This window comes from Endozoicomonas sp. 2B-B, assembly GCF_053470045.1.
The window spans coordinates 1,859,214-1,916,884 of the sequence record NZ_JBLZMU010000001.1; the positions used below are offsets into that span (position 1 = coordinate 1,859,214).

Here is a 57,671-nt window from a genome sequence, read left to right on the forward strand (position 1 = left end):
CTACGTATGGCAGGCAGAAATAGCCCACTGACAGACCGGCTTCAACATAACCGGATAAAGCCTCTTCAGGTTTTAGACCGAACCTTGGATTAAAGTTTGACAGACTTGTATGAAGAGACTGGGCCCGGGAAGAGCGCATTTTGGTCAGTCTGGAGCTCATCAGTTGAGAGCCTGCTATAGCAAGAGCCTGCATGTGTGAGAGTCTCTGGATGGTCTGGTGATCCATAATTTCATTCAGGATCTGATCCATTTCAGAAACGACTTCCAAATTGGATTTGTCATTCTCCCGACTGGAGGGTTTCAGAGTGATACACAGATAAGAAAGGGAGCGCTCGTCTTCTGAAAGTGAGGTAAACAGGCAGGTTCCACTCCAGACAGTGCCAGCACTTTCCATTAAATAAGGAACATTGAGTTGAGACACCGCAGAGCTGTACGAGCTGCCAATCAGTGGCAGTCGGCCCAGAGCCGATGAGAAAAAGGGCGTCATTACTTTTAGCTGGGTGACAGCGGATAATGTTGTGGATAAGGGCTCGGTGCCCGTAAGATTACAGGCTGCCATCACTTCATCGACTGCACCGAGAGCCGCTCCTGCAGCCGCTCCCGGCATTCCTCCCAGGATGGCGCCGTTGATGGCTCCCTTTGTGGGTGCGCTGAGGTACTTTTCAAGAAAGTTAAACTGGCCTGAAGCAATCAGTGCGCCACCGACAAAACCACAAAGGTAATTAATAGAGCTGGGCATGGGAGTATTGCTCATGGTAGCGGCTCCCATGACACCGGCACTCATATAATAGGAGGCAGATGTATTGACGTGATTGTAAAGTAAATCCAGGCCAGATAGTGCGACACCGGAAATAACGCCTGCACTCACGGTATAAGAGGTTTGGTCGGGCGAATTGCTCGCAGCTATGCCACCTGCAATACCGCTCATGACAGGCATTACCAGCCACTGAGAATTATGCAATATCTGATGAGGCTGGTGAGATACCAGATCAGGATAAGAGGGTTGTAATAATTCTGAACAGAAAGCCATTTCATTCATTAATAACAGAATGAATCCCAATACAAAAAATCGCACTCAAAACTCCTTTTACTTCTTAATTCTTCTTTGTGTGTCACTTCAGTGGACTAGATATTAGAGTATGGGGGGGGCGGAAAAGTTCCTTCTTTTCTGATAATCAGTGAAGTAGTTTGAAGTGCTTATCTGGAAGGAGGCTACTGCTGTTTGGCGTGCAAAATGGGAAGTATCCGAATAGAGGTCTTTCTACTCTCCCTGCCCCCTATCAGGCGAGGGTTCTTGACCGCTCAAGAAGGTTCTGTTTCACAGTTTGTAGCTCAGCACCAGACACTTGTGTCCGGCGCTTAGTGTGGAGCGTCAGAATTCAGATCTGATTCCTGAGTCCTAATTGATCAGGATGAGGGTTTAGATAGGTTTGTTCCCGAATGTAATCGTTACCATGATTTTCAATGAAATGGCGTAGCATGGTCATTGGAACCACTAATGGCAATATACCCTGACGGTACTCTTCGACCAGTTTGAGAAACTGGTTTCGCTCTTTGGTATCCACGGTTTTTTTCACATACCCCAGAATGTGCAACATGGTATTGGTGTGGGACTTGCGGTTAGCCCTTTTTTTCAGGGTGTTCATGAATTCTTCGAAGTATTGTGCCAGCAAAGATTCCAGTTCCAGTTTGCCACCTTTGGCAACCAGTTTTCCCAGGGCTGTATAGTCACTGGGGTTGTGAGCCATGATCATATATTTGTGGGCAGAGTGGAAATGAACCACAGCGGCATGACTGGGGTTGTTCAGCACTTCGTTGTGCCAGCGGTGATAGGCATAGACCCGGGTGAAGAAATTTTCCCTTAAAACGGGATCATGGAGTCGGCCTTCTTCCTCAACCGGCAGTAAGGGTTGTGCTGCCATCAGGGCCTTGGCGTAGGCACCGGCTGAACTGACGCCGGAAGGGCAGCCGTTTTCATGGTAGACCTTGACCCTTTCCATACCGCAGCTGGGGGATTTTTGCATCAGGATGTAGCCACTGATATCGGTTAATTCTCTGGCTTTCTTGTAGCCATAGTCCGTTAGTTGATCGGTAACATCGACATCCGGATGATCCGTACCCACAACCCGAACCTGCTGGATATCCCCAACCAGACGAATTGGCTCTCTGGGGGTGCCGAGTCCGATGGCTACTTCGGGGCAGACTGGTTCGAAGTGGAAGTACTGGCTCAGGGTATTCATGCAGAATGAAGAGCGCTTGTGCCCACCATCGTACCGGACTTTCTGACCCATCAGGCAGGCGCTGATGCCGAGTTTGATGTCTTTTTCAGGTTCTGGAATCGAGACGATAGCCATTTAACTCTTCCTTTCTTATCCCTTTGCTTTCAATGTCACTTATTTTAAGGCAAACCCCCGGGAGCCTGTCGGACTATGGTTCGACCCGGGCTCCGGAAAGAGCGGCCATCTTTATCTTTTGTAAGCTTCCTGCCAGGTCCGAATAAAACGACAGCACGGAAGGCTAACATACTACTGCGTACGTATAAGTCCAACGATTCGGCACTGATAATAACAAAGACCGATAACAACAAAGGCCCAAGTTGCACTCACTTGAGAAACTCCCATATCAATATCGCTGAGAAACCTCCGACTGCCCCAGACACATAATCGGGCAGAGAAAAACCGAATATACTACGAAACAATAAACCGATTAAAAAACTTGCTACCAACATCACTGCAAGGGCAATCAGGCAACGTTTCCAGAGAGGCAATATGGATGAAGCAGTTTTAACATCAGACATGATTATCTTCAAAAGACCATAATCACCCAGTCTAGTAGGCGACCGTCATAACCCGCAAATTCAGAGGCGTTATAAACAGCGTGATTTACGATGCAAAATCGACCTGAGGGGTTGCTCAGACAGGTCAACCAGTCGCACAAATCCAACAATAAAAGCTGACTCGCCCCACTGAAATTCATTCCCGAAGGCTCAGGAGCGAGACAGGCTCTCCCGATTTTGTTTATGACTGCTTCAGCGCCTTGAAAGCAGAGAGTACTTTTGCTCTGGATGCTTTGAGGTCAACAATCGGTGCCGGGTAGTTAATCTCATGAGTATCTTTTTGCCAGGGGGCGTGAATCTCCTTACTGCTGAGTTTGTTCAGCTGGGGTAGCCAGTAGCGAATAAACTGGCCTTGTGAATCAAATTTCTCGGACTGACTGACAGGGTTAAACATTCTGAAATAGGGGGCCGCATCGGTGCCTGTGCTGGCAGACCACTGCCAGCCACCGTTGTTGGCAGACAGATCACCATCAATCAGATGCTGCATAAAGAAGGTTTCCCCGAGGCGCCAGTCAATCATCAGATTTTTGGTCAGGAACATGGCCGTGACCATTCTGAGGCGGTTGTGCATCCAGCCGGTATTCACCAATTGCTTCATGGCTGCATCGACTAATGGAAAGCCGGTCTCACCTTTGCACCAGGCATTGAATGCCTGTTTATCCTGATTCCAGGGCAGATGTTCGGTTTCCGTGATGAATGCCCTGCCTCTGGAGAGTCTGGGAAATCCATGCAAAATATGTTTGTAAAACTCCCGCCAGATTAACTCACTCATCCAGCATTGCAGGCCATCACTTCCTGAATCCATTTCTCCGTTGTTGGCTTGAAGGGCAGCATAAAAACACTGTCTGAGGGAGACTGTTCCTGAAACCAGATAGGGTGAGAGGGTGCTGGTGGCATCAATACCCGGGAAATCCCGGAACTTTTTATAACCTTCACCATGAGACTCAATAAATGCTTTGAGCCGGTTTGCTGCTTCCTCCTCACCAGCGGGCCAGAGTTTTTGCAGACCTTCTATCGGCGTAAACAGATTCTGGTAGTCGACGGTCTCAACTTCAGACAGCTTCAGGGGCTTTTGTTTTTCAGGCGCAGGCAGTGGCTGAATCTGATGCAGGTTAAGGGTTCGATAGAGGGCCTTTTTAAAGGGCGTGAAGACTTTGAAATAATCACCGCTGCCATTCAACAGTTGGCCGGGAGGGATCAGGGTCTGGTCAGAAAAGCGCTGGCACTCTAGCTGCTGCCCGATAAATGTTTGCTCTACAGCCTTGTCCCTGTTTTCTTCATTGAGCCCATGTTCGTTATTAAAGCTTATGCCATCGCACTGTAGCTTCCGGGTCATCTGCAACAGTTGTTGGGCACAGTGCTCAAACCTGAGAGACTGGATAACGACCAATGGAATGTTGAGTCTGTTGAGAGACTGCTCCAGTTGTTTGAGATTCTGCATCCAGAACCAGAGCTTGTTCGGGCTGTCATTGTGCTCCTGCCACTGATCCGGGCACAGGCAATAAACAGCTACAACCTCATTTTTGTCTGCACAGTGGTACAGAGCAGGGTTGTCTCTCACTCTCAGATCGCCTCTGAACCAGACCAGTGTTCGACTCATAGATATGTAGGCTGGAAATCCAGCCCACCTCCGAAATAGGCAAATAAATACTCTCTCTGACTGAGCTGGATTTTCATAGTGTGAATAGCACCTTCAGTTATATTTTTAAGTTATAACTCTGTTACGGACTTTAAAAGGAAGTGGATCATCCCGGGGAAACGTTAAGAACTCTGGCTTAAAAGTTGCTAAACAATATTTTAACTTTCTCACTATGCTATCAGGGGAGTTAATAGCATAGATGAGCTAACAGGATGGCTTTAAAAAAAGGTACTACACATGCTCGATACGAGTTCGTTTCCAACAACCCGTTCTGTTGAATATGAGCAGGTTTCTGATGATTATCTGAAACAGAGACAACTTAAGAAAGGAGCAGCGGGCTGGCTGGTTCTGGCTGGACTCGGGGTTTCTTATGTGATTTCCGGAGATTTTGCCGGTTGGAATTTCGGGCTGGAACAGGGCGGTTTTGGTGGCATGCTCCTGGCCACCCTTGTCATGGCTATTATGTATACCTTTATGGTGTTGTCATTGGCTGAGCTGTCTTCTTCATTGCCTACTGCTGGTGGCGGCTACTCCTACGCCCGTCGGGCAATGGGTCCTTGGGGAGGGTATCTGACAGGCACCGCCATACTTCTTGAATATGCGATCGCGCCTGCAGCGATAGCCGTGTTTATAGGCGGGTATGTGAATGAACTTTTTGGTTGGGACGGACCCCTGGTTTACGGTGCCTTCTATGCTGCCTTCATTGGTTTGCACCTTTTGGGGGCCGGAGAAGCTCTGAAAATCATGATGGTGATTACCGGCCTGGCATGTTTAGCCATAGTAGTGTTTATCCTGGGAATGATTCCTGTCTTCAACGTCGACAACCTGTTTGATATCGCCGTGAATGCAGAAGCTACCGGCGCTTCAACTTTCCTGCCCGAAGGTTATGTCGGTATCTGGGCTGCCATCCCATTTGCCATGTGGCTGTTTTTGGCGGTAGAGGGTGTTCCCCTGGCGGCGGAAGAAGCCAGCGATCCCAAGAAGGATATGCCCAGAGGGATTATCACCGCCATGGTCGTTCTGTTGTTGTTTGGAGGGCTGGTACTGGTTCTGGCCCCCGGCGCAGTGGGCGCCGAATACATGAAGGATCATGCTGCTCCACTGGTAGGGGCTCTGCAAGAAGTCTATGGTAAAGACTCTTACATGGCGACCTTTGTAAACTTTGTTGGACTTGCCGGTCTGATCGCGTCCTTCTTTTCTATCATTTACGCTTATTCCCGACAGGTATTCGCCTTGTCCAGAGCCGGCTATTTACCTCGCTTTTTATCAAAAACCGGTGAGCGAAAAGTGCCCACAATGGCCCTGGTCATTCCTGGAATCATTGGTTTCCTGCTGTCATTGACCGGAGAAGGTGATCTGATGATCACTATGGCCGTTTTTGGTGCCACCCTCTCCTACGCCATGATGACGCTGTCTCATATTATCCTGCGAGTTAAAGAGCCAGAGCTGGAACGTCCTTATAAAACGCCGGGTGGCATCATAACGTCAGGCATTGCTTTTGGTCTGGCTATTGTTGCCTTTCTCTCTACCTTTCTGGTGAGCAGCGAAGCCGCTTTCTGGTCTGCGGCTTTCTATGCCGTCATGGTGGCTTATTTCGGTTTATACAGCCGACAGCACCTGGTGGCTAAAGCGCCAGAAGAAGAATTCGAAGCCATTGCCGAAGCTGAGTCTGAGCTGAGCTGAGCTGAGCTGATTGGTTGGGCATCTTTCTGGTGCCTGACACCTGAAAAGCCTAAGAAAAACGAGTATCAAATATGCACAACCCCAGAGATGTCAAAACCATTGATGATGCCAAAAAGATTGTTGAAGAAAGAGGACTCTCTCACGTTAAAGTCGGTCTTTTCGATAACGATGGAATCATGCTCGGCAAATACATGAGCAAGGCCAAGTTTTTTTCAGCTCTGGAAAGCGGCTTTGCCTTTTGTGATGTAATCCTTGGCTGGGACAGTAAAGACCAGCTTTATGACAATGTAAAATATACAGGCTGGCATACCGGATACCCTGATGCTCCCGTACGAATCCTGCCCCATTCCTGCCGGGAGATCCCATTTGAAAATGGCATGCTGTTGTTCATTGCCGAATTCAAGGGGCAGTCAGAAGCGCTCTGTCCCCGGGGTACATTGAGAAGGGTAATTGAGAAAGCAGCTGACATGGGCTTTGATGCCCGTGCGGCGCTGGAATATGAATTTTTTATGTTCCAGGAGACACCGGAATCGGTTCGGGAAAAAGGCTTTCGAAATCTCAAACCATTGACGCCTGACTGGTTTGGTTATTCGATGATAAGAAACTCAGTGCATTCCGATCTTTATCACCAGATACTGGAAATGGCCGAAGTAATGGACTTTCCCATCGAAGGCATTCATACAGAAACCGGGCCTGGCGTGGTCGAAGCTGCCATTGCTGTCGACTCTGCTGAAAATGCCGCAGATAAAGCCGCACTGTTTAAAACGTTTATGAAAGTGCTGGCGCAGCGTAATGGGCTGATGGCCACTTTTATGGCCAAGTGGTCATCGGATTATCCGGGGCAGAGCGGTCATATTCATTTGTCTTTGTTCAACAAAAAGGATGGGCAGTCGGCGTTCTTTGATCCCAGCCAGAAACACAGCATCAGTCAGACACAGAGGCATTTTATTGCCGGTTTGCAGCGATTAATGCCTGAATTTCTGCCCATGCTGGCCCCTACCGTCAATAGTTACACCCGACTTATTCCCGGCTTCTGGGCACCTACCGACGCGACCTGGGGGGTTGAAAACCGTACCACCGCATTGCGTGTTATTCCGGGCTCAGAGAAGTCACAGAGAGTGGAATACCGGCTTGGCTCTGCAGATGCTAACCCTTATCTTTCCCTTTCCGCCGCTTTGGCTTCCGGTCTTCAGGGCATTATTCACCAATGGGAGCCTGAGGATCAGGTGAAAGGAAATGCCTACGACCAGGGGCACCCACCTGAATATGCACTACCCTCAACGCTCTGGGATGCAGCCCAAAAATTCAAGCAATCCGAAGCTGCCCGAACGATGTTGGGTGACGCTTTCGTCGAACACTACGCTGCTTCCAGAGAGTGGGAAGAACGAGAGTTCAGAAAGCATATTACGGATTGGGAAATGGATCGTTATTTCGAAATTATCTGATCACTTCCAACGGATTTAAAACAATGAATAATACACAGATTACCCTTTCACCAGTGGATGGTTCGGTGGTTGCTGAACGTCCACTGTCTGATGTTTCAGACATTAATCAAGCGTTGGCAAAGGCTGAGAAAACTCAGCTTGACTGGCAAAGTACTGCTCTGGAAGAGCGACAAAACATCTGCAGCAAAGCTGTGGATTATTTTGTCGCTCAAAAAGACGACATTGCCAGTGAAATTACCTGGCAGATGGGCAGACCTGTCAAATACGCTGCCGGAGAAGTGGCAGGGTTTGAAGAGCGTGCCTGCTTCATGATTGAAGCTTCAAGTGAAGCACTGAAGCCCGTCACAATTCCTGAAAAAGAAGGCTTTACCCGTTATATCTGCAAGGAAGCTCTGGGTGTTGTGCTGGTCATAGCGCCCTGGAATTATCCTTACCTGACTGCAATCAACAGCATTATGCCGGCACTGCTGGCCGGTAATGCCGTGCTTCTGAAACATTCCGCTCAAACTCCGCTCTGTGCCGAGCGCATGGTAGAAGCCTTTCTGGAAGCGGGTCTGCCTGAAGGGCTTTTTCAGTATCTGCACATGTCCCATGAGAACACTGAGTACCTGATTCAATGTGACGCGATCAAGCATGTGGCGTTTACGGGCTCAGTTCCTGCGGGAGCCATAGTAGAAAAGGCGGCTGCCGGACGATTCATCGGTATGGGTCTGGAGCTTGGTGGCAAAGATCCTGCTTATATCAGAGCGGATGCTGATCTGGATGCAGCGACAGACACGGTGATAGACGGTGCTTTCTTTAACTCCGGTCAATCCTGCTGTGGCATAGAAAGGCTCTACGTACATGAAGCTGTTTATGATGCATTTGTTGAAAAGGCTGTTGCTCTGGTGAAGCAATACCGCCTCGGACGACCCGATGATCCTGAAACTACTCTGGGTCCTCTGGTGAAAAGCAGCGCTGCGGACTTTGTCAGGGGGCAGGTGGAAGAAGCTGTGTTACAGGGTGCAGTTGCTCATATCGATCCGGCCTTGTTTCCCAAGGATGAAACAGGCACTCCCTATCTTGCACCCCAGCTGCTGACTCAGGTAAATCACGATATGCGGGTGATGACTGAAGAAAGTTTCGGTCCTGTTTTAGGAATTCAAAAAGTTTCCTCGGACGAAGAAGCGCTCAGCCTGATGAACGACAGTGAATTTGGACTGACTGCCGCCATTTTCTCACGGGATATTGAACGAGCGGTTGAGTTGGGTCGTCTGGTTCAAACCGGCACTTTCTTTGTCAATCGCTGTGACTATCTTGACCCTGCCCTGGCCTGGACAGGCATTAAAAACTCTGGTCGAGGTTGCACCCTGTCGGTGTTGGGTTTTGATGCCCTGACCCGACCCAAATCCTTCCACATCAAGCACGGCTGAGGCAGAAAGGAGACGTCAATGAACATTGAGCAGTACACAGCTAACTGGAATTTTCCGACAGCCATCCGTGCTGGCGCTGGCCGTATCAAAGATCTATCCGCTGCCTGTATGGAACTGGGGATGAAAAACCCACTCATTATTACTGATCCCGGGTTGTCACAGTTGCCCATGGTTCAGGAAGCCCGGTTACAGGTCAGCTCTGCTCTGACCGGTTGTGGACTGTTTTCCGGAATCAAGGGTAATCCAACCGGTGAGAATGTCTCAGCCGGCGTCGCTGCCTGTAAGGAAGGCGACCATGATGGTGTGATCGCTTTTGGCGGGGGCTCTGCACTGGATGCGGGCAAGGCTATTGCCCTGATGGTTGGCCAGAGTCGTTCAATCTGGGATTTTGAAGATGTGAGTGATAACTACCTGAGAGTGAATGCAGAGGGAATGCTGCCCGTTGTGGCCGTGCCCACCACTGCCGGAACAGGCTCGGAAGTGGGGCGTTCTTCTGTGATCACCCATCAGGATGAGCAGGTGAAAAAGATCATTTTTCACCCGGGTATGCTTCCTGGCATCGTGCTTCTTGATGCCGAACTGACCTGTGGTTTGCCTGCCGGACTCACTGCAGCGACCGGTATAGATGCACTCTCCCATAATCTTGAAGCCTATTGTTCGCCTTTCCATCATCCTATGGCCCAGGGCATCGCACTGGAAGGCATTCGTCTGGTAAGAGACTATCTTCCCAGGGCAGTGGCGCAGGGCAGTGATCTTGAGGCCCGGCATCAGATGCTGGTGGCCTCCAGCATGGGGGCAACGGCCTTTCAGAAAGGTCTGGGTGCTATGCATGCTCTGGCGCATCCACTGGGGGCTTTATACGACGCTCATCATGGATTGTTGAATGCCATTCTGATGCCCTATGTTCTGAAGGCAAACAGAGCAGCCATCGGTCATAAAATGGCGGCCCTCAGTCGTTACCTTGACCTGCCTGCTCCAGACTTTGACGCTTTCTTCAACTGGGTGATAGAGCTCAGAGAACAGTTGGAAATCCCCCATACACTGGCTGAAATCGGAATCGACGATAGCCAGCTGGATAAAGTCGGGCGGATGGCGTTTGCCGATCCTTCGGCAGCCGGAAACCCAATCTCTTTCTCTGCGGCTGAATATCAGCAGATAGGCCAGGATGCGGTTCGGGGAGATCTATGATGAAAGTCGGTTTGCTATTGTGTGATGACGTTTCGCCCGAGCTGCGCAAGGTTCACAACAATTATCCGGATATGTTTCTGGCTCTGTTGAGAAAGCAGGAACCTGATATACAGATGATCACCTACCGGGTAGTGGATGGTGAGATTCCTGAAACGACCCATGAGTGTGATTGCTGGATTATCTCGGGCAGTCGTCACAGTGCTTATGATCCTTTTCCATGGATAGCTTTATTGGAAGGGTTTATCAGAAGGCTGTACGAGGATCGTTGCAAGTTGGCGGGTATTTGTTTTGGTCATCAAATCATGGCAAACAGTCTTGGGGGGCAAGTAGCGCTGGCTGACAAAGGCTGGGGTGTTGGTATGTCGTACAATCACGTCACCCGAAAGACCCGCTGGATGGAGCCTGCGGTTGAGGACTTCAAGTTACTGGTCAGTCACAGGGATCAAGTCACTCGTTTGCCATCTTCGGCTGAAGTACTCGCCTGCAGTGATTTCTGTCCCAATTTTATGCTGCAATATGGCGATTCTTTTATCAGTATTCAGGGGCATCCGGAATTCAGCAAGTCTTACTCTGCGGACTTGATGAATTCACGTCGGGAGGCGATTCCCGGGGACAGAGTGCGCAAGGGCATGGATTCGTTGAAAGACGATCCTGATAGTGATCTGATAGCTCAATGGATCATGCAGTTTTTCTAGTCATGGTCTAACCCGGAAATTTAATTGAGTTTCCGGGCTGATATTAAAATGGCTTATTAATCAATCGGTTGTATTAATATATGAAGTGCTGAAACAAACGGCTACGTTTTAGTAACAGTAGTCTTATTCGGATTTGACGTATGATATCAGTGAGTCGCCAGAGATAGATCGAGCCCTCTGGCCGTTTTCAATATTTGATTCTCACTGCCCTGGGGAAATACAAGTCCATATGAAATGGATTGAGCTCTGGTCACTCATCTGAAAGACCGGGCCAACAGAACAACATTATGTTTTTAGATCAATATTGTACTGAGCTGGAAAATAACCAGTTCTCATTCACTCGTCAGCAGTCCAGTGATTTTGCCAAGAATATCGCCAATGACTTCAACCCGCTGCATGATGTCGACACCAAGAAGTTTTGTGTTCCGGGTGATCTTCTGTTTGCCAAAATTCTCTGCTCTGAAGGGCTATACCCTGATATGAAAGTGAGTTTCAGTGGCATGGTCAGTGATGGCGTTGCCCTGTCGATTGCCGATGCCGGCAATGGTGACAAGATTATTTGTGACCAGAGTGAGAAGGAATACCTGCGGGTTGAGCATGATGGCAAGCAAACAAACAATGCTGACATGATTGCAAAGCTGGTAAAGGCTTATGTGGCGTTCTCAGGTGAAAACTTCCCACATGTTCTGGTGCCACTGATGAAAGAGAAGAATGTCATGATTAATGTGGCGCGGCCTCTGGTTATCTACGAAACCATGTCGGTACATCTGGACACAATTGATCTGAAAGACCCCGTAATAGAGGCCTCAGCGTCTCATCTGGAAGTGAATGGCAAACGTGGTAATGTCACCCTGGGCTTTGTCTTCAAAGAAGGTGACAAAGTTGTGGGCGAAGGGAAGAAAACCATGGTTCTGGCCAACTTGCGGGAATATGATCAGCCTGCCGTCGACAGTATGGTCGAGGAGTATAATCGTCGCCGGATAGAATACGCAGCTTGATTATTCTTCTGCATTATGAGGCTATCGGGAGCCTATCAGGCTCCCATCATTCTGTTATAATCCCGAATCCGCCATGGAAGACATCAGAGAGCCTGGTTTCCAGAGAGCTTCTCAAACATCAGGATTAAGAATCAGAGAGAAAGGATAGAGAGTCATGCCTGCATACCGTTCAAGAACCTCGACCCACGGTCGTAATATGGCTGGAGCCCGCTCGCTTTGGCGTGCCACGGGTATGAAGGATGATGACTTCAAAAAGCCTATTATTGCCGTAGCCAACTCTTTTACCCAGTTTGTTCCCGGCCATGTTCATTTAAAAGACATGGGACAGCTGGTGGCCAGAGAAATTGAAAAGCATGGTGGTGTAGCCAAAGAGTTTAATACCATCGCCGTCGATGATGGTATCGCGATGGGCCATGACGGCATGCTTTACTCCCTGCCCAGCCGGGACATCATTGCCGACTCCGTTGAGTACATGGTAAATGCCCATACTGCTGATGCCCTGGTCTGTATTTCCAACTGCGACAAGATTACTCCCGGAATGCTCAATGCCGCCATGAGACTGAATATTCCAGTGATATTTGTCTCCGGTGGTCCCATGGAGGCCGGTAAAACCAAATTGGCACAGCATGGACTGGACCTGGTCGATGCCATGGTCATTGCCGCCTCGGATGCCGACGATGAAACTGTTGCTGAGTATGAACGTTCAGCTTGCCCAACCTGTGGCTCCTGCTCCGGTATGTTTACCGCCAACTCCATGAACTGTTTGACGGAAGCTCTGGGTCTGTCCCTGCCCGGCAATGGTTCCATGCTGGCCACTCATGCCGATCGTGAGCAACTGTTCCTCGAAGCCGGTCGACGGATTGTCGATATTACCAAGCGCTATTACGAACAGAATGACGAGTCTGTTCTGCCTCGCTCTATTGCCAGCTATAAGGCCTTTGAAAATGCTATGAGTCTGGATATAGCCATGGGGGGGTCCACCAATACCATTCTGCATTTGCTGGCCGCTGCACAGGAAGCGGGTGTCGATTTCACCATGAAAGATATTGATGCCCTTTCTCGCAAGGTGCCTCAGCTGTGCAAGGTGGCACCTAACATCCAGAAATACCATATGGAAGATGTCCATCGTGCGGGTGGTGTGTTTGGCATCCTGGGTGAACTGGATCGGGCAGGGTTGTTGAACAATGAGATCCCGACGGTTCACAGTGAAACCATGGCCGCAGCTCTGGCTAAATGGGATATCAAACAGACCAGTGACGAATCGGTACTGACATTCTTCAAGGCAGGACCTGCCGGCATACGTACGACACAGGCATTCAGTCAGGAAACTCGCTGGCCAACGCTGGACGATGATCGTGAATCAGGTTGTATCCGTACACTGGAGCATGCATACAGCAATGAAGGTGGTCTCGCGGTTCTGACCGGTAATATTGCTCTGGATGGTTGCGTAGTAAAAACCTCTGGTGTCGATGAGAGTATTCTGGTTTTTGAAGGACCTGCACATATCTGTGAGAGTCAGGAAGATGCAGTCAGTGATATTCTGGAAGGTCGGGTAGAAGCCGGTGATGTTGTCATCGTCCGCTACGAAGGTCCCAAAGGTGGTCCGGGTATGCAGGAGATGTTGTATCCGACCAGCTACCTGAAATCCAAAGGTTTGGGTAAAGAGTGCGCGCTCCTGACCGATGGTCGTTTCTCTGGTGGTACTTCCGGACTTTCCATAGGTCATGCTTCTCCAGAAGCGGCAGCGGGGGGCAATATTGCTCTGGTAGAAAAAGGCGATATCGTTCGTATTGATATCCCTAATCGTACCATTGACGTACAGTTGTCTGATGAAGAGCTGGCCGAGCGTCGTACCCGGATGGAAGCGAAAGGCAAGGCAGCCTGGAAACCTCTGAAAGAGCGGCCTCGTAAGGTTTCTGCGTCATTAAAAGCCTATGCGGCTATGGTGACCAGTGCCGATAAAGGTGCTGTCAGAGATGTGTCGCTCCTGGATTGACAGTGACTCATGAACGACAAGCTCTATGTTATATAGAGCTTGTCGTGTACTTTATCTGTCGTAAACAAACAAAAAATTCAGGACAATGAGTCTGAGCTTACATTGATGTGCCGACTTAATCGAAAATAGCCACTATTTTGGCTATCGCTTCTTCAACTGCATCAGGATCAGCTTTCTCTATGAATTCTAGTTCTCCCGAAAGGTAGTCCAATGACTTGATCTGTTCACAAAGGGCAACTCCTGAAACATCTCCGCCATCAATTTTGACCTCAAAGGGCCAGCCTCTTATTGTTGATGTTATTGGGGCCACCAGAGCATATTTGGTAAACCGGCTATACAGCTTATTCGATAGAACCAACCCCGGCCTTCTCTTACGTATTTCCCTTCCTGAGGAAGGATCGAAGTTGATCCATACAACATCACCTCTGTCAGGAATATAGGGCATCAAATCTTCTCCCCACCAACAGGACCATCATTCATCCACTCCCTATCTTCCTGATTAGGCTCAAAACTGTTCTCGTCATAACCATCAAACATCTGCTCCAAGGTGTATTTCACCTTTGGCTTTGATTCCTTCAGGAGAATTTCACCCTTTAAAGAATTTACTTCCAACCAGGAACCTTCACCTAACCCTGAAATAGAAAGAGCCTTAGCAGGTATTCTAACAGCAAGGCTATTACCCCATTTTTTAATTTGAACGATCATCTGGCCACTGGCTCCGAATAAAAGTATATACACAGGTATAGACTATAGCGCCTGTGCAAGTTAATACAAGCGTTCTTAAATTTGGCCACTTTTAAAACTACGAGTGCTCGAAATCGTACAGGGAACTGAATTTTAGTTTCAGGTCTCCAGCCCATGCTCAAACACTAATCCTTACTGACTTTCATTTTCAGAGATGAGGTTGAGCCCGTTATCCGCCTTTTCTATTTAAAAACGGAGTTCAAAGGGTGATCAGGCTTGGTCTGGCGGGTGCTGAAAATCTGTCGCTGCTGCAATAGATGGACTACTTTACTGTAGCGTTCAAACTAAGCTAGAAAGACGACAATGGGTAATTACATGGCTCGATTACCAACTGCTGCTTCCCTTGGCCTCATCATAATGGCTTGCCCCTGTTCAAAACTGCTGGCAGGAAGTCCTTTTTCAACGCCAATGATGGAGGAATTTGTCAGAGAAAAAACCACAAAAGGGTCTGGCTTCCTGGAGGATTTAATTAACCATAATGCTTATACAGGCAAAATCCCTCCTTTTGTACCCAGCCCAAATAGCACCCATCTTATCTTTGCAATGAACTATGAAAATGAGCAAGGCGAAATAATAGCTGAGGGTTCAGAAGCATCGGATGGGGCTGGAGCGCAGCAGCCTCAGGCTTTAATGGATATTCCGCTCCCGCCAATGAATCATGCACAAATTACTGCCATTATCCTGGGATTGAATACAGGAATTGAAAACAACACCCTGAACACTATGTTGAGCTATATCCCGATAACCCCACCCGATGAGAGCCTGACAATTGCAAGCATGATTCAGCAAGTACAACAAGTTCTCCATATTTCGGCTGACAGTAACCAGAATGCAATGATAGGCGTTCTGACTAACATCGTGGGTACCGAATCTCCTGTCGATATGACTAAGCCAGAAGATCAACAGAACCTGGCGATTTTGATGTTGAGCTACTACACAGTCATTCATTCAAATGAAAGCCTCCCTCAGGTGGCTCATGCTTTATTTGACTCATTCCTGTTTCACGCCACTGGCTTGTCTGGTATTGAGAGACTCCATGCCGGAAAACGTGACCTTTTAGGTACATTAGCCTCAATAAACGATCACGACGTTTTAAAAGCAAATGTTAAAGAGTCTGCTTCCGTCTTCTCTGGCCTGAAGTTATTGGGAGAAATGCGTCTTAAGATTTTGCAACAATTGGGTGGTTCCCCAGAAGCTGAAAGTTCTGAGGCATCAGCAGACCCAATGTTATTAGCTGCTAACTCTCTGCTCAATTTTGAAGTTAATAAAAATTTAACACCGCTTTATCAGTACGGTGTAGAATCAGCTGAACAAATGTTAATGCTTATAGAAGAATATGGTGAGAAAGATCCTGAATCAGTTGCCTCGAATATGCAGTTCATGAGTTTCTTGTATGCCACAAGCCTGAAACTTGAACTTCTCTTTAAAAAAATCGTAAGTGCACATGTTGATAATATGCCGATTTGTTTTAGCCAATCAGATACGGATGAAGACATGGTTGAAAATTATGTAACGATTTTCAGAAAATTAGAATTAAAGATAAGACTAGAAAGGGTATTAAACGCCTCAAATGAAAACCCTGGAAATGAAAACCCTGAATTGTTTCAAAAATTTCTTCTAGCCTTAGAAAAGTTCATAACGAATCAATTAGAAAAACTGTTTATTGGTAGATGTGAATTCACACGCACAATGTTAAGCCTTGGCACAATGTTTGACAGAATGCAAATAAACTATGTTGTGGCAGTGTCAACTGCTGTGATGGCGATGTTTCCGCCAACTGTTAATACCAACGTCACTGAGCAGGTTCATGGAGCTATACAAAACAAGGCAGAAAAGAGAGATAAAGAAAAAGAGCTTAGCATCGAAGAGAAGGAGAGAAGAAAAGAAGAAGAGAGGATAAAATATCTGAAAAAACGGGAAAAATACCTGGATGATTTCACTGAATGGTTCGATGCTAACTTTGATTATTCTGTGGAAGAACTTTATGGTTCTGAGAATATCGAGGCTGTCAGAGCGAGAGTGGAAACGTTTTGTGGTTCTGAGAATATCGAGGCCGTCATAGAGAGAGTGGATGCGCTTTATGATTCTGGGGGTATCGATGCCGTCAGAGAGAGTTTTGGCTTTTGACGGAGTTTATTTTTAATCTTCTTCCTGTTCTTTCAGCCCGGTTGCTATTAGCAGGCTTTCCGGGAAATTTTTAAAAAGAAGATCAGAGATTGCTCAGGAAGAGTATCAGAATCAGGCCCGGGCAAATCGTCCTGATATACCAGGGCCAGATCTTCCAGAACAGGCTCTTCCGGATTTCAGGAAAGCCCTGACTCAATTCCTTCAGCAGGCGGTTCTGACGCATGATCCAGCTGCCATAAATGGCAATCATGAAGCACAAAACAGGTTGCAGATACTGAGTAGCGACTTTAACGGCCAGACCCAGCAGCGTCTCAATGTGATAAATGATTAAAACCGACAGGCAGGCTGAGATCACCGTAATGCACCAACTGGCGTAATGGCGACGAAAACTGAGCTTTTCAACCATATAGGCTACGGTTGGTTCTATCAGAGAAATCGATGAAGTCAGCGCGGCAATCGTTAGCAGCATGAAGAAAGCCAGCGCAACCAGCTGCCCGAGTATTCCCAGCTGATTAAATAAGGTTGGCAGTACGTTAAAAACCAGCGTGTCAGCACTGTGGAGCTGTCCGTTAGCGGTGTAAATCTCGATACCCTGCTGCATGGCAGCGAACATACAGGGAATGATCAGCATACCAGCCAGGAACGCCACTGAGCTGTCGACCAGCGCAACCTGGAAAGCGGTGAGTGGAAGGTTGGCTTTTTTACTCAGATAAGAACCGTAAACCATCATGCAGCCCACACCCAGGGACATAGAGAAGAAAGACTGCCCCAGGGCTGAAATCAAAAGCTGTTGGTTCAGTAGTTTGGAAAAGTCCGGAATCAGATAGACTTTCAAACCTTCTATACCACCGGGTCGGCTTAAAGCGAAAGCAATGAGCACAGACAAAATAATAAACAGGGCGGGCATCAGCCTGTTACACCAGCGCTCTATGCCCTCTTTAACCCCACCGATGACGATCAACGTGGTCAGAACCATGAAAAGCAGGGTGACCAGAGCCGTTGAGTAGACATTAAAATCGGTCAGCCAGCTGGCCGCCGCGTGAAGGCCGCCCAATTCGAAGATCGGGGCCAGAGAGAAACCAGTAAACCAGCCACCGATAATGCTGTAAAAACTGTAAATCAGAGTCAGGGTCACTAATCCCATAATGCTGGTGATCAAGCCCAGTTTTTTGACCCAGTTCCTGTTATCCAGACCGGTCATGGCAGTCACTGAGTTGGATTGACTGTATCGGCCGATAGTGAGTTCGGCCACCAGTGTGGGATAGGCAAGAAGGAATGAGAAACAGAGGTAAACCAGAACAAAGGCTGCGCCGCCATTTTGTGCCGTCTGGGTTGGAAAGCTCCAGATGTTTCCCACACCTACTGCGCAGCCGGCAGCGGCAATAATAAAGCTCAGTCTGCTACTGAACTGACCTCGTGTAGCCTGGATTTCTGGCAAGGTGGATTTACTCTGATCAGTCATTCCATTCAGGGACTGTTTGTCCGCCGACTTATTTTTAATACAGCCTGTTGATAACAGCTTCCTCGTTGTCTGATGCGCGGGCCTGATCTTTATGGGCCGACAACTGCGCCGCTGTAACAGCAAATCCCAAAGACTATAGCAGTGATTTTGAGGTTTGCTTTTCGTTTTTACCTACTTGTTGGGGCGAATGAACAGCAACGGTTTGCCTTTCTCCAGTACATAGGGGTAAGCGATGGTTTTGTTGTCGTCTCCGATACCCACCTCTTTGGGCGCCATGTAGAAATAGACCCACCCTGGCAGACGGGCACTCAGCTTCTGATAAAAGACATTCTCGCTGATGCTTTCCAAACCTTCACCCTGGGTGATGGACAGCCTGGGGAAAGCGTTATCATCATGGGCTGAGAAAAACCAGGCTGGCTCTCCCGCCATACTGAAATAGGAGAATGAAGGCGCATGGTCGACAGCAGTTGGAACCGGGATATACAGACTCAGAACACAGTTCATTCGGGCAAAAGAGCAGGTAGCACCGGTCTGTTCCAGGTACCACTGCTTGAAAGCCAGACCATTATGCTCGAAAGGTGTTTTGATCGGCTTGTACTTGTAATTCATGTCGTTGAGGATGGTCAGGGCGGAACGGGTCAGCATCAGCTCCATTGTTTCTCTGGCTCCGATCTCATCCTCGGCCATGGCGATGGGCATCCAGGCAAATAACCTGTGGTGATCATAATGGCTGGCACCCGGTACCGTCCATCCCCAGTAAAAGCGTTCAAAGGCGCCATAAGGTTTGACATTAACTCCCACCACACCGCTGGCAGCACCATAGGCCGGGTGAGAAATATTGCCCAGTTTGTAGTCCTCCAGCTTGCCTTCCTTGTTGTAAGCTCCGGCAGGTAACTGCTGGTCATACACCTGTTCAAGCATGCCGCCTGCATTAGTCAGGTTCTTGGCTTTGGACCATTTCTCGTTATAGGCCCCTTTATGGTTTGACATGTTGAAGGCACAGCCTGCTACCAGCAATGCAGCAGCTGCTCCCAGCAGGTTTCGAAAAATCATATCCATACACTCCTGTGCGCGGTTTCGGATCTCTCGAACCATCGGCCCTGCCATAGAAGCCTTTATAGAAGTTGTTCGCTTGTTGCAAATGCGTCTAGCAAGTGGGTTTATTTAGTGCAATAGGAAATTATAAGCGACTTATTAAAGGCAGAATGAGTCAACCGACTGAGATTGAATACTATTTTTAGCCAGAGGTCTGACGGTCACAGCTGTCTGTTTAATGTCATTAAAAACGTACCAATTGGTATAAAATTCAGGCTTGAAGAGGAGCAGGCATACCGGCCAGGAAAAGGCTCAGGGTCAATAATTCATCCCAGCAGTTGATTTTTTCAAGCCCTTTGACACCTTTGTCAATATGGCCAGTATGAATCAGCATCTGGCGAAAGGCACGCTCACTGTGACGCCCCATGCATTTTTCCAGCAGGTTTTTACGTTTCTTGAGAATAAAGGAAGACATGCCGTGAGTTTTGGCTGCCTGATCATAAGCCACGTTGGGCGGTGTGCCCCGGGATTTTAATCGGCTGAGGTGGCTGAGCAGTCGCACGTCACGGGCCAGAGCCCAGAGCACAATGGGTGGCTCAATGCCTTCGCTTTTCAAGCCGCCGAGTATTCTGACCACAGACTTCGGGTCACCATTCAGAGCAGCATCAGCCAGCTGGAAAACGTCATAGCGGGCACTGTCAGAAACCGCTTCCCTGACGGTTTCCACTTCAATCTTTTTGCCATCCGCCAGTAGCTTCAGTTTTTCAATTTCCTGTGAGGCGGCCAGCAGATTTCCTTCAATGCGTTCGCAGAGCAGCGAAAGAGCATCCTGGCTGGCTTCAAAGCCCTGACTTTTCAGACGTCGGGCAATCCAGCCCGGCAACTTGTCATGTTCAACAGGCCAGATCGGGATAAACAGTCCTTCCTGTTCCAGGGCCTTGAACCATTTTGCCTTTTGGCTGGCATTATCAAGCCGGTCGGTAATGATCAGTAGCAGGTTATCCGGAGAAAGATGTTTCAGATATTCCTGAAAAGCTTTTCGGCCTGCATCACCGGGCTTGCCATTGGGCATCTTGACTTCAAGAATTTGTTTTTCAGCGAACAGTGAGAGACTGTTTGCTGCTTCCAGAAAATCCCCCCAGTCAAAGTTATTGTCGACATGGTAAACGTGTCGCTCGGTAAACCCCTGCTTTCTTGCCGCTTGCCGGATTTGGTCACAGCACTCCGAGACCTGCAGGGGCTCATCGCCACTGACTATGTAGACAGCACAGAGTTGTCGCTTGAGTTGGGCGCCGAGTTGGTCGGGTCTGATGTTCATTGTTCCGCTTCACGCGCCTCTCGCTCGGCTTCGAGGGCTTTGCGGGCTCGTACTTCTTCCTGGCGAAGCACTTCACCGGAAATAGCAGCCACCCTGCGAACAGTGGTCAGCAACAGCTCCTGACGAAGCTGATCAAAGATGATGGCTTCCTCGCTCAGGGCCGCGTTGGTCTGGTTCTTGTCCTGGAACATGTAGCGCTCGTTGAAGAGCACAATGGGGTCAAAGAGTTTCAGGCCATCATTAGTGCTGAGCTGGTAGGTCGCTTTCAGGGTCAGCAGGCGTTCGTACTGACCGACACTGGCTTGAATCTCATCGCCTGTCGAACGCTCCAGACTCACCAGTTGCAGGTGGTAGTGGGCGTCGTCGGTGATCTCAATACCATTGAGCGTCAGAGCTTTTTTTAACTCCCTGACAAACGGCAGATCACTTCCTGAGACAGACAGCTGGGCAATTTCACTGGCAATATCGACCTTGCCTCGCAGCTGAAAGCCGCAGGCTGTCAGCAAACTGGTGATCAGTAGCAGGGGGAGAATGGCCCCTGTATGAAAGCGTCTTGTCATGATCTCTCCATATCGGGCTCAGGACTCTTTATAGAGCTCAAGGCTGTTTTAGCTCAAGGCTGAATGAGTAAGCGCTGATTTACTCTGATCAGAGACGGCATCAGCGGTCGGCATGCTAGCATGCCAACCCCTAAAGATTAACATTGGATTGTCTGCCTGTGTATCATTGCCTCAAAGAGTTTACAGGCTCAGATTGCATGGGGATTTAAGCGCCCATCCAAAGGGCGACGCACGTTTTTAAGTTATTAACGACCCGGTTGAACCGTTTTCCGGGTTGTCATGACAAAAGCCGTGTTCTCGTAATAGTACGCAGCTTCATTGATAAAGATAGGGTATCCGGGTTCACCCTGATAGGGAGTCACTGTGCCATCCATATTCTGAAACATCGGCATGCCCGGCTTCAGCTCCTCAAAGTCCCCATCCTGCAGAGCACTGTGAACCATGGCAGATATTTGTCCGTCGTCGTCTCTGGGATAAAAAAAACGATCCCTGACGGTATAAACTTCGGTGCTTCCGGGCAAGATATTGTCCCGTTCGTTTTCTGGCGTTTGGGTGAAGTCGACCAGATGTTGGATCACTGATTCAGTGTCTGAAAACTGATCGTGTCGCAAAACGCCGTTGGGAAGAGGGCCGACCTCAATGGTCACTGCGTAGTCGGAAAGGCTATTCAGTGTTCGGCTGAATTGGTTATCACGGTCACTCAGAATGATTTTTACTTCCGGCATCTGTTGTTGCACATAGGATGCTGCTTTGAGGTTGAAAGCTGCCTGATCTTTGATAATCAGCGTCATTCCCATGTTGCTGGTGGTACTGTGCAGATCGATGATAAAACGGTCATTATTGGCTTTGGGGCCGAGCAGTTGATTGATTTCCCGGGCTCGGCGGTGTTCATAGACCGAATCATCATCGCCGTTGAGAATGTCATCCGTGAAGGAACGATTCAGATCGGCATCCATAAATCGTCTGACTGCTTTATAGGCTTCAACATTGGCCAGCAGATAATCTACTGGAATGACGCTCTGTTTGAAACTGCCGTCCTGTTCCAACTTCCTGATCAGGTTAGGCCCAATCAACTCGTTGCCATGGGTTCCGCCCACGATAGTGATTCTTTTAATCATAATCAGACCTTTGTTGCACCGACTAAAAGACTAACCCCGGCTTCAGGTTTGTACAACTTCCTGAGAAGTTAAGAGCCCACAGACCTCTTATGTTCTCAAGGACTGGCGGTCCAGCTACGACAGAGTTCAATTAATTCCCTGGTTCCCTGACTGATGTACTTTTGTCGGTGCATGATGAAATAGAATTGTCGGCTCAAATCTCTGTCAGGGATTAACAAAGGGATCAGACTGCCCCTTTTGAAAGCATCCTGAAGTGTAATTCTCGACAGGCAGCCAATCCCGAGACCGGCCTCGACAGCCCGCTTGATGGCTTCAGTGTGTTGCAACTCAATAACCACATTCAGGTTGGGCAGAATGCCGTGCATGGCTCGATCAAACGCCTGACGGGTACCCGAACCGGCTTCACGGAGAATCCAGCCCGCACTCAAAAGGTCCTGGTCTGTCAGTTGGGTTTTGTGTTCGAAGTCATGGCCCGGTGCGCAGAAGGCAACCAGCTCATCATCACACCAGGGAATGACATTCAGGTCATGGTGGTGTAACTCTCCTTCGATCAGTCCGATATCCAGATCAAAGTTAAGAACCTTCTCGGTAATGTTGGCGGTATTGGCCACCTGCAGATCAATATGGGTACCCGGTTTGTCTCTCATCATTCGGGCTACGATGTTGACGGCCAGATAATTGCCTATGGTCAGAGTAGCGCCGACCCGGATCTGTCCTGTCATAGTTTTACTGAAGAGTTTCTGCTCAAGCTGCCGGGCTTTTTCCAGAAGGGCTTCGGCGTCCGGTCGAACCTGCTGGCCGAGGTCATTCAGCTGAAGTCTTTTGCCAATGCGATCAAAGAGCTGAGTATTGAACTTTTGTTCCAGTTCTTTCAGTGCACTGCTGGCGGCAGACTGGGACATGACCAGAGCTTTGGCGGCGCGGCTAAGGTTCTGCTGGCGGGCAACCTCCAGGAAAACCTCCAGTTGTCGGAGAGTCAGTTTCATGAGCTAATCGATTTAATCGAATAATCTTATAAGAATTATCTATTTTGCCAATATCCTACCCCTGGCTGCTCTATTCCGGAAGAAAAAATAGTATGAAAAATTGAACTTTTGGCCAACTTTTCTCTCAAACGTTCGATTGTCATGAATTTTTTACGCTCCGGGTAAGAAACAATCACTCAGATAGCTCAGGTGCCAGCACTTGAAGCGACTGGTTGTCGGCCAAAGAATGTCTGCTATCAGTTGATATGATGGTTAGATATTGATCTAAAAACACAATAAGGGACTGACTAATGGATGTAAGTTCACACACCTTCTCAATGGCAAATTTGAAACAATTGATTCTGGAATCGAGAAGTTTCTGTGATGACAGTACAAGAAAAATCAACAATCTGACTGAAGGTAATTTTTCTCAAGAATGTGGCATTTGCTTTAAAGGCGTTTTTGGCTCTCACAACGTCGTTGTTGCACACGTAGAATGGTATTTTTTTGAGTCAACCAACCCCAAACTCCATTTTTTTCATGGTTCCTGTTCCAGGGAATCGGAAGCAGCCCGGCAGAGTCTCTATTCCCGCGGAATATGCCCTGTCTGTCAGGATTACCTGGCCCCGAAATTAGAATTTTCATCGGTGGCTCATGCTGTAGTATCTGGCGAGATAGACCACGCCCTGGAACTTATGGAGCATGAAGGCCCGGGCTCGAAACACTCTTGGCAGGAAGCGAAGATGTCAGCCCTCCACATTGCAGCGATAAAGGGCGACCAAAATATAGCCAGACTACTGGCCGAGGATCCTGACACCGACGAAGATATTGAACCTGACGAAGGTATTGGTGTCGCCGAAGAACTTGACATCGGCGAAGATATTGATGTTCAAGACTCAAAGGGCAACACAGCACTACACTACGCAGTCAGTAATCATAATCTGGAGACGGTGAGAACATTACTGGACTTCAATGCTGGTATAAACATCCGCAACGAGTGTGGCCGTACACCTCTGCATCTGGCTGCGGAAAAGCCTGAATGTCCTGATTTGTTTACCCTTTTGATGGAGCATGGAGCCCGTTTCGATATTCCAGATGAAGACGGTCACAGGGCAATCCACATAGCTGTTGATGCTGACCATGAGATGGCACTTGAAACTCTGATTAAAAACAGAGCCGATGTAAATGCAACTGCTCACGATGGACGTACCGCCCTTCACTACGCAATGGTATTTGGTTTACATCAAAGTTACCCAAAAAAGAAAAACCATTTAGGCCTGGTCAGGATGCTGATCAATGCGGGGGCAAAAGTTGAGCTTCGCACCGGAAAAGGGTACACAGCTTTTGACGGAATCAAATATGTAGGAAATTCATCCGGCAGGGCGGAAATTATTAAACTGTTAATCTCGTCGGCTATTGATAGTTTTCCTGATATCAATGCACCGGCAGGTCATTCAGGTTACGACCCAGGTCGCAACCTTCTTGAATATGCACTCATTGCCAAGGACAAGGAAGCATTGCAACAACTCATTGACAGAGGCGCTCAAGTCACCGATAGCAACCGGGACAAAGTTGACTCGATTTTGAATGATCATAAGGATAAGTAACTGTTCATGATGCAGCAAAGTGTCAGGCAGAACCATCGACCGTCAGGATTGATAACAACCATGATTAATCTTATCGAGATCATTCAGCTTAAGTCTTTTGCCAATGCGATCAAAGCGCTGAGTGTTGAACTTTTGTTCCAGTTCTTTCAGTACACCGCTGGCGGCAGACTGGGACATTATCAGAGCTATGGCGGCGCGGCTGAGGTTCTGCTGGCGGGCAATCTTCAGAAAAAACTCCAGTTGTTGGAGAGTCAGTTTCATGAGCTAATCGAATAATCTTATAAGAATTATCTGTTTTGCCAATATCGTATCCCTGACTGGTATATTCCGGAAGAAAAAATAGTATGAATAATTGAACTTTTGGCTAACTTTTCTCTCAAACGTTCGATTGTGATGAATTTTTTACGCTCTGGGTAAGAAACCATCACTCAGATAGCTCAGGTGCCAGCACCTGAAGCAATTAGTTGTCGATCAAAGAATGTCTGCTATCAGTTGATATGATTGTTCGATATTAATCTAAAAACACAATAAGGATCTGATAATGGATATAAATTCTCATGCCTTCAATCTGGCAAACTTGAAACAATTGATTCTGGAATCGGATAGATTCTGTGAAAAAAGTACAAGAAAAATCAACAATTTGACTGAAGGTAATGTTTCTCAAGAATGTGGCATTTGCTTTAAGGGGGTTTTTGGCTCTCACAACGTCGTTGTTGCACACGCTCCACAAAATTTTTTTAAGTCAATCAACCTCCATCTTTTTCATGGTTCCTGCCACAGGGAATTTAAAGAAAACCAGCAGAGTCTCGATTCCCGGAAAATATGCCCTGTCTGTCAGGATTACCTGGCCCCGAAATTAGAATTTTCATCGGTGGCTCATGCTGTAGTATCTGGCGAGATAGACCAAGCCCTGGAACTTATGGAGCATGAAGGCCCGGGCTCGAAACACTCTTGGCAGGAAGCCAAGATGTCAGCCCTCCACATTGCAGCGATAAAGGGCGACCAAAATATAGCCAGACTACTGGCCGAGGATCCTGACACCGACGAAGATATTGAATCTGACGAAGGTATTGGTGTCGCCGAAGAACTTGACATCGGCGAAGATATTGATGTTCAAGACTCAAAGGGCAACACAGCACTACACTACGCAGTCAGCAATCATAACCTGGAGACGGTGAGAACATTACTGGACTTCAATGCTGGTATGAACATCCGCAACAAGGGTGGCCGTACACCTCTGCATCTGGCTGCCGAAAACCCTGAATGTCCTGATTTGTTTACCCTTTTGATGGAGCATGGAGCCCGTTTCGATATTCCAGATAACGACGGTAACAGGGCAATCCACATAGCTGTTGATGCTGACCATGAGTTGGCACTTGAAACTCTGATTAAAAACAGAGCCGATGTAAATGCAACTGCTCGCGATGGACGTACCGCCCTTCACTACGCATTGGTACTTGGTTTACATCAAGATTACCCTAAAAACAAAAACTTTTTAGGTCTGGTCAGGATGCTGATCAATGCGGGGGCAAAAGTTGAGCTTCGCACTGGACTAGGTTACACAGCTTTTGACGGAGTCGATTATGTAGGAAATTTATCCGACAGGGCGGAAATTATTAAAGTGTTACTCTCGTCTGCTATCAATGGCTTTGCTGATATTAATGCACCGGCAGGTTATTCAGAATACCACCCAGGTCACAACCTTCTTGAATATGCACTCATTGCCAAGGACAAGGAAGCATTGCAACAACTCATTGACAGAGGGGCTCAAGTCACCGACAGCAACCGAGACAAAGTTGACTCGATTTTGAATGATCATAAGGATAAGTAACTGTTCATGATGTAGCAAAGTGTCAGGCAGAACCATCGATCATCAGGAGTGATAACAACCCTGAGTAATCTTATCGAGATCATTCAGCTGAAGTCTTTTGCCAATGCGATCAAAGCGCTGACTATTGAACTTTTGTTTCAGTTCTTTCAGTACACCGCTGGCGGCAGACTGGGACATGATCAGAGCTTTGGCGGCGCCGCTAAGGCTCTGCTGGTGGGCAACTTCCAGGAAAATCTCCAGTTGTTGGAGAGTCAGTTTCATGGGGTAATCGATTTAATCGAATAATCTTATAAGAATTATCTGTTTCACAAATATCCTACCCCTGACTAAGATATCCCGGAAGAAAAAATAGTACGAATAAATGAACTTTCGGCTAGCAGCCTGTCGGACTTGAGCGTCCGTAGCGAGGATTGCGAGAAATTGAGGATAAAAATTTCTGATTCCGAGGAGAATAGCGAGCTATTTGACGAGGGAGCAGGAATTTTTAGACCAATTTATCGCAACCGCAGTAGGACAGTCTTAAGTCCGACAGGCTGCTAGTGACGCTTTCAAAAAATTCAGATATCTGTCCAAAAGGGCGGAATATATTAAATTCTTACTCTCGTCCGCTATCAATGACTTCGGTGATGTTAATGCACCGGTAGATTCTCGGGGTAGGAGCTTTCTTAAATACGCTCTCAAAACTCGGGACATCGGATCGCTGCGAAAACTCATTGACAGGGATGCTCGAGTCACAGGAAAAGATCGCGAGGGAGCTGACCGCCTTTTGAATTATTACAAAGATAAGTAACTTTTCAGGGTACAGCAAAGTGTCAGAAAGAAAAATCGACCATCAGGAGTGACACCTACTATGAGTAATCTTATCCGGGAGACAGTGACCAGTGTACATCACTGGAATGATACCCTGTTCAGCTTTACCACTACACGCAACCAGGGATTGAGGTTCAAGAACGGCCATTTCACCATGATCGGTCTGGAAATCGATAACAAACCTCTGCTGAGAGCCTATAGCATTGCCAGCGCCAACTATGAAGAAGAGATGGAGTTTTTCTCCATCAAGGTACAGGATGGCCCCCTGACCCAACACCTGCAGAAGCTGGAAGTGGGAGATGACATTCTGGTGGGCACCAAGCCTGTGGGGACTCTGGTAGCCGATCATCTGCTGCCCGGAAAGAATCTCTACCTACTCAGCACCGGAACGGGTCTGGCTCCTTTTATGAGCATCATCAAGGATTTTGAAATTTATGAGCAGTTCGACAATGTAATTCTGACTCACGGCGTTCGCTATGTTTCTGAACTGGCTTATCAGGAGCGGATTGAAAATGAACTGCCAGAAAATGAATACTTTGGTGAGATGGTTAAAAAACAGTTGAAGTATTACCCAACGGTTACCCGGGAACCTTTCCGCAACCAGGGGCGCCTGACGGACTTGATGGAAAGTTGCAAGCTGTTTGCCGACCTGAATCTTCCTGAGCCCGATCTGGAAAATGATCGCTTCATGCTGTGCGGCAGCCCTGCCATGTTGAAAGACCTTTGTCGTATTCTGGATGAGCGTGGCTTTAAGGAAGCCCGTGGTGGAAATCCGGGGCACTATGTTATTGAAAGGGCTTTTGTTGAGAAGTAATTCCTTTCTGAAAAGGCGGCTGTTGTGAAAGTCTTTTGCTTGACCAATAGAGCGTTAAGCTGGGTCAGTTTTACAGGCTACTTTTGCGATAGCCTGTTCTCGATCTGCTATCAGTTATTATGTATTAATGAAGGGAACACCGATTTTGGGGTAGGGGAATTACACTGGTTCGAATATATTTTGAGGTATGATAAATATCAGGATTTGAGACTCTCTCTCTATCTTCAATGAATTCTCCTTCGTCATTAAGAAACATATCTGTTTCATATAAATCATGCCATATATCACTCCCACGTGGACATCCATCATATAATGATTGAAGCTTGGTTGCTTCATCTGTAGTAAGACCTTGAGCTATTGCCACCATTATTGGAAGTAAATGATTGAATCTCGCTAAATGAGCCAATTCAAGAGTGTTGTTGTTTGCCCAGGTTACACGCTTACGCAATAACTCATCGGTATAAAAAGGTACTAAATCCAAAGCCAGTTCTTCATTGTTAGTTTTAATGGCCAGTACCAGAGGTGTATTGTTTCCAAATTGCCTTTCTAATGTCTTTTGATTTGGTGTGATTAATAACTCATGGTTTGTTTTCGTTAGATGATTGAATAGGGCTTTTGATAACTTTATATCTCTGGCTGCAATGGCTGCGGTAAATGGTGTGTTTTGAAAGGGTGACGAGTCAAACTCCATTAGGGCAGATTCAATCTCATCTCTCTCCAGAAGTAATGCAATGAACTCTTCCCGTTCTTTTGACTCTAAAAGGTGTTTTGCTTCGATTTTTGGAGTATTGGTAATATCAACAATAAGCTTAAATAATATATTTGGAGTGAAGCCAGTCCCTTTATATGCAAAAGGATCTCCACCACTTTTCAGTAGCTTTACTGCCCTGGCCCAGTTAACTTTCACTACTGAAAGTACTTCTATAAATTTCTGTGTGACTAAATTTTTTCCTCTTTCCAGTCTTAAAGTCTTTGACCTTTGGGCTTTATCAGGAATAGGTATATATTTGAATTTCAGAGGATAAGGGGATGCTCTTTTCATTGATCGAAAAGATCGCATTCTTAACTTTACAGTATTTCCTTTATGAATAGGGTTTTTCTTGTCAAAATACCAACTTCTGTACAATGGATCATCTGGATGAGGTGGAGTCATATTGTCAACTTTATATCGTAAAAAATTATCAATTTGTTTGATTTCTTACGTCTTATAAAGTTCCAAAAATATCTTTTTAGTTAGTGATTCTAACGTTAATCGCTGAGTAAAATATAACAGTCATTGACTTGTTTGCTTGCTTCAGAGGCCGTCGAAAAATGCAGATATGATATTAATAAGTGTCTCAAAATACTCATTTACTCTCAGCTCAATATTTTTAATTTACATTGACTGGCTCCGACAGGCACAATTACTCGCACCTGCCTCACCTTCATCCTCATCATCATCGACCAGATAATCCAAGGCATTGGGGTTTATTGCAACCCACTCCGGCAAATGGTCAAGCAACTCCTGTAACAGTTTCAGCTCCTGCCCTGCACCAAACTCGCTTCGTCTGAAACCACCTTCCCGCAGAGCACTGAGTGCCATTAACATTGCCCCAATCGTATCCTGGTCTATGGTAAATTTTGCTACCTGCTGCAGCAATGAATTCTGGGATCTGTCACCGGTAAAAAGAAAATACAGGACGGCCGCTGCAGAACTGGGGGCCCAGGTTCCTCGAAGCTTTGTGTCACCAGTCTTTTTTCGGGATCTCTCTGCACCAGAACTGGAAGGCAGAAGGAGATTTAACTCAGCCATAACCTCCCCATGATCAAGCTTGCGAGCATGCGTGTTTTGCAGGATCTGTTGCTCAATAATCCTCAGGCATTTCAAAACTTCCGGGTCAGTTACCTGTCTATAGATGCGCTCTAAGGTGATTTCAGCCAGATCCCTGTTCGCAGTTCTTGAATCACGATCTTCAATCATGACCCTCGCTGTAAGGGCGATAGCAACAGCAGCCTGCATGGCTTGCTCATGGTTATGACTGACCTGAACCGTTTGTCGAACGCGGTTGACAAAATCCTCGTCACTGATAAATGGATCATGATCAAGGATAGCAACAATCGTAGCAATTCCCATACAACCGCCATTACCAGAGGAGCCTTCTGTTTTCCCTGATCTTGTACGAAAACTCTGACCGGAAAGGTCGAGAACCTGATCCCTGGTTGTCAGAGTGCCATTTCTGAATCCCTGAAAGAAAGTTTTTAACAACCGAGAGTGAAAAGTACCGTATTCGCTTAACACGACATCCATCGAATCTTCCATATTTAAATGAAAACGCTGCTCTTTGGGAAAGGCAAAAAAACACTGGCATTTAGCCATTCTGACAGCATCAAACTGTGCGCCTTTACCTTTTTTTTGATGCTGTTTTTTAGGGCGATCAGAGCTTCGGTAATAATCCAAAAAGAACTTGTAAATCGCAGCCGCTTTGTGAGTGTCATCCGTAAATAGCTCACGCCTCCCAGCTCCATAGCCGTAACGAACGGTCCCCTTGCAATCCCCCAGGGCAGTACCAAGCAAAGCCAGCTCTGCATTGGTCGGGGTAGCAGCAAATGCAGGCATTATTAGCAGTAAGAAGACTGCAAAGCACATGCACTGAGCAATGAAAAATTGAAGATTAACTGTTTCATACCAACACTCTCGATCAGTTCGTCCCAGGTTAGTCATTAGATACATTCCTTATATTAATTCAAGTAAGGGAATAATAGCGGCTTTCTTAAATCTTGCTACCCAGAAGCCTGGGAGCAATGTCTGAACGTAGGGGACTGAAGCTGGTACGGACGTATTGGTCTGGTCAACAAGGGCTTTTACAAGCACGTTCCTTTAGGGGAGGGTAGTTGATTCACTGATATTTTTAACTGACTCATCGATTAACTCAATTGTATCTTTTAGTTCTTTGGATAAATTAAAATCTGCACACAGTTTAATAAAAGGCTCGTATCCACTAATTATTGTTCGTATTTGAATAAGTAGCATTTTTAATTCATTTTCTATCTCACTTCTGGCCTTCGTATCCAGTTCAGAAAAAGCTTTGTCGAGTGTGCAGCGATGAGTGATTGCAGTGGCTACAGATGCCAAAGAAACTTGCATTTCTATACTTATTCCAACTTGCTCTACGCCCTGCTCATTTTGAGAAAGTAAGACTCTGGTTGTCATGGGGCTGGGCTGATCACGACATGTTAACATGGAGTGCGACATTCTCAGATCCCCTATGGGATCCCTCAAACCTGAAGACCTGCAAATGTCTGCAAAAAAATCCACTTGTTCCAACCCTAGTTTTTGAGACTCTACGAGTATCTTGTCATGTAACTTCAAAAATTTCTCTGCAGCCGATAATATTGAAGCTTCTGAAACAGAGCTATTGCCTAATATGAAAAATAATAATAAATACAGTCTTTTTGTTGGAATCACAGCGTTAGTAGCTCTATTAGTTAGATAACAATGCAACATAATAGTCGTACCTTCACGCTTAGGAAAAAATAATAGCCGTTAAGTACCTAACCAGTTGGTTTCGCATATTCTGGACGGCGGCTTTTTCCATCCTTCTGCGTTCCAACTCTGGTTGCGTAGCTACGGCTACGCACCCGTCGTTGCGCCTTGAAGGATGAAAAAATCCTCTCGCCAGAATATGCGAAACCAACTGGCCAGGTACTTACTATACGAATTATTTTTGCAGATCGTGGTGTAGTCACATTATGAGTACAAGCGGGCGTCCGCGAGCTGATTTTCAGAGAACCAAAACCAATGTTGGTTTTCATGATACAAGTCAGTGGTCTCCTGATGCCGACAACAGCTGGCGGACTCACAATTACAGCAGGAGGCAAGTATTCCGCAAGCGCAATGGTGACTCAGCAAATAGACGTTTGAAGCAGGGCTACTGCTTTATTTTTTCTTTAACATTGTCGTACACACCTTCGAGTCCACCTCTTTTTCCTACTTCAAAGTCAAACCATGTTTTATCGGCAAAGCGGGGATAGTCCGCTTTCACATAGGCATAATCCGGTCCAACGAGCATTTCAAAATTCCGTGCGAGGCCGACGATCGCAACCAGAGTCAGTAAAATAATTGCCAGCAGCTTGAACATACTTCTTACCCCAACGAATCTGTTTCTTCGATATTAGCAGAATGATTCTTCCAGGCTCGGTGTACTGTTGAGAATTCTCTTAACAAAATTCAGGCCTCCCTCAACGGATGAAGGAGACCCAGGGCATTAGTTCTGTGAGCGATAAAATGCCAGTGCAGCGGCCGCTCCGTTTTCATCAGAACCCAGAACCGCCTGCAGGGCACCCAGACAGCACAGAACATGGGTCTGGTCGGCGCTGCAGCCCATCAGCCCAATCCGCCAGACCTTTCCAGCCAGATCACCAAGGCCTGCACCAATTTCCAGGTTGTACTTTGACAAGAGTTCACTTCTCACCCGGGCGTCGTCGATACCATCAGGAATCCTGACCGCATTCAGCTGGCTCAGACGTTCATTTTCAGGAACAACCAGTTCCAACCCCATGGCTTCAAGACCGGTTGCCAGGGCCTGATGATGAAGCCTGTGGCGGCGCCAGGCGTTTTCGATACCTTCTTCCTGCAAAATAACCAGAGCTTCGTGGAGGGCATACATGGCGTTGACAGGCGCAGTATGGTGATAAGCCCTTTTGGCCCCCTTACCCCAGTATCCCATGATCAGATTCATGTCCAGGAACCAGCTCTGGACTTTGTGCTTGCGGCTGGCAATTTTCTCCACAGCTTTTTCGCTGAAGCTCACCGGAGATATACCTGGCACACAGGAGAGACATTTCTGTGTGCCCGAGTAGATAGCATCGATACCCCAGGCATCTACTTCCAGCTCAGATCCACCCAGTGACGTGACCGCATCAACGATGGTAAGGCAGTTATGCTCTTTGGCCAGACGACAGAGTGTTTCTGCATCAGAGCAGGCACCGGTAGAGGTTTCTGCATGAACGAAGGCCAGAATTTTGCTGTCCGAGTGAGCCTGAAGCGTTTTTTCAACTTCAGCCACATCAACAGCACGACCCCATTCACCCTGAACAATAACGGGTTCGCCACCTGCCCGCTCGACGTTTTCTTTCATACGGCCACCAAAGACGCCGTTAATGCATACCACTACCTTGTCGCCTGGTTCGATCAGGTTGACAAAACAGGCTTCCATACCGGCAGAGCCGGGTGCGGAGATGGGCAGTGTCAGGGCATTGCGGGTCCTGAAGGCGTACTGAAGCAGCTCCTTGACCTCATCCATCATACGGACAAACTCAGGATCAAGATGACCTATAGTGGGTCGGGACAGAGCCTCTGTAATTCGAGGGTATACATCTGAAGGGCCCGGGCCCATCAGTGTTCGTTTGGGCGGATGAAATGATTGAATGGTCATGTCTTGTTCTGCTGTTGTTGACCTTTTGGTCAGGTTTATGACAAAGGGGTGTGTATGTAATACACATTTTATCAGTAACTATCAATGTTCAATTTTTTTTGAGCACTGTATACACTTTTCGGCAAACCTTTGCCAGAAATATGGAGTGGCCATGAAGCCAGAACGCTATGATGTCATCTTTGAACGTGCCTGTGAACGCAAGGGGGGAGAAGCAGCCGTTGAATCCTTGCTGGTAAAACCCCTTTCCAATGACCAATTAAGAAGTATTCCGGATGACCGCTATCTTGCGGAACTTACCCGCAAGGTTTTTCAGAGTGGATTTGTCTGGAGAGTTGTGGATCAGAAATGGCCTGACTTTGAGGAGGTATTCTGGGGTTTTGATATTGACAAGTTGCTGATGATGCCTGACGACATGCTGGAGCGAAAAGCAACTGACCCTAAAATTATTCGTCATCTCAAGAAGGTCTGGAGCATCCGGGAAAATGCCCTGATGATCCATGATGTACGACAGAGAGAAGGTAGCTTTGCACAGTTTGTCGCGCTCTGGCCTGAAGATAATATCATTGGGCTTTGGGCCTATCTGAAAAAACATGGCAGTCGTCTGGGCGGCAATACCGGCCCCTATGCCCTGAGGGCATTGGGCAAAGATACCTTTCTGATGACACGGGATGTTGAAGGCTATTTTCGTGCTATGAAAGTCATTGAAGGCAGTGCAACCAGTCAGAAAAGCCAGAAAGCCATCCAGTTATTCTTCAATCAGCTCAGGGAGACCAGTGGTCGATCGTTGGCCGAACTTAGCAGAATATTGGCTTTTGGTGTCGGTGATAACCATGTTCAGGCGTTGGCTGACATGGCACACTGAATAAAATTTTATTGGTCAGCAAAGTATCACGATTGGCCGTCCGTCATCGGAGCCACAGCCTGCCCTACCTGCCCTGAGAATAAGTCAGATCAAAATGGCACCACCATGCTAAGCGGGTATACGTCAGTAGGCAAGTTTCTGAAGAAATAATGTTTTTCAGGGTCCTTCTGACTTCTCAAATCAGAACGCTAAATATCACCCAGCATATTTTTGAGATGAAAGCGTCCGATGTCCAGCTCCGGTGTCCAGAAGTCTACTTCGTGCAGGTATTCCATCTTGGCGCTTAGCTTTTCCAGTTCGGGTTTGATTGCTCTTGAACGAAACAGAGGGTCATTTACCTGTCGGACAATACAATCAGCGTAGGCCTGGTAGGTCTCTGACTTGTCTTCTTCAGGGAGTCTCAGGGCCTGCTCGAGGTCACGATAAGTTCCGATAAAATCACCATCAAGGAGTTTTTCTTTGGCTTGTTCACGGAAGTAGGCCGTGGTCACTGGAATGGCAAACATAGCCAGATCTTTTGACCAGATGTGCTTCAGCCTGAGAGCTTCAAGCTGACGAATGATGTTTTTTAGCGGAACCTGATTTTCAAGTTCATGGTTCAACAGGCCCAGCCAGGAGCTTATTTGAATTTCATCAATGGCCTCGGTAAATTCATGGGGGGCATCTCCCAGGGCATAGAAACGCTCTATGGCCTTAATAGCAGGAACAAAACTTCCGTTACCATAATGAATCATCACCGCAATAAAAGCGGCTTTGCCAGCAATCTTTAGCTTCTTTTTCCCTTTGGGCTCCTCACTCCAGCGAATGAGAGAGTCCTGAATGGCCGGATTATTGGCGCGAATATAATCCAACTCCTGATTAATTTGTTCGGGCGAGTATTCATTGACCAGCATGAAACAGAAAAGAGATTCCAGCAGCTCGATCTGATTCTGAGCAACGGCATCTTTGAGTTTCTGACTGAGCTCGGCTCGAGTCATTTTTTCTGATAGACCCGGGTAAGGGCTGTTGCTCTCTTCTGGCATAACGTTTTCAGTAGGTTCAGCTGCTTTGTTCATGGTTCCTTCCGGTCTGTCACACCTTAAAAAACACTCTGTTTTGCAGGCGATGTGGCTTATATCGGCCATATTTCCGGTATCTGAGAGCAGCTTGTCAGTTTATGCCTGTGTTGATTCAGTGATTTACACCATCCTGCTTTCTAATTCCTATGTAATGCATATACATCGCCGTATACCCATAAACCCGGAAAAATCAACTGATGAATGGGTAAATTGTTGATTTACTTCACCCAGAGCCGATAAATCGGTCATTATTGTGACTCAGGAATAGCGATGAAAACAGGACCACGCCTGCCGAATGATCAGGTTCAATCTGATCAGATGCCCCGGCAACAGGACTTGGATTCAGGGCGTTTTAAGCATTGGTTAGTCAAAAGTACGGTCGGTCAAACTTTTCTGCATACGCTGTCTGTAGCAATCACTCAATCCACAACTTTGCTCAGTCGGGTAACGCAAATTATATTATTGCCTTTGCTCCACCTGATTGGTCATGGAGAGCTTCTGTCAACCAGAGTGCAGAAAATTGAGCAATCGAAATCAGAGCCGCAGCTAAGATTACCGTTTTTGGTCACGAATCTGATGTCACTATCAACCCGGTTTGATGGTGAAGATAAGGCAAGACTTTATGATTTCAGTGACGGCTGTTGCTGTGGTCTTGCCTCAAGCTACGTACTATACGAGCAGATGGGATGTACAGAGGAATATGATGAACTTTTGAGCACTGTAAGCCAGGACCCGGCACTGGGCTGGGTATTCTGGAATAACCACTATGATCATCTGGCGGATGCTATTCTGGATGCCCAGCAGATGTTTAAAGCCGATCCTGCCACGCAGGATCATCAGGCGCTCTTGTTATTAAAACTGCGGCCTTTTTGTGAATCGTTACTGGCTTTTCAGGCACCGGAAACCACAACGTTGCAGGAAGAAGTGCCTGTGCAAAATACAGAGAAGACTGCACAATGGATTGTCTCAGCGGCTGGTAGCAGTACTCCGGTCTTACATTCAACTCCCTGATACCCCATTGGGCTTACCCAATCCGGGTTGCGCTTATTATTAAACAAGATCGCAGAAACGATTCCGGAAGGCCGGGGAAGCCGTCTTTTTCATCTCCAAACCGGCAAGCATATCCTATCTCTGAAGCTGACTCCCGAAGGATTTGAAATCAGGGATCAAAATATTGGTAACTATAAGGAGTTATTTAAAAAGGAACTGGACTTCTTCGCCGCTAGATGGCTAGCCGACTCTTTAAACACCAGTCAAATCTTGTCATCCGGCTTAGCGATTCCAAACGAGTCAAAAGATACCGTATTTGCCATCAAGGAATTCACAAACGTTTCATCAGCCAGCAGCAACTCAGGACACAGGCGTCTTGAAATCCTGTTAGCGGAAATTCCGGAATCCAGGCTTTTACCCATAAATCATCATAACCCTCATAATTTCAATCAGCTGCTATTGGCTGTTACATTTGGAACCAGTGAAGTGGCTGAAACAGCAATGGTTAAAGCCACAGAGGTCGCAGACATAGAACCAGGCTTTTTCAATCAGCAAGATCATTTTGGCCAGACTGCCCTGGCCTTGGCTACAGTCGAGAATTATACAAATGTCGTGGATAAGTTGTTAGATCAACCGGGGATTCGTACTAATCTACCCAGACAAGATGGTGCAATACCATTACACATTGCCTGTTATTGTGGTCACGCCGAAATAGTGGAAAAGTTACTCGTCAGACCTGATGTCCAAATAAATCACAAAACGAATGAGGGCGAAACCCCGATACAGATGGCGATCAAAGCCGGGCATATTGAAATCGTTAAACGTCTTCTTGAAGAAGGTGCTGATATTGAAACATCTTCAGAAGCCTTAGCCCCTGAGGCATGTCGTGGTGAAGTCAGGGAGCTGATAGAGACAGAGCTTAAGAAGCGGTAGCCAGTTTTCCTAAAGCCTGATACCACTCATCATTGTTGTTTTCCATTTCCAAAATATCCACAGCATTTTGCATTTCAGGCCACAGATCTACAGATGTAACCAGAGCAATAGCCAACCGCTTGGTCGTATAGGGTATCCGTTCGTTCACAAAAGCGGATAGGCGCTTTCTGGAAACATTCACGACCTGCCGTTTTTGTCTCCAGCTTATGAAAATTCGCCACCTCACTTGTTCCCATGAACTTTTTCTTTGTAAGTCTGTCGAAGCCCTTATGTGCTTGACCAAGAATAGCGCCCGTCCTCACTGAGGGGGCTAAAGAACCGCTATTCTCGGTCAGGCTCCAACATAAATAACCAGCTTAAAGGAATAAGTGTATGCAGGGCATTCGCAACCTATCGGAGAATACTGTCGGTGCAGCTTTCGAATTGAGGTTTTATGGTAATGAGTCCAGCAGGCCTGTTATTTTGTTACAAGCCCGCGAAGACGACAAGTATTACTTCTTTGTCGGCAGATCCGTTAAGGCTGTCAGAAAGGCTTCTGTATTCTTTTCCAATGCTGACACCTGTTACATTCGTACGCAGGACGGCATTTCCCGGTTCCATGCGCGCCCTATCTCAGATATTAAGTCTCTGTATCCTTCTATGCCGGATGCTCAGACTGACTCAACAAGCACTGACAATTCCCCGGTCACAATTGGCTCTGACTCCGGTGATAGTGTTGACAATAAAACATTACTCCCAGGGAGCGCCGTCCACCCTGAAAAACAACAGCCCTCAACATCGGAAGATTTAACGCCACCGCCTGAGCTCAAACCTGCACAGATTCTGAATCACTCTTACACGATGTCACAGAAGCCTTTAAGCTCGGATACCCCTCTTGTTGGCCAGGCCCATGGCTCTATTATTGCAGTTGCCATGACCAATGATCCGGCAGAAAACGTCACCAGCAACAGTGTCGCCATTGTTCCTGATCAGGACATCTTTCCATTACTGGCTCTGCCAGAGAAGATTCTATCCCGGATCATGGGTCATTTATCGCACAGAGATGTAACAGCGATGAAAGAAAGCTGTCTGCATTTAAGGGAAATAGCTGCCCCGGTTCTGAGTGTCAGGAACATGGCCAGCAGCAGGGTATGGTTCAAACAGTTCGCGCCATCACAACAGCAGATATTCATACAGATCGCCAAAAATTTCACTGAACCTCAACTCAGAGCCTGGTTGATGCAGTTTACCCGGGATAAAATGCTGGTGAGTCATCTCTGTCAACAGTCAGACAGGGAGGTGACAGACAACTCTGAGGCCCGGAGCCCGGAAAAGATACCGTTGTTCCCTCAACTCCTGTTTTACCAGGTGAGTCAATTGATGATTGACAGTCCGGTTTTGCAGCCGGATTTGGTAGCAGAGATTCAGTGCAAGTCCTATTTAGTCGAAACAGCCATACTCAGCCATGATGCCAGCTACCTGGTGACCGATTGTTATGGCGCCGATGGCAGAGCAAAAATTCATGCTCTGGCGGCGAAGAACAGTGACTGCCAGCAGATCCACATTCCTCATGTTGGCAGGGTCAGGCAGGTCATCTGTAGCGCAGATAACCGCCATATACTGAGCTTCTGTACCCAATGTACGGTAAAAATCACCAGCCGTTCTGACGATGACCGCTGGGCAGAGCAACTTTGCATTGTCCATAAAAAAAAGATCAGATCAGCCAGCTTCAGCCCCGACAGTCGGCATGCGGTGACGGTCAGCGGCGATAAAAATGCGTACATCAGTTCAGTAGACCAGGATGGCCGCTGGGCATTAACAGCGACGATTGTCCATGAGGGGGATGTTTGTTCAGCAAACTTCAGCCCTGATAGCTGCCTTCTAGTGACCGCCAGTGAAGACCATACCGCCAAAATCCATAGGCGTGCAGCTAACGGCAAATGGTTGCCGATAACCACCTTGCAACACAAAAACAAAGTCATCTCAGCCGAGTTTAGCCCGGATAGCAAGCATATCATCACTGTCTGGACTAATCAGACTGGTAAGTTTGGACAAACAGCAACGATTTACAGCGTTAACCCTGATGGTTGCTGGACAGAAAAAGCCGACATTACCCACTCCGACAGGATCTGCTCAGCCACCTTCAGCCCCGACAGCTGCCATGCAGTGACGGCCAGTCTCGATCACACGGGTACCGTCTTCAGTTTTGATAGCGACAACAACTGGCAGAAAAATGCGCTGATCAACCATACAGGGAGGGTCAGCTCTGCCAGCTTTAGCCCCAATAGTCTGCTGATAATAACCAGCAGCGATGATCACTCGGCGAAAATTTTCGGGTTTGATACAGACCACAGGCGCTGGACAGAGCAAATGGCCATTAAGCATGAAGATAAAATCAATTCTGCCCTGTTCAGTGCTGATAGCCGCCATATTTTGACACTATCGAGCAACGACACATCAGAGCCTAAAAACAATTGTAAAGCCATAATCCACTCTCTCTGTTCCGATGGGCAGTGGCTGCCAGGCGCCAATATTGAGCCAGAGGGCGGGGTCTGTTCAGGTCAGTTCAACCACGATGGCACCCATGTTGTCATCAACGACTTTTCAGGCGATGCCCAGATCCTTGGCTGTGGCAAAGATGGCAATTGGTCACGAAAAGCTCTCATCCGCCATCCATATTCACTCAAATCATCAGAATTCAGTGCCAACGGCAGCCATCTCGTCACTGTTAGCAGCAGGGGGAAGCGGATTAAAGTCTGGCGCCTCTGCGGGGTGGAGGCAGCGCCAACATCCCATTCAAAAGGTAAACGTGCTGCAGCGTCATCGTTATTGTCGCCGCCTCCAAGTAAAAAGGCTCGCAGGTGAACGGTTAGAGACTATCTTGGAATAGCCACTTATGATCAAAAATTATTGCCATTTTCAGACGGTGTGCCATTGAGGTTAATGCGTCTGGTTTGATTTTTGATTGGATTGAGTGCTTAACTGGCAGAAACGCCCAGTAAATACCTCTACGTTGGAGGAATGAAGCCATGAGGTTTCAACCTGCCCCGATTAATTCCAAGGGAAAAAAGATGAAAAAAATCCTTTTATTTCTATTAGTGTTAACTGCTTGCGGACTCAGTAAAGCGGCGCAATACGAACTAAACCGGGATATATCAAGAGTGTCATTTGCTACGGTGAAGTTAGAGTACGTTATTGAGCCGGCTTCAATATCCTCTCTAACGGGCAGTATTAATGAAACCGGTCTGTTAACTCTGGATATTCCAATCTCTGGCATTGACACTGGCATTGGAATTAGAAATGAGCGCTTGAATAAGCTGTTTTTCCAATCGGATTTATTTCCCAGTGCTAAGGTTTCTGCACAAATTTCAAACTCATTATTAGCCCCTGATACAGTGGTTCAACAGCTAACTGTGCCGGCAAAAGTAACCCTCTATGGCCAAACACAAGAGTTGGAATTTTCCGTCAATGTGGTAAAAAGCGGAAACCTGTTGTCGGTAGCCAGTACACAGCCGGTTATCGTTCGAGCTTCACAGTTTGGTATTCCGGCTAAAAATCTGACAGAACTGGCAAAAACAGTGGGACAGATCTCGATTTCTGACAACGTTCCTGTCAATTTTTCATTAGTATTCAGCAAATAAAATAGATCTACCTGGAAAGCAGGATGGCTGGATCAGTTCTCTGTTCTTGCTTGATGGCGGCCAACCATCCAGTGCAGCCAAGTGGTATGGAATATACCTCTTGGCTGCACTAATTTTGCTTGGACAGCTCTTTATATTTGGTGACAATATTTTCCAGACTTTTCTTTTCTGTATCCATGATGGCCTGAACACTCTCTGGGACCTTGTTCATGTTTATCTGGCTCATTTCGCTTAACAGTCCTTTTGCCTGGTTGTTCAGCTCTTCGAGCTGACCGGCTGTTAAATTTTGACCCTTATTTCCTCCGGCTGTTAAATTTTGATCATCATCTTTTTTGGTGTTCTTCAGGCGCAGTTCGGCAAATTTTTCGGTGACGGGGTGAGCGGATTTTAGCCAGGGTGTGCAATGATCGAGGGTGTATTGAAAACTGTTCACCCGTGCTACCTTGAAAACACCTGTACCATGGGTTTTCCCGGTAATGCTTTCCAGAGGCACTTTACCGAAAGGCGTGTCATCCAGGCGTACTTTGTATTTACCTTCTGTCCTGTTCTTGAGGTCATTCAGCAGCGTCGTGTAATTCTGGTATTCCTGCTGGGATATAGTGTCCAGTTGTTGATTCAGCCATTGGGATACTTCTTTACCCGAGTTGGGCTCAAGGTCCTGCAGACTCATGGGGTCAAGATGGCCGTGCTCGGACAGGGGTAACATCATCTGACTGACTGCCGCCATTCTCACATTTCTGCCGAGCTGATGTTGGTCAAAGAAACGATAGAAGCCGGTAAGGCTTTCACCTTTTTGGAAAGCAATGTCTTCCAGTCTGTTCCTGAGTCCTTTCTGGGTATCCGAAGCACTGCTTTTGTTACTGAGGATTGAGGAGCCTGGTACTTCATGCTTGAACCATTTTTTATCGACACCCCCTTTTTCGGATGCCCCCGTCAGAGCCATGGCTCTCAGATATCGGGTGAAAAATTTCGGCATCTGCTCTTTCCAGGGGGTGTCCTTGCGCTGAGCGAGACTTTTGGACATATATTTTGCCGGTGCATCCAGTGCCGCTTGTCTTTTTCTCTGGCGTCTGGCCGGAAGAGAAATTTCAGTGATAGGAGCGGCTGGCTCTGTCTCAACCTTCTCTGATGGTGTGACAGGCGTTTTCTGAATGCTCGCTGGCTCTTTGCTTTTTGCAGTCGGAGCTACACTATCGGGCAGTGAGCTGGTGCGGACTGGTGGTTTTGGAGGCACTTTTTTAATGGTTCTTTCCGGGGGAGCTTGCTTCAGAAGTTCTTTACCCTTTGTTTCCAGACGCCGATAAAAATGCTTCTGCAAGTCTTTTATCGCAGCGGGATCGTCTGCGAGTTCCGGGATTCCCAGTTTTTGGGCTGCGCCCCTCAGGGCTTCCTGTACGTCAGAGAACGCATCATCTCCCTCAGCACAGGAGCCGGGTTTGAAGGTTGCAATCAGTTCCCGGTACTCTGCCTGCTTGTCTGATGCCCATGATATTTTGGCCAGGTGATGGTCCAGAAGATTGCTGGTCGCTTTTTGCATAGCGGCAGTCTGAAGCAATGTGTTCGTTGGAGGTGTCGCAGGCTTGCTAATGGACCGGCTGGCAACTGATTTAGCTTCCTGGGGTCTTTCAGTCAGCACCTGGCTTCTGGGTCTGAGTCGGGTCTTCTGCTCAAAAGAGGGTTGTTTCTGCGGCTTAAGATCGGTCGCCGACGGTGCCCGTCTGCGCGGCTGGGACGATGTCTTGTACATTTCTTTAGGCGTTGGAGGTATAACCCGGACGCCCCGTTTATAGATGGACTTTTTTTCAGGAGTCACCTGATCTCCAGGAGAGAGCATCTTGCTGACGACATCACTCAACGCCTTGACTTTGCCATCCTTGGAAACCCGACTGGTCTGCTCAGGCTGTATCCATTTTGGACCCTGACCTGAGGTTTTGTCGATCAAGCTCATACTGTCCCTGTATGCCGTTTTCTATCCGTTCCTTAAGAATAGTAGAGCATTAGTTGTTCTATTTATTATTGCCTCTGGTTTTTATTAGCTTTTGGCCGCATTTTTAATCCACTTCTTCAGCTGATTGGCGGGCAGGGCACCGGATATACGGCCAATTTCTTTCCCGCATTTGAACACAATCAGGGTTGGGATAGAGCGGATGTTCAATTGCGCTGCAATTTGCTGGTGCTTTTGAGTGTCGAGTTTTGCCAGTCTTATGTTGGGTTCGAGTTCACGGGCTGCTTCGGAAAAGGCTGGAGCCATGGCTTTACAGGGACCGCACCAGGGAGCCCAGAAATCCACCACAACCGGTATATCGGTCTGGGCCAGAAAACGTTTGAAATTACCGGAATTGAGTTCTACGGGTTTGCCGTAAAAGAGTTTGTTCCTGCATTTACCGCAAGAGCCCCCGTCTTCCAGGCGCTCTTTAGGGACCCGGTTGGGAGTGCTGCATTTGGGGCAGGCGATTTGCAAGGGCTGAGACATATCATTACCTGGGACAAATGAAGAATTTTACGTGATATATGTGGGGGATTATGACTCGTTAATAGAGCATAAGACCAGATGCATTAATGCAAACTCTGGGTTAACCGCTAATCTGAAAGTAGGGCAATTGTTATAAGAAGGTTAAATCATGGACGTTTACCAAATCGTTGAGTCCGGTGTGCTGGAGAACAAGAAAGTGCTGGTGGCTGAAGATAATCCCGCCAATCAACTGGTGCTGAAGAAGTTACTCAAGAAAGTCAATATTGAGCCGGTTTTCGCAGAAAACGGTCAGGAAGCTCTGGAATACTGCAAGAGTGATCCGGAGAGCTGGGACCTGATTCTGATGGACTGTGAAATGCCCGTCATGGATGGTTACACTGCCACCGAAGCAATCCGGGAGTTTGAACAGGAGGCCGGAATAGAAGAGCATACCATTATTGGTCTCAGTGCTCATGCTATTGACGAGTTAAAAAATAAAGCCTTATCCAGAGGCATGGACGACTACTTAACCAAGCCTATTGAGCGTGATTATTTATTTCAAACCCTGGTCGATTATCTCGGCTGAATGACGTCTCAGGAAAAAGGCCAGCAAAAATGCTGGCCTTTTTGACAGGGGGCTGGCGTTAACCGATCAATTGGCAACGATATTAACCAGTTTGCCGGGTACTACAATCACCTTGCGAACAGTCTTTCCTTCAGTAAACTTGGTTACATTTTCCTGCTCAAGCGCCAGCTTTTCAATCGCACTTTTATCCATGTCGGCTGGAACTTCCAACTTTGCACGAACTTTGCCATTGACCTGAACCACCATGGTGATGGCGTCTTTCTCCAGGGCGGACTCATCCACTGCAGGCCAGCCAGCCTGAACCACGGGCTCTGAATGACCCAGGGCATTCCAGACGCTGTGCATAGCGTGAGGAGCAATAGGTGCCAGCATCAGAGTAGAGGCTTCCAGAGCTTCGCGAAGAACGGCACGAGCCTGATCACTGTTGTCCCGGAACCGGGCTATCGCGTTGTTCAATTCCATTATGGCAGCAATAGCGGTGTTAAAAGTCAGACGACGTTCGCAATCATCGGAAACCTTTTTGATGGTTTCGTGAGTTTTACGACGCAGGTCTTTCTGTTCCTTGCTCAAAGCCTTGCTGTCCAGAGCCGGCACATCTCCGGAAGCCAGATGTTCAGAAACCTGTTTCCAGAAACGACGCAGGAAGCGGTGAGCTCCCTCAACAGCGCTTTCGGACCATTCCAGGGTCTGCTCGGGAGGTGCAGCAAACATGGTGTATAGACGGATGGTGTCAGCACCATACTTATCGATCAGTTCCTGTGGATCAATACCGTTGTTTTTGGATTTGGACATTTTGCTCATGCCCGCATGCTCAACGGTTTCACCGGTTTCCTTCAGGGTGGCTTTGATCAATCGACCTTTGTCGTCCAGTTCAAAGTCTACTTCGTTTGGTGCAATCCAGTGCTTCAGGCCCTTATCGTCCAGCTTGTAAAAGGTATCAGCCAGAACCATGCCCTGACAGAGCAGCTTTTTGAAGGGTTCGTCACTGTCAACCAGGCCGGCATCACGAAGCAGTTTGTGGAAAAAACGGGAGTAAAGCAGATGCATAACGGCATGTTCAATACCACCAATGTATTGATCGACGGGCAGCCAGTAGTTGGCAGCCGCCGGGTCCAGCATTTGCTTGTCAGTCTTGGGAGAGCAATAACGAGCGTAGTACCAGCTGGATTCCATGAACGTATCGAAGGTATCAGTTTCACGGGTTGCTGTCTGGCCGTTATGAGTGGTTTTGGCCCACTCAGGATCGGCCTTGATGGGTGAGTGAACACCATCCATCTCAACATTTTCAGGCAGCAGCACCGGAAGATCTTCCAGAGGGACTGTGACTTCAGTACCGTCTTCCAGATAACGCATGGGAATCGGAGCTCCCCAGTAACGCTGACGACTGACTCCCCAGTCACGCAGACGGTAGTTAACCTGCTTTTCACCTTTGCCCAAAGCAATCAGCTTGTCGGCAATTGCATTGAATGCTTCCTGAGAAGTCAGGCCGTCAAATTCCCCGGAGTTGATCAGCTTGCCTTTTTCAGTGAACGCTTCTTTGGACAGGTCACACTCTTCGCCGTTTGCAGGCTCGATGACTTGTTCGATAGCCAGTTTAAAGCGGGTAGCAAATTCGTAGTCACGCTGATCATGACCGGGTACCGCCATAACAGCGCCGGTACCGTAATCCATCAATACAAAGTTGGCAGCCCAGACAGGTACTTCTTTACCTGTCATTGGGTGAATAGCTCGAATACCGGTATCAACACCCACTTTTTCCATGGTTGCCATTTCTGCCTCGGTGACACCGTTGGACTTGCATTCTTCAATGAAAGCGGCGAGCTTCGGATTATTGGCAGCCGCAGCTTTGGCGATAGGGTGCTCTGCAGCAACGCCCACGTAAGTCACACCCATCAGCGTGTCCGGGCGTGTGGTGTAGATCTGGAATGCTTCCGGTGATCCGGCAACGGGGTTAGCCACTTTGAAGGTCATCTGAACACCTTCGGAGCGACCAATCCAGTTGCGCTGCATGGCTTTAACCTGATCAGGCCAGTCTTCCAGCTGATCCAGATCAGCCAGCAGTTCTTCAGCGTAAGCCGTGATTTTCACAAACCACTGGGGCAGCTCCTTACGCTCCACCAGAGTGTCGCAACGCCAGCAACGGCCATCTTCTACCTGTTCGTTGGCCAGTACGGTGGCGTCGTTGGGGCACCAGTTCACAGAAGACATTTTCTTGTAGACCAGACCCTTTTCGTACAGTTGGGTGAAGAACCACTGTTCCCACTTGTAGTAGTCCGGTTTGCAGGTGGCCAGCTCACGGTTCCAGTCATAACCGAAGCCAAGACGCTTGAGCTGACCTTTCATGTAGTCAATGTTTTCGTAAGTCCATGGGGCTGGAGCGGTTTTGTGTTTGATAGCGGCGTTTTCTGCCGGTAGGCCGAAGGCGTCCCAACCCATGGGTTGCAGGACGTTTTTACCCTGCATACGTTGATAACGGGATACCACGTCGCCAATGGTGTAGTTGCGAACGTGGCCCATATGCAGTCGGCCGCTGGGGTAAGGGAACATGGACAGACAATAGTACTTTTCCTTGCCGGCCTCTTCACTGACAGCAAAACTGTCATTCTCTTCCCAGTATTTCTGGGCTTCTGTCTCAATCTTGTGCGGCTGGTAATGCTCTTCCATCATGGCTCTTTGCGAGAATCTGGATTTAAAGGGTTTCAAACTCTGCAATTAAAAATTTGCAAAATGTACAAATTTTTAATTGCAGAGCGGAGAAGAACACGGGTGTTCAGTATAACCTGCGAAGCATACATGAGTGAGGGCAGCGGGGGTAGCGCTTCTGGAATTTTTTGTTATGGGGCTTGTAGAACAATGTATAACAGAGCAGGCAGGGCAACAAAATGTGAGTTTGATGATGTACTGGATGAAGTATTTGAGGTGGACCTGGTCGATGTATTGGATGAACTGGATGTATTGGGTGAAGTAGATGTATCGGTTGAAGTAGATATATTGGATGAAGTGGGTGTACTGGATGTAGCTAACTTACTCCAGTTTTCTAAAATAAGTGAATTACCAGAAATAAACCAGGTGCCAGAATGCGCCTGATACACTTCTTCTAACGCAATTGAGTCACTGATGAATTCATGATTGAAAGACAGAGATACTTTATTCTGAAAGATTGCACCCGCTAAAAACGAGATGTTGACAGAAGAATGATGTATTCCTAATACATAAGTCTCGTTGTTCCGAAAATAAAACAAGGGTCCTCCTGAGTCGCCATTCTGCGATGTACCCCTATACCAAAGTCGATAGACGTCGGTTCGACATTTAAAGGGCCAATATAAAGAAGCTGATCGTAATATTTTTTTACCTGCATAACCAGCAGCCATTGGATGGGGCGCAACTTCCCGGAGATCAGGGCATGTTGCATTTAATTGCATTTTTGGAGGTGCTATGTTCACTGAATCCTCCAGTTCAATGATTGCAATGTCGTGTATTGTGTTCGGATGTCTGTAATCAGGGTGCTTGATATATCTAACAGCCTCTCTAACTGGAGCATGAGCTTCATTAAAGAAAAAAAGTCGTAGACTATCATTTTCGCTTAATGAACTTACACAATGGGCTGCAGTCAACAGATGAATGTCAGATATTAGTACTGCTGTACATAATGATGAGGAGGAGGATGAGAAGGCAATCCATGGATATGTGCCAATGGGTACTACTGATGATGGCGCATATCGTTCAACTCTATCCAATGATGCGGCAAAAACATCTTTGGATATAAAGGTATAAAAAAACAGAGTTAAAATTGCGTTTTTGTTTGCACGCACGGACTCAGCTCTCCTGAATCTATGAAAGTTGCTTACGAAATTAGCACATTTTGCTCGTTCTGCACTTGCTATCTTTATTGCGCAGCAGCACCTGAGTATGGCAAGCAAAGGATCATGAAGGGTTTTTCATTGGAAGTTCAGAAGATAAAAGCGCGTTATCCTGATGCGACTTATGTGGGTGTTGCATACACAACGGCTGACAACTGGACATTTCTGGAGCTACTAACATTACAGCTGACTCAGGTCTTGCTCTTATTAACCATTATTGATGGAAGTAGATATGTTTTCAGTATTGAAGATCTGGTTATCCGGATTCCCGGTAATATTGGCTGCTTTGTGGATAGATTCTGGATACTCTTGTACTCACCCCAGAGCTGAAGTTCAGGCTCGTTGTGAAGAGGTGTTAAAAGCAAATCCGGGTATTTTTACTCGTTTTGTTTTTCATGACGATCCGGGTGTGAGTCTGAGGGGCGTTCTGAAAACCCGAAATACTCTGCATATTGTAACCAGTGATTATGCCCTGGATGCTCCGATTACCGTATCAGGTTATTTCGTCAATGTGGGGATTATTGGTGTTGCCACTGATGGCAAATATCCAACATTGTCATTGACAGGACCAATGTTATCCCATGGCGTTGATGCGTTCATTCGAGTTTCAGACTTCAGGTTATTGTATCTCGATGGGTTTGAACTGGATGCCGGTGGCAGCTTTGCTAATTTTTACGGCAATCTTAACCATTTTATTCATGCCAGTAATGATAGAGTTACACTGAAGAATCTCAAGTTACACAAAGCTGATGAATCTATTGATAGCGCTATCTATGTGGAGCACTCCAAAATACTGGAAGTCAGCCATTTAGAAATCTGGACAGATGGGTACAGAGAACCACCATTGCTTGAAACCAGAAAGGTTGATGAAGTGTACTTGAGTGACAGTACGGTGCATGGCTACCCATCAGAATGCACACTGATTTTGCATGAAAACAGTTATCAGGTGTCGTATTTAAATGTTGCCTTACCCATTAAACAAGAACGTTTTTCGTATGTGTTTGCTTACCCGGGAATTTCTATCGTTTATAAAGATCCTGAAAAATTCAGTGCCAATTTTAGTTTCGAAAATATAAGAACCGATCCGCCCTCATATCATGATCCCGATCTTGACTGGGTTCAGGTTCCTTTATGGGTAAATGGTCCTGATCAGGTTCACGCGAGCGTTACCTATAAAAATAACACGTTTGACCGGGCAAATACTCTCATGTTTCTTACTGATGTTCATTGGAAGGGAGATGCTGCAGCCATACCTATCCTGAAAACACCTCAATATGAGGCATTTTTAAAAGAAGATTTTGTTCCAAAATGCCTTCATAGAAAGTATCCATCAGCTTCTATAAAAGGGAATAAAGAATTAATAGAGTTGCGAATATCATTAGATAAACTATTAAATATTAGCGAGCGAGAACTCTAAGATAATGCCTGCTCTTATTGTGATTTTTCATTTAAGTCTGTTTGTCGCCTTAGCATTTGACTTATTTGCCTGAGGGTGGTTCACCTGACGGAATGTTTCTGAATTGATTTTTTGAATTGTTTGACCATTATAAGTACCTAACCAGTTGGTTTCACATATTCTGGACGGCGGCTTTTTCCACCCTTCTGCGTTCCAACTCTGGTTGCGTAGCTACGGCTACGCGCCCGTCGTTGCGCCTTGAAGGATGAAAAAATCCACTCGCCAGAATATGCGAAACCAACTGGCCAGGTACTTACATGATTCAGTTTTTGCTAATGCTAACTATTTTTAACGGAAATAGATATGTTTTCAGTATTGCAGATCTGGTTATACCGATTTCCAATAATATTGTCCGCTTTGTGGATAAATGCCGGATATTGTTGCACTCACCCCAGAGCTGATGTTCAGGCTCGTTGTGAAGAGGTTTTAAAAGCATTTCCGGGTGTTTTTACTAATGTTGTTTTCCATGACAATCCGGTCAGAAGTCTGAGGGGTAATCTGAAATCCCGAAATACTCTGCATATTGTGGCCAGTGATTTTGCTCTGTATGATCCGATTACCGTGTCAGGCAGAGCTGTCAATGTGGGTATTGTTGGTATTGCCACTGATGGCAAGTATCCGACTGTGTCATTGGCGGGGACAATATTTTCCAACGGTGTTGATGAGTTTATTCGGGCTTCAGATAACCAATTGCTGTATCTCGATGGGTTTGAACTGGATGCCGGTGGCAGTTTTGCTAATTTTTACGGTAATCTTAATCACTTTATCCATGCCAAGAGTGACGAGGTTACGCTGAAGAACCTCAGGTTACACAAAACGGGTGAGTCTATTGAAAGCCCTATTTATGTGGAGCACTCCAAAAAAATGGAAGTCAGCCAGATTGAAATCTGGAATGATGGGAATAAAGAGCATCCAGTGGTTGCAACCAGGGAGGTTTTTAAAGTGCAATTCAGCGACAGTACTGTGCATGGATTCCCATCAGAATGCACACTGATTTTGCATGAAAACAGTCATATTGTGTCGTATTCGAACTTTACCTACCCTGTTAAACATTCACAGTCCTGGCAATCTGGGGTTACACCGGGGATTTTTATCGTTTATGAAGATCCCAGAATATTCGCTGCCAAATTGAGTTTTGAAAATATAATGACCGAACCATCCGCATCCCATGATCCCACTTTTGATGAGATCCAGGTCCCTTTATGGATAACTCGTCGTTATGATGAGGTTGACGCGATCATTACCTATAAAAATAACGCTTCTGTCCAACAAATGACCGGCATATTTCATTCTAATGTTCTCTGGTGTATCAATGATAAGATCAGTTATTTTCCAAAAAAAACTGATAAGGAGGACAAGTTAAGTGAATATTTTGTTCCAGAATGCCTTCAGAGAAGGTATCCATCCGCTCACATAGAAGGAAATACAGAATAAATGTGGTCGTCTAAGTCCGACATTACAGTGCATGGGTTTACGGCGGAATGTAATCACCGGTCTGAGATGGCCCTTTTTCAGCTCGGGATTGGCCACCATGACCAGATGTAAAGTCACAAGGTATCGTGACTTCGTGGTAACTATGGGTATCCGTGGTAGTATGATCCTGTTCGTTAAAGTCGTCTTGTTAAAAAGGATATTGTGCAAAAATCCGGTTCATGAGTGACGATGAGTCTCTTGTTTTTTCTCTTGAAACAGATTTTGCATCAGGCATATGAGCACCCGTACTCCAACAAGAAGAGGCGCCAGCAAGGCCGCTTCGAAAAAGAAATCCAATCAACAGTCGAAACTGCCAGGCTGGATGTGGCTGATAACCGGTTTTGCGGCTGGCTTTTTTGTGGCTTTCCTGATCAAGCTGACACCGGCTCCAGTTTCGGTTAATGCTTCTATAGAGACAGCTGAAACGGCTCAGTCGGGTAAGGAACGCCCGGAGCCGGTCTTCGATTTTTATACCGTGCTGCCCGAGCAGGAAGTGATTCTGCCTGAACCGATTGAACGTCAGTCGCCACCTGCAGTCAGTGTCAGTGAAAAAACTGGCTCGAAATCCGTGCCTGAAGCGAAAACAGCTACTAAGTCCGGTGTGAAGTATTTGTTGCAGGCTGGTTCATTTCGAAGTGCCAAAGACGCCGATCGTCTGAGGGCGCAGTTGCTTTTGGCAGGTCAGGAACCCAGGGTCGTCAAGGTAACCGTGGGTGCAGGGGAGTCGTGGCACAGGGTGCAGCTGGGGCCTTTTGATACATCAGAAAGTATTGATCAGGCAAAGCAGGTGCTGGCTGAATTCAAGATTGATGGTCTGTTGTTGAGAATGAAATAGCTGGATTCATCCACTTATATTCCCGAATGATAAAGTGCCATAAGCGAAGAAAAATGAATCAGGTGATAAGTATGAAAGCACCGGTAGCCCAAAAAATAGCCCACGAGATCGTTCAACATGGTTCCAGCAGGGTTGATGACTACCACTGGCTGAGAGATAAAAACTGGCAGAAGTTTATTGCCGGTGATCTGGATTTTGATAATCCGGCGGTTCTTGAATACATCCAGTCTGAAAATGCTTACAAAGATGAGTTTATGAAAGGCTACAAGGATGTTGAAGAAACTCTCTACGGTGAAGTTCTTTCCCGTATCAGGGAAGACGATGAATCCTGGCCGGTCAAAGAAGGTGGTTTTTTCTATTACTCAAGAGAAGAAAAAGGCAAGGATTATTCGATTCTCTGTCGCAAGCAGGGCTCAAGAGAAGCGCCTGAAGAAGTCTACTTTGACATAAACAGGGAAGCAGAAGGTAAAGAGCTTTATATCTTCGGTGCTTCAGGCACCAACCTTAAGCAGACTCATTTTGCCTACAGCTTCAATCTGACCGGTTCAATGGAGAGGACTATCCGGGTTCGAGATCTGGAGACAGGACAGGATCTGGATTGGGAGTTTGCAAACAGTACCGGGTCTTTTCTCTGGCACGGCAATGAGCATCTGTACATTGTTGAGCGGGATGAGTCAGGTCGTGGTCGTGATGTATACAAAGTTCATATCCATAAAGGTGTTGCTGAAAAAGAGTTAATCTTTTCCAAGCCTGAAGAATACGACAGCATGTTTTTGTCTTTATCCCGAACCAATGATCGTGAGTATTTCATGATTCATCTGGATAGTGGTTCGACGCATGTCGTGTATTTGGCTGGACGGGATTCAGATCAGTTTGAAAAGTTTGCTGTGGGCGAGAACGATGTCTCTTTCTCTCTGGAACATTACAGGGGCGACTTCTACATTCTGACCAATCAGGATGGAGCCAACGACTTCAAAGTTATGAAGTGTCCGGTAGCTTCTGAAATGACGGTTGCCCAGGAAAAGTGGCCCCAGGCAAACTGGCAGGAGTTTCTGCCTGAGCAGAAGAACCTGTGCCTGGGCGGTATCCATTTCTATAGCCACTTTCTGATCGTTGAGCGCAAGAATAACCAGAAAGTACTGGATGAAGTGGCTGTGATGGATATGGATTCCGGAACTCTCTCAATCATCTCAATGCCGGATGAGGCTTATTGTCTGGATTTTTATGGTGACTGGGATCATCAGGCAACCGTTGTCAGGTTAGACTACGATTCACCTGTATCGCCAAACACGGTGTTTGAGCTGAATCTGGAAAATGGTGCTTTGACAGAGGTTTATCGCAAGGAAGTTCCCAACTTTAATGCCTCGATTTATGAAGTGAAGAGAGAGTTTGCCATGGCTCGAGATGGTGAGCTGGTGCCACTGACCATTATCTGCAAAAAAGGAACGAAGCTGGATGGAAGCAACAAAGCCATGGTGTATGCCTATGGTTCTTATGGCTATGGAATGTCAGCAGGTTTTTCTTCGCCTAAATTCAGTTTGATTGATCGCGGCTTTGTTTATGCCATTGCACATGTCAGGGGCGGGGATGACAAGGGGTATAGCTGGTATCTCAATGGCAAAATGCAGCACAAAATGAATACCTTTAATGATTTCATTGATTGCTGTGAGTACCTGGTTCGTCGTGGCTATACGGCCCGGGGTAATATTGCTATCAATGGTGGCAGTGCGGGCGGTCTGCTGATGGCAGCCGTGACCAATATGAGACCCGAGCTGTTTGGTTGTGTTGTTGCCGATGTGGCTTTTGTCGATGTGATCAATACCATCAGTGATGCGTCTTTGCCCCTGACTGCGCCAGAATGGGAAGAGTGGGGTAACCCGATCACCAGCAAAGAAGACTTTGATTACATCTCAGGTTATTCGCCCTATGACAACATAGAAGCAAAGGACTATCCGCCTACGCTTTACAACTCGGGGATATCCGATGAGCAGGTCACTTATTGGGAACCCACCAAAATGGTGGCCAAACTAAGAGCCTTGAAAACCGACGATAACCCCCTGATCCTCAATATGAAAATGCATGCGGGTCATGCCGGTGCCAGCAAGCGTTACGAATGGATAGAGGAGATTGCATTTGATTACGCCTTTATCCTGAAATGTTTTGATAAGGTGTAACGGACTGTCAGGCGCGGAAACACTGTTAAGTGTTACCATGGTGTTAATTTCGAAATTTTCTAATGCGAAAAATCAGGCGGATAACCAACTGGTCACGAGCGCGTTACGCGGTATGGAAAGTTTTTCCCTGCCACACCCTTGATAATTCTGTCTCGCCCCCAATATTAATCGACGAATCAAGCAAAATGCTAAAAGGAGCCCACCTTGGAACAGTATCGCGGCACCACCATTCTGTCCGTTCGTCGAAACGATAGTGTGGTCGTAGGGGGTGATGGTCAGGTTTCATTGGGTAATGCCGTCATCAAGGGCAATGCCCATAAGGTGCGTCGCCTGTTCAAAGGCAAAGTTATAGCAGGCTTTGCAGGTGGTACAGCAGACGCATTTACTCTTTTCGAACGTTTTGAAGCCCAGTTGGAAAAGCATCATGGGCGTCTGGAAAAAGCAGCCGTTGAACTGGCGAAAGAATGGCGTACCGACAGAACATTGCAGCGTCTGGAGGCCATGTTGATTGTGGCAGACGCCAAAGCATCTCTGGTCATTACCGGCAATGGTGACGTTATGGTCACTGACGATGGCATTCTGGCCATTGGCTCGGGTGGATTCTTTGCTCAGTCTGCTGCCAAAGCGCTCTACCAGAATACTGACCTGGGTGCGAAAGATATCGTTGAGAAAAGTCTGGAAATAGCTGCAGATGTCTGCGTCTATACCAACCAGAACCGGGTTATCGAAGAAATCAAGATTGAGCAGTCCTGACCAGAAGGCCGAAAGCAGAAATCGGTTACAATCCGGCTTCTCGCTGACAGCGTTTAAATGGTGAGTTTACTGATCTTTCGTTAACAGAGTCTGTGACATGTCAAATATGACCCCTCGTGAAATCGTTCACGAACTGAATAAACATATTATTGGCCAGGATGATGCCAAACGTGCCGTAGCCATTGCTCTTCGCAATCGCTGGCGTCGCATGCAGCTGGATGAAGAGCTGCGAAATGAAATTACCCCCAAGAATATTCTGATGATTGGTCCTACCGGTGTTGGTAAGACTGAAGTCGCTCGTCGTCTGGCCAAACTGGCTAATGCCCCTTTTATCAAGGTTGAGGCAACCAAGTTTACAGAAGTGGGTTATGTTGGCCGTGACGTAGAATCCATCATCAGAGATCTGATGGATGCGGCTATAAAAATGCTGCGTGAGCAGGAAGTTGAGAGAGTAAAAGATCGTGCTCTTGATGCCACAGAAGAGCGGATACTCGACGCCCTGCTGCCTCCTCCCCGTTCCTTCTCAGAAGAGTCCGAAAAGCCTCAGGATAATTCAACCCGTCAGGTGTTTCGCAAAAAGCTGCGTGAAGGCCAGCTGGATGAGAAAGAGATCGAGATCGATGTTCGCGAAGCGGCCATGGGTGTGGAAATAATGGCACCTCCCGGCATGGAGGAAATGACCAGCCAACTGCAGAATATGTTCTCGAATCTGAATGCCGGCAAGCAGAAAAAACGCAAGCTGAAAGTCAAGGACGCTCTGAAACTGGTTCAGGACGAAGAAGCTGCAAAACTGGTCAATGAAGACGAACTGAAAACCAGAGCGATTGAGTCTGTTGAACAGAATGGCATTGTCTTCATCGATGAAATTGATAAGGTGGCCAGGCGTTCTTCCGGCTCTAACGCGGATGTTTCCCGTGAAGGTGTTCAGCGGGACTTGTTGCCACTGATCGAAGGCTGCACCGTTTCCACCAAGTACGGCATGATCAAAACGGATCACATTCTGTTCATGGCTTCCGGTGCATTTCACCTCGCCAAGCCATCTGACCTCATTCCAGAGCTGCAGGGTCGTCTGCCTATTCGTGTTGAGTTGAAGGCACTTACCACTAAAGACTTTGTTCGTATTCTGACTGAGCCTAATGCTTCCCTGACGAGGCAATATCAGGCGCTGATGAAAACAGAAGAACTCAATATTTCTTTTGCTGAAGATGGTATTGCCCGTATTGCGGAAGTGGCCTGGACAGTCAATGAGAACACCGAGAATATCGGTGCCCGTCGTCTGCACACTGTGATTGAGCGTTTGCTGGAAGAGATCTCCTACAGTGCAGCAGACCTCTCCCTGAAACACAGCGAATCACCGCTGCTGATTGATGCCGCTTATGTTAACGAGCATCTGGGCGAGCTGGTTCAGGACGAAGACCTGAGTCGCTATATTCTCTGATATTCTAGCCGACCATACTCAGAGAGTTGTGGTCGGCAGCTCGCTTTTTCTCTTCTCTGTTTCTGAGCGCTATCCTGATCAGGGCAAGAAAGACGCCAGCCATCAGCCCTAACATAGCTCCTAAAACGACGATAAGCTTTTTATTGGGTTTAGAGGGTGAAACTGGCACGATCGCAGGTTGCTCTATTTTGGCAGGAATCATGGTAGAAAAGTCCGGGTCCAGTTTTTCTAATTGTTCGAGCTGGTAAACACGACTGGATACACCTCTGATGTAGGGTTTTTCTGCGCTATCTTCTGCATTGGGCCTGCTGTAAAAGCGATACTTCTCAATTCTGCTACTGACCGCATCAACCCCTGACTTCAGAAGCTTTTCACCCAGTAAGTAAGTAGCTCCATCAATAATGGTTGCATTCACTTGACTGGTCTGGAGTTCCGTAATTCCGGCGGCTTGAGCCTGGGCTAAGGCTTCCTTCAATTCTGTCAGGCGCAGTCTGTTATAAGAGATGAAGTTTGATTCCAGACGATCAATATGACTTTTTATCTGCTTTTTCGTTATTTCAACCTGTGCATGAAAGTTCTCATGCATATTCTTTACGAACCGTTCCTGAGCATAGGGCAAAAGAACTTCATTAATGATCGATGCTGATTCTTCAGGGTTTGAAGAGCTGTATCGAATGTTCGTCCGATTATCATTCTTGCCCGTTGTGATAGCTAAGTTATCAGAAAATGCTTTGTATTGTGCTGCGAGCATTTTTTGATCAGGCGTTGAGCTATTATCGGAATCAATGCTTGCAAGAGACGACTTCTGGAATGCATAACGTCTTGCGGCAGGGCTGGTTAAATACTTCAGGTACAGCTGATAGGCTTCTTCAGTGGTCAGATGCTCGGAGTCCTTGCTTTCACCATTTGAGGCAATCAGGAAAACGTTACTGTTCCAAGCCGCAATATTTGCCGGGGAAGATTCATTTAAGACAGCCTCGGTCGTGTAGCTTACAGGAAGCTTAAAGGCAGCAATCACAGCAATGGCTGTTGCCAGCGTGGTAATCACTATAATCAGCCATTTCTGGGCAAACAGTTTCTCTGCAAGTTCAAAAAGATCAATTTCATCGTCAGGATAAGGGTCATGGTATAACTGATTTGGGGTCTGTAGGTTATTCATACCTGGGATAAAATCCTTGAGTGTATTTATTCGTTGTAAATTTAGTGCTGCAACATTATCCAGAATAAAAGGGTTAATGTCTCCTGTGATTTTATGTTGATCAGGCAAAGACACTTGCAGGTAAAGCTCGGTATTTGATTGTTTTTATAATGCGCAATGGCTGATACGAGACGCTTCAAAGATGGGTAGCGAAATTTTTCTGGTGAGCACTTCCGGTCGCGAGGGTATTTCGTCTGCCCAGTAGGCCATTGAACAATCCCTTCGTAGTTAAGCGATTTTCAACGTTTTGTGGCTACTTGCAGTGCACAAATGGCAGTCACCGGCA

The 57,671-nt window shown here is 47.0% G+C and carries 49 protein-coding genes and 1 pseudogene (1 of these 50 only partly in view); 25 read left to right on the forward strand and 25 right to left on the reverse strand.

Annotated elements, in window-relative coordinates:
- From ACOMHB_RS07450 to phrB, 3 genes are all read right to left on the reverse strand, one after another.
- Positions 1 to 1,075 carry the start of an ATP-binding cassette domain-containing protein gene (locus tag ACOMHB_RS07450; protein ID WP_448216111.1) on the reverse strand. 1,523 nt of this gene lie to the left of the window's left edge, so the window shows 1,075 of its 2,598 coding nt (coding positions 1–1,075); its start codon is at positions 1,073 to 1,075; its stop codon lies beyond the left edge, outside the window.
- Positions 1,076 to 1,379: 304 nt separating this feature from the next.
- Positions 1,380 to 2,354 carry a YbgA family protein gene (locus ACOMHB_RS07455; RefSeq protein WP_448216112.1) on the reverse strand — a complete coding sequence of 325 codons (975 nt, stop codon included), beginning with the start codon at positions 2,352 to 2,354 and terminating at the stop codon, positions 1,380 to 1,382.
- Between the two features lie 663 nt (positions 2,355 to 3,017).
- The gene (gene phrB / locus ACOMHB_RS07460; RefSeq protein ID WP_448216113.1) at positions 3,018 to 4,436 is read right to left on the reverse strand and encodes a deoxyribodipyrimidine photo-lyase; all 1,419 of its coding nucleotides are present in this window, start codon (positions 4,434 to 4,436) and stop codon (positions 3,018 to 3,020) included.
- Between the two features lie 276 nt (positions 4,437 to 4,712).
- Here phrB and eat point away from each other — a divergent pair, with 276 nt between their 5' ends.
- From eat to ilvD, 7 genes are all read left to right on the forward strand, one after another.
- Complete coding sequence (gene eat / locus ACOMHB_RS07465; protein ID WP_422132709.1) at positions 4,713 to 6,158, forward strand: ethanolamine permease; 1,446 nt, start codon at positions 4,713 to 4,715, stop codon at positions 6,156 to 6,158.
- Between the two features lie 71 nt (positions 6,159 to 6,229).
- Entirely contained in the window at positions 6,230 to 7,603 is a 1,374-nt protein-coding gene (locus tag ACOMHB_RS07470) for a glutamine synthetase family protein (protein WP_448216114.1), read from the forward strand.
- A gap of 23 nt (positions 7,604 to 7,626) precedes the next feature.
- Positions 7,627 to 9,015 (forward strand): aldehyde dehydrogenase family protein, encoded by a 1,389-nt coding sequence (locus tag ACOMHB_RS07475; RefSeq protein WP_448216115.1) that lies wholly within the window; start codon positions 7,627 to 7,629, stop codon positions 9,013 to 9,015.
- Positions 9,016 to 9,033: 18 nt separating this feature from the next.
- Positions 9,034 to 10,203 carry an iron-containing alcohol dehydrogenase gene (locus tag ACOMHB_RS07480; RefSeq protein ID WP_448216116.1) on the forward strand — a complete coding sequence of 390 codons (1,170 nt, stop codon included), beginning with the start codon at positions 9,034 to 9,036 and terminating at the stop codon, positions 10,201 to 10,203.
- On the forward strand, positions 10,200 to 10,898 hold the full coding sequence (locus ACOMHB_RS07485) for a glutamine amidotransferase-related protein (protein WP_422132713.1): 699 nt from the start codon (positions 10,200 to 10,202) through the stop codon (positions 10,896 to 10,898). Before ACOMHB_RS07480 ends, ACOMHB_RS07485 begins: the two co-directional genes overlap by 4 nt.
- Before the next feature lie 287 nt (positions 10,899 to 11,185).
- Complete coding sequence (locus tag ACOMHB_RS07490) at positions 11,186 to 11,896, forward strand: DUF3581 family protein (RefSeq protein ID WP_448216117.1); 711 nt, start codon at positions 11,186 to 11,188, stop codon at positions 11,894 to 11,896.
- 154 nt (positions 11,897 to 12,050) lie between these two features.
- Entirely contained in the window at positions 12,051 to 13,892 is a 1,842-nt protein-coding gene (gene ilvD, locus ACOMHB_RS07495; RefSeq protein WP_422474290.1) for a dihydroxy-acid dehydratase, read from the forward strand.
- Between the two features lie 115 nt (positions 13,893 to 14,007).
- Here ilvD and ACOMHB_RS07500 read toward each other — a convergent pair whose 3' ends face one another.
- Together ACOMHB_RS07500 and ACOMHB_RS07505 are read right to left on the reverse strand one after the other, a co-directional pair.
- Positions 14,008 to 14,337, reverse strand: a complete 330-nt coding sequence (locus ACOMHB_RS07500; protein WP_448216118.1) for a type II toxin-antitoxin system PemK/MazF family toxin — start codon at positions 14,335 to 14,337, stop codon at positions 14,008 to 14,010.
- The gene (locus tag ACOMHB_RS07505; RefSeq protein ID WP_448216119.1) at positions 14,337 to 14,597 is read right to left on the reverse strand and encodes an AbrB/MazE/SpoVT family DNA-binding domain-containing protein; all 261 of its coding nucleotides are present in this window, start codon (positions 14,595 to 14,597) and stop codon (positions 14,337 to 14,339) included. The genes ACOMHB_RS07500 and ACOMHB_RS07505 overlap by 1 nt, the downstream gene beginning before the upstream one ends.
- A 354-nt stretch (positions 14,598 to 14,951) precedes the next feature.
- On the opposite strand from ACOMHB_RS07505, the gene ACOMHB_RS07510 reads away from it, so the two are divergent.
- Positions 14,952 to 16,763 carry a hypothetical protein gene (locus ACOMHB_RS07510; RefSeq protein ID WP_448216120.1) on the forward strand — a complete coding sequence of 604 codons (1,812 nt, stop codon included), beginning with the start codon at positions 14,952 to 14,954 and terminating at the stop codon, positions 16,761 to 16,763.
- Positions 16,764 to 16,845: 82 nt separating this feature from the next.
- On the opposite strand, the gene ACOMHB_RS07515 is transcribed toward ACOMHB_RS07510, so the two are convergent.
- The 6 genes from ACOMHB_RS07515 to ACOMHB_RS07540 form a co-directional block, all read right to left on the reverse strand.
- On the reverse strand, positions 16,846 to 18,225 hold the full coding sequence (locus tag ACOMHB_RS07515) for a sodium-dependent transporter (RefSeq protein WP_422132719.1): 1,380 nt from the start codon (positions 18,223 to 18,225) through the stop codon (positions 16,846 to 16,848).
- 171 nt (positions 18,226 to 18,396) lie between these two features.
- A complete protein-coding gene (locus tag ACOMHB_RS07520) occupies positions 18,397 to 19,278 on the reverse strand; it encodes a hypothetical protein (RefSeq protein ID WP_422132720.1) in 882 nt (293 codons plus the stop codon).
- Positions 19,279 to 19,531: 253 nt separating this feature from the next.
- A complete protein-coding gene (gene holA / locus ACOMHB_RS07525; RefSeq protein WP_448216121.1) occupies positions 19,532 to 20,578 on the reverse strand; it encodes a DNA polymerase III subunit delta in 1,047 nt (348 codons plus the stop codon).
- Positions 20,575 to 21,138: an LPS-assembly lipoprotein LptE gene (locus ACOMHB_RS07530; RefSeq protein WP_448216122.1), complete on the reverse strand. Its 564-nt coding sequence runs from the start codon at positions 21,136 to 21,138 to the stop codon at positions 20,575 to 20,577. Before ACOMHB_RS07530 ends, holA begins: the two co-directional genes overlap by 4 nt.
- A gap of 245 nt (positions 21,139 to 21,383) precedes the next feature.
- Positions 21,384 to 22,256, reverse strand: coding sequence for an aspartoacylase (locus ACOMHB_RS07535; RefSeq protein ID WP_448216123.1), 873 nt, complete (start codon positions 22,254 to 22,256; stop codon positions 21,384 to 21,386).
- A gap of 95 nt (positions 22,257 to 22,351) precedes the next feature.
- Positions 22,352 to 23,242, reverse strand: coding sequence for a LysR family transcriptional regulator (locus ACOMHB_RS07540; RefSeq protein ID WP_448216124.1), 891 nt, complete (start codon positions 23,240 to 23,242; stop codon positions 22,352 to 22,354).
- Positions 23,243 to 23,532: 290 nt separating this feature from the next.
- On the opposite strand from ACOMHB_RS07540, the gene ACOMHB_RS07545 reads away from it, so the two are divergent.
- Complete coding sequence (locus ACOMHB_RS07545; RefSeq protein WP_448216125.1) at positions 23,533 to 24,828, forward strand: ankyrin repeat domain-containing protein; 1,296 nt, start codon at positions 23,533 to 23,535, stop codon at positions 24,826 to 24,828.
- 42 nt (positions 24,829 to 24,870) lie between these two features.
- On the opposite strand, the gene ACOMHB_RS07550 is transcribed toward ACOMHB_RS07545, so the two are convergent.
- Positions 24,871 to 25,089: a LysR family transcriptional regulator gene (locus ACOMHB_RS07550; protein ID WP_448216126.1), complete on the reverse strand. Its 219-nt coding sequence runs from the start codon at positions 25,087 to 25,089 to the stop codon at positions 24,871 to 24,873.
- A gap of 280 nt (positions 25,090 to 25,369) precedes the next feature.
- Between ACOMHB_RS07550 and ACOMHB_RS07555 the strand changes: the two genes are divergently transcribed.
- Positions 25,370 to 26,659: an ankyrin repeat domain-containing protein gene (locus tag ACOMHB_RS07555; RefSeq protein ID WP_448216127.1), complete on the forward strand. Its 1,290-nt coding sequence runs from the start codon at positions 25,370 to 25,372 to the stop codon at positions 26,657 to 26,659.
- Positions 26,660 to 26,701: 42 nt separating this feature from the next.
- On the opposite strand, the gene ACOMHB_RS07560 is transcribed toward ACOMHB_RS07555, so the two are convergent.
- On the reverse strand, positions 26,702 to 26,920 hold the full coding sequence (locus ACOMHB_RS07560; protein ID WP_448216128.1) for a LysR family transcriptional regulator: 219 nt from the start codon (positions 26,918 to 26,920) through the stop codon (positions 26,702 to 26,704).
- Positions 26,921 to 27,509: 589 nt separating this feature from the next.
- Here ACOMHB_RS07560 and ACOMHB_RS07565 point away from each other — a divergent pair.
- Positions 27,510 to 28,283 (forward strand): ferredoxin--NADP reductase, encoded by a 774-nt coding sequence (locus ACOMHB_RS07565; RefSeq protein ID WP_448216129.1) that lies wholly within the window; start codon positions 27,510 to 27,512, stop codon positions 28,281 to 28,283.
- 124 nt (positions 28,284 to 28,407) lie between these two features.
- Here ACOMHB_RS07565 and ACOMHB_RS07570 read toward each other — a convergent pair whose 3' ends face one another.
- From ACOMHB_RS07570 to ACOMHB_RS07590, 5 genes are all read right to left on the reverse strand, one after another.
- Positions 28,408 to 29,436 (reverse strand): hypothetical protein, encoded by a 1,029-nt coding sequence (locus ACOMHB_RS07570; RefSeq protein ID WP_448216130.1) that lies wholly within the window; start codon positions 29,434 to 29,436, stop codon positions 28,408 to 28,410.
- A gap of 222 nt (positions 29,437 to 29,658) precedes the next feature.
- The gene (locus ACOMHB_RS07575) at positions 29,659 to 30,879 is read right to left on the reverse strand and encodes an ADP-ribosylglycohydrolase family protein (protein ID WP_448216131.1); all 1,221 of its coding nucleotides are present in this window, start codon (positions 30,877 to 30,879) and stop codon (positions 29,659 to 29,661) included.
- A 261-nt stretch (positions 30,880 to 31,140) separates the two neighbouring features.
- Positions 31,141 to 31,767, reverse strand: coding sequence for a hypothetical protein (locus ACOMHB_RS07580; protein ID WP_448216132.1), 627 nt, complete (start codon positions 31,765 to 31,767; stop codon positions 31,141 to 31,143).
- A 424-nt stretch (positions 31,768 to 32,191) separates the two neighbouring features.
- Positions 32,192 to 32,401: a hypothetical protein gene (locus ACOMHB_RS07585; RefSeq protein WP_448216133.1), complete on the reverse strand. Its 210-nt coding sequence runs from the start codon at positions 32,399 to 32,401 to the stop codon at positions 32,192 to 32,194.
- 126 nt (positions 32,402 to 32,527) lie between these two features.
- Positions 32,528 to 33,697, reverse strand: a complete 1,170-nt coding sequence (locus ACOMHB_RS07590; RefSeq protein WP_448216134.1) for a pyridoxal-phosphate-dependent aminotransferase family protein — start codon at positions 33,695 to 33,697, stop codon at positions 32,528 to 32,530.
- A gap of 151 nt (positions 33,698 to 33,848) precedes the next feature.
- Here ACOMHB_RS07590 and ACOMHB_RS07595 point away from each other — a divergent pair, with 151 nt between their 5' ends.
- On the forward strand, positions 33,849 to 34,559 hold the full coding sequence (locus tag ACOMHB_RS07595; protein ID WP_422132734.1) for a DNA-3-methyladenine glycosylase I: 711 nt from the start codon (positions 33,849 to 33,851) through the stop codon (positions 34,557 to 34,559).
- A gap of 188 nt (positions 34,560 to 34,747) precedes the next feature.
- On the opposite strand, the gene ACOMHB_RS07600 is transcribed toward ACOMHB_RS07595, so the two are convergent.
- Positions 34,748 to 35,614, reverse strand: a complete 867-nt coding sequence (locus ACOMHB_RS07600) for a hypothetical protein (protein WP_448216135.1) — start codon at positions 35,612 to 35,614, stop codon at positions 34,748 to 34,750.
- Positions 35,615 to 35,887: 273 nt separating this feature from the next.
- Between ACOMHB_RS07600 and ACOMHB_RS07605 the strand changes: the two genes are divergently transcribed.
- Positions 35,888 to 36,628 carry a hypothetical protein gene (locus tag ACOMHB_RS07605; RefSeq protein ID WP_448216136.1) on the forward strand — a complete coding sequence of 247 codons (741 nt, stop codon included), beginning with the start codon at positions 35,888 to 35,890 and terminating at the stop codon, positions 36,626 to 36,628.
- Positions 36,629 to 36,655: 27 nt separating this feature from the next.
- Positions 36,656 to 37,540 carry an ankyrin repeat domain-containing protein gene (locus ACOMHB_RS07610; RefSeq protein WP_448216137.1) on the forward strand — a complete coding sequence of 295 codons (885 nt, stop codon included), beginning with the start codon at positions 36,656 to 36,658 and terminating at the stop codon, positions 37,538 to 37,540.
- Here ACOMHB_RS07610 and ACOMHB_RS07615 read toward each other — a convergent pair.
- Positions 37,527 to 37,688 carry a hypothetical protein gene (locus ACOMHB_RS07615; RefSeq protein WP_448216138.1) on the reverse strand — a complete coding sequence of 54 codons (162 nt, stop codon included), beginning with the start codon at positions 37,686 to 37,688 and terminating at the stop codon, positions 37,527 to 37,529. The two genes, ACOMHB_RS07610 and ACOMHB_RS07615, sit on opposite strands and share 14 nt — an antisense overlap.
- Positions 37,689 to 37,912: 224 nt before the next feature.
- On the opposite strand from ACOMHB_RS07615, the gene ACOMHB_RS07620 reads away from it, so the two are divergent.
- Positions 37,913 to 40,384 carry an F-box/WD repeat-containing protein gene (locus ACOMHB_RS07620; RefSeq protein WP_448216139.1) on the forward strand — a complete coding sequence of 824 codons (2,472 nt, stop codon included), beginning with the start codon at positions 37,913 to 37,915 and terminating at the stop codon, positions 40,382 to 40,384.
- A gap of 164 nt (positions 40,385 to 40,548) precedes the next feature.
- Positions 40,549 to 41,160 (forward strand): YceI family protein, encoded by a 612-nt coding sequence (locus tag ACOMHB_RS07625; RefSeq protein WP_448216140.1) that lies wholly within the window; start codon positions 40,549 to 40,551, stop codon positions 41,158 to 41,160.
- 109 nt (positions 41,161 to 41,269) lie between these two features.
- Here ACOMHB_RS07625 and ACOMHB_RS07630 read toward each other — a convergent pair whose 3' ends face one another.
- Together ACOMHB_RS07630 and trxC are read right to left on the reverse strand one after the other, a co-directional pair.
- Positions 41,270 to 43,108 (reverse strand): hypothetical protein, encoded by a 1,839-nt coding sequence (locus tag ACOMHB_RS07630; RefSeq protein WP_448216141.1) that lies wholly within the window; start codon positions 43,106 to 43,108, stop codon positions 41,270 to 41,272.
- Positions 43,109 to 43,192: 84 nt separating this feature from the next.
- On the reverse strand, positions 43,193 to 43,633 hold the full coding sequence (gene trxC / locus ACOMHB_RS07635) for a thioredoxin TrxC (protein ID WP_422132741.1): 441 nt from the start codon (positions 43,631 to 43,633) through the stop codon (positions 43,193 to 43,195).
- A 148-nt stretch (positions 43,634 to 43,781) separates the two neighbouring features.
- Between trxC and ACOMHB_RS07640 the strand changes: the two genes are divergently transcribed.
- Entirely contained in the window at positions 43,782 to 44,198 is a 417-nt protein-coding gene (locus ACOMHB_RS07640; RefSeq protein ID WP_422132742.1) for a response regulator, read from the forward strand.
- A gap of 66 nt (positions 44,199 to 44,264) precedes the next feature.
- Here ACOMHB_RS07640 and leuS read toward each other — a convergent pair whose 3' ends face one another.
- A complete protein-coding gene (gene leuS / locus ACOMHB_RS07645) occupies positions 44,265 to 46,862 on the reverse strand; it encodes a leucine--tRNA ligase (protein ID WP_448218614.1) in 2,598 nt (865 codons plus the stop codon).
- On the opposite strand from leuS, the gene ACOMHB_RS07650 reads away from it, so the two are divergent.
- On the forward strand, positions 46,851 to 47,285 hold the full coding sequence (locus tag ACOMHB_RS07650) for a hypothetical protein (protein ID WP_448218678.1): 435 nt from the start codon (positions 46,851 to 46,853) through the stop codon (positions 47,283 to 47,285). The two genes, leuS and ACOMHB_RS07650, sit on opposite strands and share 12 nt — an antisense overlap.
- Before the next feature lie 152 nt (positions 47,286 to 47,437).
- Here the strand turns inward: ACOMHB_RS07650 and ACOMHB_RS07655 are convergent.
- Positions 47,438 to 48,010 (reverse strand): annotated as a pseudogene (locus tag ACOMHB_RS07655) (trypsin-like serine protease); the annotation flags it as partial.
- Positions 48,011 to 48,124: 114 nt separating this feature from the next.
- Between ACOMHB_RS07655 and ACOMHB_RS07660 the strand changes: the two are divergent.
- From ACOMHB_RS07660 to hslU, 7 genes are all read left to right on the forward strand, one after another.
- Complete coding sequence (locus ACOMHB_RS07660; RefSeq protein ID WP_448216142.1) at positions 48,125 to 48,388, forward strand: hypothetical protein; 264 nt, start codon at positions 48,125 to 48,127, stop codon at positions 48,386 to 48,388.
- A gap of 22 nt (positions 48,389 to 48,410) precedes the next feature.
- Positions 48,411 to 49,475, forward strand: coding sequence for a hypothetical protein (locus ACOMHB_RS07665; protein WP_448216143.1), 1,065 nt, complete (start codon positions 48,411 to 48,413; stop codon positions 49,473 to 49,475).
- Positions 49,476 to 49,817: 342 nt separating this feature from the next.
- Positions 49,818 to 50,948: a hypothetical protein gene (locus ACOMHB_RS07670; RefSeq protein WP_448216144.1), complete on the forward strand. Its 1,131-nt coding sequence runs from the start codon at positions 49,818 to 49,820 to the stop codon at positions 50,946 to 50,948.
- Between the two features lie 274 nt (positions 50,949 to 51,222).
- Positions 51,223 to 51,822, forward strand: coding sequence for an SPOR domain-containing protein (locus tag ACOMHB_RS07675; RefSeq protein WP_448216145.1), 600 nt, complete (start codon positions 51,223 to 51,225; stop codon positions 51,820 to 51,822).
- Between the two features lie 71 nt (positions 51,823 to 51,893).
- Complete coding sequence (locus ACOMHB_RS07680; protein ID WP_448216146.1) at positions 51,894 to 53,996, forward strand: S9 family peptidase; 2,103 nt, start codon at positions 51,894 to 51,896, stop codon at positions 53,994 to 53,996.
- Positions 53,997 to 54,200: 204 nt separating this feature from the next.
- Positions 54,201 to 54,749: an ATP-dependent protease subunit HslV gene (hslV, locus tag ACOMHB_RS07685; protein WP_257255452.1), complete on the forward strand. Its 549-nt coding sequence runs from the start codon at positions 54,201 to 54,203 to the stop codon at positions 54,747 to 54,749.
- A gap of 97 nt (positions 54,750 to 54,846) precedes the next feature.
- Positions 54,847 to 56,187 (forward strand): ATP-dependent protease ATPase subunit HslU, encoded by a 1,341-nt coding sequence (gene hslU / locus ACOMHB_RS07690; RefSeq protein WP_422132749.1) that lies wholly within the window; start codon positions 54,847 to 54,849, stop codon positions 56,185 to 56,187.
- Positions 56,188 to 56,191: 4 nt separating this feature from the next.
- Here hslU and ACOMHB_RS07695 read toward each other — a convergent pair whose 3' ends face one another.
- Entirely contained in the window at positions 56,192 to 57,346 is a 1,155-nt protein-coding gene (locus tag ACOMHB_RS07695) for an LPS O-antigen chain length determinant protein WzzB (RefSeq protein WP_448216147.1), read from the reverse strand.
- Positions 57,347 to 57,671: the final 325 nt, after the last annotated feature.

What these genes read in the sequence shown, in the direction of transcription:
- ACOMHB_RS07490 (WP_448216117.1), top strand. Translation starts at nt 11,186, where the DNA reads ATGTTTTTAGATCAATATTGTACTGAGCTGGAAAATAACCAGTTCTCA.
- ACOMHB_RS07580 (WP_448216132.1), bottom strand. Translation starts at nt 31,767, where the DNA reads ATGTTGCATTGTTATCTAACTAATAGAGCTACTAACGCTGTGATTCCA.
- ACOMHB_RS07550 (WP_448216126.1), bottom strand. Translation starts at nt 25,089, where the DNA reads ATGAAACTGACTCTCCAACAACTGGAGTTTTTTCTGAAGATTGCCCGC.
- ACOMHB_RS07555 (WP_448216127.1), top strand. Translation starts at nt 25,370, where the DNA reads ATGGATATAAATTCTCATGCCTTCAATCTGGCAAACTTGAAACAATTG.
- ACOMHB_RS07630 (WP_448216141.1), bottom strand. Translation starts at nt 43,108, where the DNA reads ATGAGCTTGATCGACAAAACCTCAGGTCAGGGTCCAAAATGGATACAG.
- ACOMHB_RS07575 (WP_448216131.1), bottom strand. Translation starts at nt 30,879, where the DNA reads ATGCCTGCATTTGCTGCTACCCCGACCAATGCAGAGCTGGCTTTGCTT.
- ACOMHB_RS07595 (WP_422132734.1), top strand. Translation starts at nt 33,849, where the DNA reads ATGAAGCCAGAACGCTATGATGTCATCTTTGAACGTGCCTGTGAACGC.
- ACOMHB_RS07675 (WP_448216145.1), top strand. Translation starts at nt 51,223, where the DNA reads ATGAGCACCCGTACTCCAACAAGAAGAGGCGCCAGCAAGGCCGCTTCG.
- ACOMHB_RS07670 (WP_448216144.1), top strand. Translation starts at nt 49,818, where the DNA reads ATGTTTTCAGTATTGCAGATCTGGTTATACCGATTTCCAATAATATTG.
- ACOMHB_RS07650 (WP_448218678.1), top strand. Translation starts at nt 46,851, where the DNA reads ATGCTCTTCCATCATGGCTCTTTGCGAGAATCTGGATTTAAAGGGTTT.
- ACOMHB_RS07455 (WP_448216112.1), bottom strand. Translation starts at nt 2,354, where the DNA reads ATGGCTATCGTCTCGATTCCAGAACCTGAAAAAGACATCAAACTCGGC.
- ACOMHB_RS07605 (WP_448216136.1), top strand. Translation starts at nt 35,888, where the DNA reads ATGAAAACAGGACCACGCCTGCCGAATGATCAGGTTCAATCTGATCAG.
- ACOMHB_RS07515 (WP_422132719.1), bottom strand. Translation starts at nt 18,225, where the DNA reads ATGACTGATCAGAGTAAATCCACCTTGCCAGAAATCCAGGCTACACGA.
- ACOMHB_RS07620 (WP_448216139.1), top strand. Translation starts at nt 37,913, where the DNA reads ATGCAGGGCATTCGCAACCTATCGGAGAATACTGTCGGTGCAGCTTTC.
- ACOMHB_RS07570 (WP_448216130.1), bottom strand. Translation starts at nt 29,436, where the DNA reads ATGACTCCACCTCATCCAGATGATCCATTGTACAGAAGTTGGTATTTT.
- eat (WP_422132709.1), top strand. Translation starts at nt 4,713, where the DNA reads ATGCTCGATACGAGTTCGTTTCCAACAACCCGTTCTGTTGAATATGAG.
- ACOMHB_RS07530 (WP_448216122.1), bottom strand. Translation starts at nt 21,138, where the DNA reads ATGACAAGACGCTTTCATACAGGGGCCATTCTCCCCCTGCTACTGATC.
- ACOMHB_RS07660 (WP_448216142.1), top strand. Translation starts at nt 48,125, where the DNA reads ATGAAGGGTTTTTCATTGGAAGTTCAGAAGATAAAAGCGCGTTATCCT.
- holA (WP_448216121.1), bottom strand. Translation starts at nt 20,578, where the DNA reads ATGAACATCAGACCCGACCAACTCGGCGCCCAACTCAAGCGACAACTC.
- trxC (WP_422132741.1), bottom strand. Translation starts at nt 43,633, where the DNA reads ATGTCTCAGCCCTTGCAAATCGCCTGCCCCAAATGCAGCACTCCCAAC.
- leuS (WP_448218614.1), bottom strand. Translation starts at nt 46,862, where the DNA reads ATGGAAGAGCATTACCAGCCGCACAAGATTGAGACAGAAGCCCAGAAA.
- ACOMHB_RS07545 (WP_448216125.1), top strand. Translation starts at nt 23,533, where the DNA reads ATGGATGTAAGTTCACACACCTTCTCAATGGCAAATTTGAAACAATTG.
- ACOMHB_RS07535 (WP_448216123.1), bottom strand. Translation starts at nt 22,256, where the DNA reads ATGATTAAAAGAATCACTATCGTGGGCGGAACCCATGGCAACGAGTTG.
- ACOMHB_RS07680 (WP_448216146.1), top strand. Translation starts at nt 51,894, where the DNA reads ATGAAAGCACCGGTAGCCCAAAAAATAGCCCACGAGATCGTTCAACAT.
- ACOMHB_RS07475 (WP_448216115.1), top strand. Translation starts at nt 7,627, where the DNA reads ATGAATAATACACAGATTACCCTTTCACCAGTGGATGGTTCGGTGGTT.
- ACOMHB_RS07510 (WP_448216120.1), top strand. Translation starts at nt 14,952, where the DNA reads ATGGCTCGATTACCAACTGCTGCTTCCCTTGGCCTCATCATAATGGCT.
- ACOMHB_RS07585 (WP_448216133.1), bottom strand. Translation starts at nt 32,401, where the DNA reads ATGTTCAAGCTGCTGGCAATTATTTTACTGACTCTGGTTGCGATCGTC.
- ACOMHB_RS07590 (WP_448216134.1), bottom strand. Translation starts at nt 33,697, where the DNA reads ATGACCATTCAATCATTTCATCCGCCCAAACGAACACTGATGGGCCCG.
- ACOMHB_RS07540 (WP_448216124.1), bottom strand. Translation starts at nt 23,242, where the DNA reads ATGAAACTGACTCTCCGACAACTGGAGGTTTTCCTGGAGGTTGCCCGC.
- ACOMHB_RS07480 (WP_448216116.1), top strand. Translation starts at nt 9,034, where the DNA reads ATGAACATTGAGCAGTACACAGCTAACTGGAATTTTCCGACAGCCATC.
- ACOMHB_RS07505 (WP_448216119.1), bottom strand. Translation starts at nt 14,597, where the DNA reads ATGATCGTTCAAATTAAAAAATGGGGTAATAGCCTTGCTGTTAGAATA.
- ilvD (WP_422474290.1), top strand. Translation starts at nt 12,051, where the DNA reads ATGCCTGCATACCGTTCAAGAACCTCGACCCACGGTCGTAATATGGCT.
- phrB (WP_448216113.1), bottom strand. Translation starts at nt 4,436, where the DNA reads ATGAGTCGAACACTGGTCTGGTTCAGAGGCGATCTGAGAGTGAGAGAC.
- ACOMHB_RS07485 (WP_422132713.1), top strand. Translation starts at nt 10,200, where the DNA reads ATGATGAAAGTCGGTTTGCTATTGTGTGATGACGTTTCGCCCGAGCTG.
- ACOMHB_RS07600 (WP_448216135.1), bottom strand. Translation starts at nt 35,614, where the DNA reads ATGAACAAAGCAGCTGAACCTACTGAAAACGTTATGCCAGAAGAGAGC.
- ACOMHB_RS07565 (WP_448216129.1), top strand. Translation starts at nt 27,510, where the DNA reads ATGAGTAATCTTATCCGGGAGACAGTGACCAGTGTACATCACTGGAAT.
- ACOMHB_RS07520 (WP_422132720.1), bottom strand. Translation starts at nt 19,278, where the DNA reads ATGATTTTTCGAAACCTGCTGGGAGCAGCTGCTGCATTGCTGGTAGCA.
- ACOMHB_RS07695 (WP_448216147.1), bottom strand. Translation starts at nt 57,346, where the DNA reads ATGAATAACCTACAGACCCCAAATCAGTTATACCATGACCCTTATCCT.
- ACOMHB_RS07560 (WP_448216128.1), bottom strand. Translation starts at nt 26,920, where the DNA reads ATGAAACTGACTCTCCAACAACTGGAGATTTTCCTGGAAGTTGCCCAC.
- hslU (WP_422132749.1), top strand. Translation starts at nt 54,847, where the DNA reads ATGTCAAATATGACCCCTCGTGAAATCGTTCACGAACTGAATAAACAT.
- ACOMHB_RS07470 (WP_448216114.1), top strand. Translation starts at nt 6,230, where the DNA reads ATGCACAACCCCAGAGATGTCAAAACCATTGATGATGCCAAAAAGATT.
- ACOMHB_RS07500 (WP_448216118.1), bottom strand. Translation starts at nt 14,337, where the DNA reads ATGCCCTATATTCCTGACAGAGGTGATGTTGTATGGATCAACTTCGAT.
- ACOMHB_RS07640 (WP_422132742.1), top strand. Translation starts at nt 43,782, where the DNA reads ATGGACGTTTACCAAATCGTTGAGTCCGGTGTGCTGGAGAACAAGAAA.
- ACOMHB_RS07625 (WP_448216140.1), top strand. Translation starts at nt 40,549, where the DNA reads ATGAGGTTTCAACCTGCCCCGATTAATTCCAAGGGAAAAAAGATGAAA.